General features: G+C 58.0%; 53 protein-coding genes and 2 pseudogenes (2 of these 55 cut by a window edge). 32 read left to right on the forward strand and 23 right to left on the reverse strand.

Annotated features, from left to right (window positions below; all coding sequences use genetic code 11):
• Positions 1-745 carry the 5' portion of an SEC-C metal-binding domain-containing protein gene (locus HBO41_RS07185; protein WP_169985628.1) on the reverse strand. It extends 458 nt beyond the left edge of the window, so only the first 745 of its 1203 coding nucleotides appear in the window; it begins with the start codon at positions 743-745; its stop codon lies off the left edge, out of view.
• Positions 746-958: 213 nt separating this feature from the next.
• Positions 959-1171, reverse strand: a complete 213-nt coding sequence (locus HBO41_RS07190; protein WP_169985630.1) for a hypothetical protein — start codon at positions 1169-1171, stop codon at positions 959-961.
• A 1014-nt stretch (positions 1172-2185) separates the two neighbouring features.
• Here HBO41_RS07190 and HBO41_RS07195 point away from each other — a divergent pair.
• From HBO41_RS07195 to HBO41_RS07210, 4 genes and pseudogenes are all read left to right on the forward strand, one after another.
• Positions 2186-2422: pseudogene (locus HBO41_RS07195) on the forward strand (tyrosine-type recombinase/integrase); the annotation flags it as partial.
• A 269-nt stretch (positions 2423-2691) separates the two neighbouring features.
• Positions 2692-3684: an SIR2 family protein gene (locus tag HBO41_RS07200; protein WP_169985632.1), complete on the forward strand. Its 993-nt coding sequence runs from the start codon at positions 2692-2694 to the stop codon at positions 3682-3684.
• Between the two features lie 166 nt (positions 3685-3850).
• Positions 3851-5332, forward strand: coding sequence for a hypothetical protein (locus HBO41_RS07205; RefSeq protein WP_169985635.1), 1482 nt, complete (start codon positions 3851-3853; stop codon positions 5330-5332).
• Positions 5333-5919: 587 nt separating this feature from the next.
• Positions 5920-6729 (forward strand): DUF2971 domain-containing protein, encoded by an 810-nt coding sequence (locus HBO41_RS07210; protein WP_169985637.1) that lies wholly within the window; start codon positions 5920-5922, stop codon positions 6727-6729.
• 32 nt (positions 6730-6761) lie between these two features.
• Here HBO41_RS07210 and HBO41_RS29465 read toward each other — a convergent pair.
• The 4 genes and pseudogenes from HBO41_RS29465 to HBO41_RS07225 form a co-directional block, all read right to left on the reverse strand.
• Positions 6762-6884: pseudogene (locus tag HBO41_RS29465) on the reverse strand (type II toxin-antitoxin system RelE/ParE family toxin); the annotation flags it as partial.
• A complete protein-coding gene (locus HBO41_RS07215) occupies positions 6874-7095 on the reverse strand; it encodes a CopG family transcriptional regulator (RefSeq protein ID WP_169985639.1) in 222 nt (73 codons plus the stop codon). The gene HBO41_RS07215 and the pseudogene HBO41_RS29465, both read right to left, overlap by 11 nt.
• Positions 7096-7235: 140 nt before the next feature.
• Positions 7236-8222, reverse strand: a complete 987-nt coding sequence (locus tag HBO41_RS07220; protein WP_169985641.1) for a HEPN domain-containing protein — start codon at positions 8220-8222, stop codon at positions 7236-7238.
• Positions 8219-8752: a hypothetical protein gene (locus HBO41_RS07225; protein WP_169985643.1), complete on the reverse strand. Its 534-nt coding sequence runs from the start codon at positions 8750-8752 to the stop codon at positions 8219-8221. Before HBO41_RS07225 ends, HBO41_RS07220 begins: the two co-directional genes overlap by 4 nt.
• Positions 8753-9691: 939 nt before the next feature.
• Between HBO41_RS07225 and HBO41_RS07230 the strand changes: the two genes are divergently transcribed.
• Together HBO41_RS07230 and HBO41_RS29470 are read left to right on the forward strand one after the other, a co-directional pair.
• Positions 9692-10057, forward strand: a complete 366-nt coding sequence (locus HBO41_RS07230) for a DUF6124 family protein (RefSeq protein WP_169985645.1) — start codon at positions 9692-9694, stop codon at positions 10055-10057.
• Positions 10058-10202: 145 nt separating this feature from the next.
• Complete coding sequence (locus tag HBO41_RS29470; RefSeq protein ID WP_017137454.1) at positions 10203-10424, forward strand: hypothetical protein; 222 nt, start codon at positions 10203-10205, stop codon at positions 10422-10424.
• Between the two features lie 111 nt (positions 10425-10535).
• Here the strand turns inward: HBO41_RS29470 and HBO41_RS07235 are convergent, their stop codons facing one another.
• Positions 10536-11723, reverse strand: coding sequence for an MFS transporter (locus HBO41_RS07235; RefSeq protein WP_138450191.1), 1188 nt, complete (start codon positions 11721-11723; stop codon positions 10536-10538).
• Positions 11724-12158: 435 nt separating this feature from the next.
• Between HBO41_RS07235 and mqo the strand changes: the two genes are divergently transcribed.
• Entirely contained in the window at positions 12159-13814 is a 1656-nt protein-coding gene (mqo, locus tag HBO41_RS07240; protein WP_169985647.1) for a malate dehydrogenase (quinone), read from the forward strand.
• Positions 13815-13881: 67 nt separating this feature from the next.
• Here the strand turns inward: mqo and HBO41_RS07245 are convergent, their stop codons facing one another.
• Positions 13882-14547 (reverse strand): NAD(P)-binding domain-containing protein, encoded by a 666-nt coding sequence (locus HBO41_RS07245; protein WP_240792720.1) that lies wholly within the window; start codon positions 14545-14547, stop codon positions 13882-13884.
• A gap of 120 nt (positions 14548-14667) precedes the next feature.
• Between HBO41_RS07245 and HBO41_RS07250 the strand changes: the two genes are divergently transcribed.
• Positions 14668-15543, forward strand: a complete 876-nt coding sequence (locus HBO41_RS07250) for a LysR family transcriptional regulator (protein WP_169985859.1) — start codon at positions 14668-14670, stop codon at positions 15541-15543.
• A gap of 159 nt (positions 15544-15702) precedes the next feature.
• Complete coding sequence (locus HBO41_RS07255) at positions 15703-16032, forward strand: YXWGXW repeat-containing protein (RefSeq protein WP_169985649.1); 330 nt, start codon at positions 15703-15705, stop codon at positions 16030-16032.
• A gap of 21 nt (positions 16033-16053) precedes the next feature.
• Here HBO41_RS07255 and HBO41_RS07260 read toward each other — a convergent pair whose 3' ends face one another.
• From HBO41_RS07260 to HBO41_RS07270, 3 genes are all read right to left on the reverse strand, one after another.
• Positions 16054-16422: a hypothetical protein gene (locus tag HBO41_RS07260; protein ID WP_099549596.1), complete on the reverse strand. Its 369-nt coding sequence runs from the start codon at positions 16420-16422 to the stop codon at positions 16054-16056.
• Between the two features lie 77 nt (positions 16423-16499).
• Positions 16500-16895, reverse strand: a complete 396-nt coding sequence (locus HBO41_RS07265; protein WP_017137461.1) for a PIN domain-containing protein — start codon at positions 16893-16895, stop codon at positions 16500-16502.
• Positions 16892-17149 (reverse strand): AbrB/MazE/SpoVT family DNA-binding domain-containing protein, encoded by a 258-nt coding sequence (locus HBO41_RS07270; RefSeq protein WP_017137462.1) that lies wholly within the window; start codon positions 17147-17149, stop codon positions 16892-16894. The genes HBO41_RS07265 and HBO41_RS07270 overlap by 4 nt, the downstream gene beginning before the upstream one ends.
• 155 nt (positions 17150-17304) lie before the next feature.
• Here HBO41_RS07270 and HBO41_RS07275 point away from each other — a divergent pair, with 155 nt between their 5' ends.
• Complete coding sequence (locus HBO41_RS07275; protein WP_099549595.1) at positions 17305-17697, forward strand: RidA family protein; 393 nt, start codon at positions 17305-17307, stop codon at positions 17695-17697.
• On the opposite strand, the gene ppnN is transcribed toward HBO41_RS07275, so the two are convergent.
• Both ppnN and HBO41_RS07285 read right to left on the reverse strand, forming a co-directional pair.
• Entirely contained in the window at positions 17698-19071 is a 1374-nt protein-coding gene (ppnN, locus tag HBO41_RS07280) for a nucleotide 5'-monophosphate nucleosidase PpnN (RefSeq protein ID WP_017137464.1), read from the reverse strand. It abuts the gene before it with no gap.
• Between the two features lie 149 nt (positions 19072-19220).
• On the reverse strand, positions 19221-20045 hold the full coding sequence (locus HBO41_RS07285) for an aspartyl/asparaginyl beta-hydroxylase domain-containing protein (RefSeq protein ID WP_169985652.1): 825 nt from the start codon (positions 20043-20045) through the stop codon (positions 19221-19223).
• Positions 20046-20320: 275 nt separating this feature from the next.
• Here HBO41_RS07285 and fabV point away from each other — a divergent pair, with 275 nt between their 5' ends.
• Together fabV and HBO41_RS07295 are read left to right on the forward strand one after the other, a co-directional pair.
• Positions 20321-21514, forward strand: a complete 1194-nt coding sequence (gene fabV, locus HBO41_RS07290) for an enoyl-ACP reductase FabV (protein ID WP_017137466.1) — start codon at positions 20321-20323, stop codon at positions 21512-21514.
• 228 nt (positions 21515-21742) lie between these two features.
• Positions 21743-22366 carry an HAD family phosphatase gene (locus HBO41_RS07295; RefSeq protein ID WP_017136123.1) on the forward strand — a complete coding sequence of 208 codons (624 nt, stop codon included), beginning with the start codon at positions 21743-21745 and terminating at the stop codon, positions 22364-22366.
• On the opposite strand, the gene HBO41_RS07300 is transcribed toward HBO41_RS07295, so the two are convergent.
• The gene (locus HBO41_RS07300; RefSeq protein ID WP_138450197.1) at positions 22363-23268 is read right to left on the reverse strand and encodes a LysR family transcriptional regulator; all 906 of its coding nucleotides are present in this window, start codon (positions 23266-23268) and stop codon (positions 22363-22365) included. The genes HBO41_RS07295 and HBO41_RS07300 overlap by 4 nt on opposite strands.
• A gap of 103 nt (positions 23269-23371) precedes the next feature.
• On the opposite strand from HBO41_RS07300, the gene HBO41_RS07305 reads away from it, so the two are divergent.
• Positions 23372-24541: an aspartate aminotransferase family protein gene (locus HBO41_RS07305; RefSeq protein WP_017136121.1), complete on the forward strand. Its 1170-nt coding sequence runs from the start codon at positions 23372-23374 to the stop codon at positions 24539-24541.
• Between the two features lie 119 nt (positions 24542-24660).
• Here HBO41_RS07305 and punR read toward each other — a convergent pair whose 3' ends face one another.
• Positions 24661-25575 (reverse strand): DNA-binding transcriptional activator PunR, encoded by a 915-nt coding sequence (gene punR, locus HBO41_RS07310; RefSeq protein ID WP_138450200.1) that lies wholly within the window; start codon positions 25573-25575, stop codon positions 24661-24663.
• Between the two features lie 122 nt (positions 25576-25697).
• Between punR and punC the strand changes: the two genes are divergently transcribed.
• On the forward strand, positions 25698-26882 hold the full coding sequence (gene punC / locus HBO41_RS07315; protein WP_169985654.1) for a purine nucleoside transporter PunC: 1185 nt from the start codon (positions 25698-25700) through the stop codon (positions 26880-26882).
• 158 nt (positions 26883-27040) lie between these two features.
• Here the strand turns inward: punC and HBO41_RS07320 are convergent, their stop codons facing one another.
• Positions 27041-27874 carry a nucleoside-binding protein gene (locus HBO41_RS07320; protein WP_169985656.1) on the reverse strand — a complete coding sequence of 278 codons (834 nt, stop codon included), beginning with the start codon at positions 27872-27874 and terminating at the stop codon, positions 27041-27043.
• 158 nt (positions 27875-28032) lie between these two features.
• Between HBO41_RS07320 and HBO41_RS07325 the strand changes: the two genes are divergently transcribed.
• Positions 28033-29535, forward strand: a complete 1503-nt coding sequence (locus tag HBO41_RS07325; RefSeq protein WP_138454049.1) for a nucleobase:cation symporter-2 family protein — start codon at positions 28033-28035, stop codon at positions 29533-29535.
• 99 nt (positions 29536-29634) lie between these two features.
• Here the strand turns inward: HBO41_RS07325 and HBO41_RS07330 are convergent, their stop codons facing one another.
• On the reverse strand, positions 29635-30567 hold the full coding sequence (locus HBO41_RS07330) for a proline iminopeptidase-family hydrolase (RefSeq protein WP_169985658.1): 933 nt from the start codon (positions 30565-30567) through the stop codon (positions 29635-29637).
• A 94-nt stretch (positions 30568-30661) separates the two neighbouring features.
• The gene (locus HBO41_RS07335) at positions 30662-31426 is read right to left on the reverse strand and encodes a LuxR family transcriptional regulator (RefSeq protein WP_017136115.1); all 765 of its coding nucleotides are present in this window, start codon (positions 31424-31426) and stop codon (positions 30662-30664) included.
• Positions 31427-31609: 183 nt separating this feature from the next.
• Here HBO41_RS07335 and HBO41_RS07340 point away from each other — a divergent pair, with 183 nt between their 5' ends.
• From HBO41_RS07340 to HBO41_RS07365, 6 genes are read left to right on the forward strand one after another with little or no spacing between them, the layout of a single operon-like run.
• Positions 31610-32497, forward strand: coding sequence for a proline iminopeptidase-family hydrolase (locus HBO41_RS07340; protein WP_017136114.1), 888 nt, complete (start codon positions 31610-31612; stop codon positions 32495-32497).
• A gap of 3 nt (positions 32498-32500) precedes the next feature.
• Positions 32501-33448, forward strand: coding sequence for an ABC transporter permease (locus tag HBO41_RS07345; protein WP_017136113.1), 948 nt, complete (start codon positions 32501-32503; stop codon positions 33446-33448).
• Positions 33445-34302, forward strand: a complete 858-nt coding sequence (locus HBO41_RS07350) for an ABC transporter permease (protein ID WP_017136112.1) — start codon at positions 33445-33447, stop codon at positions 34300-34302. The genes HBO41_RS07345 and HBO41_RS07350 overlap by 4 nt, the downstream gene beginning before the upstream one ends.
• On the forward strand, positions 34299-35255 hold the full coding sequence (locus tag HBO41_RS07355) for an ABC transporter ATP-binding protein (RefSeq protein WP_026013611.1): 957 nt from the start codon (positions 34299-34301) through the stop codon (positions 35253-35255). The genes HBO41_RS07350 and HBO41_RS07355 overlap by 4 nt, the downstream gene beginning before the upstream one ends.
• On the forward strand, positions 35252-36223 hold the full coding sequence (locus HBO41_RS07360; RefSeq protein ID WP_169985660.1) for an ABC transporter ATP-binding protein: 972 nt from the start codon (positions 35252-35254) through the stop codon (positions 36221-36223). Before HBO41_RS07355 ends, HBO41_RS07360 begins: the two co-directional genes overlap by 4 nt.
• Positions 36224-36258: 35 nt before the next feature.
• Positions 36259-37773, forward strand: a complete 1515-nt coding sequence (locus tag HBO41_RS07365) for an ABC transporter substrate-binding protein (RefSeq protein WP_169985662.1) — start codon at positions 36259-36261, stop codon at positions 37771-37773.
• 198 nt (positions 37774-37971) lie between these two features.
• On the opposite strand, the gene HBO41_RS07370 is transcribed toward HBO41_RS07365, so the two are convergent.
• The 4 genes from HBO41_RS07370 to HBO41_RS07385 all read right to left on the reverse strand — a co-directional run bounded on the left by HBO41_RS07370 (position 37972) and on the right by HBO41_RS07385 (position 41660).
• Complete coding sequence (locus HBO41_RS07370; protein ID WP_169985664.1) at positions 37972-38712, reverse strand: YciK family oxidoreductase; 741 nt, start codon at positions 38710-38712, stop codon at positions 37972-37974.
• Between the two features lie 177 nt (positions 38713-38889).
• Positions 38890-39561 (reverse strand): N-acetylmuramic acid 6-phosphate phosphatase MupP, encoded by a 672-nt coding sequence (gene mupP / locus HBO41_RS07375; protein WP_099549098.1) that lies wholly within the window; start codon positions 39559-39561, stop codon positions 38890-38892.
• A 4-nt stretch (positions 39562-39565) separates the two neighbouring features.
• Positions 39566-40264: a bifunctional 2-polyprenyl-6-hydroxyphenol methylase/3-demethylubiquinol 3-O-methyltransferase UbiG gene (ubiG, locus tag HBO41_RS07380; protein WP_003172645.1), complete on the reverse strand. Its 699-nt coding sequence runs from the start codon at positions 40262-40264 to the stop codon at positions 39566-39568.
• A 64-nt stretch (positions 40265-40328) separates the two neighbouring features.
• Positions 40329-41660: a TRZ/ATZ family hydrolase gene (locus HBO41_RS07385; protein WP_169985666.1), complete on the reverse strand. Its 1332-nt coding sequence runs from the start codon at positions 41658-41660 to the stop codon at positions 40329-40331.
• Between the two features lie 109 nt (positions 41661-41769).
• Here HBO41_RS07385 and mtnA point away from each other — a divergent pair, with 109 nt between their 5' ends.
• The 11 genes from mtnA (at position 41770) to HBO41_RS07440 (ending at position 55334) form a co-directional block, all read left to right on the forward strand.
• Complete coding sequence (mtnA, locus tag HBO41_RS07390) at positions 41770-42840, forward strand: S-methyl-5-thioribose-1-phosphate isomerase (RefSeq protein WP_017136107.1); 1071 nt, start codon at positions 41770-41772, stop codon at positions 42838-42840.
• A gap of 423 nt (positions 42841-43263) precedes the next feature.
• The gene (gene gyrA, locus HBO41_RS07395; RefSeq protein ID WP_017136106.1) at positions 43264-45927 is read left to right on the forward strand and encodes a DNA gyrase subunit A; all 2664 of its coding nucleotides are present in this window, start codon (positions 43264-43266) and stop codon (positions 45925-45927) included.
• Positions 45928-46173: 246 nt separating this feature from the next.
• Positions 46174-47259 carry a 3-phosphoserine/phosphohydroxythreonine transaminase gene (gene serC, locus HBO41_RS07400; RefSeq protein ID WP_026013609.1) on the forward strand — a complete coding sequence of 362 codons (1086 nt, stop codon included), beginning with the start codon at positions 46174-46176 and terminating at the stop codon, positions 47257-47259.
• Positions 47259-48353, forward strand: coding sequence for a prephenate dehydratase (pheA, locus tag HBO41_RS07405; protein ID WP_003172650.1), 1095 nt, complete (start codon positions 47259-47261; stop codon positions 48351-48353). The genes serC and pheA overlap by 1 nt, the downstream gene beginning before the upstream one ends.
• 9 nt (positions 48354-48362) lie before the next feature.
• The gene (gene hisC / locus HBO41_RS07410) at positions 48363-49475 is read left to right on the forward strand and encodes a histidinol-phosphate transaminase (RefSeq protein ID WP_017136104.1); all 1113 of its coding nucleotides are present in this window, start codon (positions 48363-48365) and stop codon (positions 49473-49475) included.
• A 28-nt stretch (positions 49476-49503) separates the two neighbouring features.
• Positions 49504-51714 (forward strand): bifunctional prephenate dehydrogenase/3-phosphoshikimate 1-carboxyvinyltransferase, encoded by a 2211-nt coding sequence (locus HBO41_RS07415; RefSeq protein WP_262380230.1) that lies wholly within the window; start codon positions 49504-49506, stop codon positions 51712-51714.
• A complete protein-coding gene (cmk, locus tag HBO41_RS07420; RefSeq protein WP_169985669.1) occupies positions 51711-52400 on the forward strand; it encodes a (d)CMP kinase in 690 nt (229 codons plus the stop codon). Before HBO41_RS07415 ends, cmk begins: the two co-directional genes overlap by 4 nt.
• A 120-nt stretch (positions 52401-52520) precedes the next feature.
• Positions 52521-54215: a 30S ribosomal protein S1 gene (gene rpsA, locus HBO41_RS07425; protein WP_017136102.1), complete on the forward strand. Its 1695-nt coding sequence runs from the start codon at positions 52521-52523 to the stop codon at positions 54213-54215.
• Between the two features lie 161 nt (positions 54216-54376).
• Positions 54377-54661, forward strand: coding sequence for a hypothetical protein (locus HBO41_RS07430; RefSeq protein WP_017136101.1), 285 nt, complete (start codon positions 54377-54379; stop codon positions 54659-54661).
• A 132-nt stretch (positions 54662-54793) separates the two neighbouring features.
• The gene (gene ihfB / locus HBO41_RS07435; RefSeq protein WP_003172657.1) at positions 54794-55087 is read left to right on the forward strand and encodes an integration host factor subunit beta; all 294 of its coding nucleotides are present in this window, start codon (positions 54794-54796) and stop codon (positions 55085-55087) included.
• A gap of 19 nt (positions 55088-55106) precedes the next feature.
• Positions 55107-55334, forward strand: a complete 228-nt coding sequence (locus HBO41_RS07440) for a LapA family protein (RefSeq protein ID WP_169985671.1) — start codon at positions 55107-55109, stop codon at positions 55332-55334.
• A gap of 60 nt (positions 55335-55394) precedes the next feature.
• Here HBO41_RS07440 and HBO41_RS07445 read toward each other — a convergent pair whose 3' ends face one another.
• On the reverse strand, positions 55395-56078 hold the 3' portion of the coding sequence (locus tag HBO41_RS07445) for a glycosyltransferase family 4 protein (protein WP_017136099.1). Its footprint extends 333 nt past the window's final position; 684 of the gene's 1017 nt are visible here — the last part of the coding sequence; its start codon lies off the right edge, out of view; it ends in the stop codon at positions 55395-55397.

Here is a 56078-nt window from a genome sequence, read left to right on the forward strand (position 1 = left end):
GTAGAAAATTGTTAAGATGGCCAGCGTAGACATGACCGAACTCATGCGCAATTACGAAAATTTCCATGCTTTTGCGCAGACATTCGACAAGGCCGATGGAATCTAAGTCTACAGGGAAAGGTTTCGAAGTGGCTGGACGACCCGTACGAATAAACGCAGTGAGTACCCCTGCAAGGCGGCTCACAATTTCCGGGTGAGCCGATATCTTCTTTGTAATCGTCGATAGATCAGTTGAAAATGACCTCATATCCCCATTTTTTGTAGTGACGAATGAGGTTGCATAGATTTTAGAAATAAGATGGCAAAATGTTAAAAGTTGACCGTCAAACAAAAGAAAAGGTTTAGATGCTCCTGGGATGTTAACAGCTGTGGCATTAACTCTCCCAGTGGGTACCGTTGCATATAAAGGGAATAACGTAATGTCAGCACCTAATTCAGCGGCAGCCCGCTTTACCTCTTCTACCAATCCATTGATCAGATTAAATGCTGATACTGAGTCGTAACGAGTTGGTAAAACAGTTTCCTCTAGTGTTCTCTTTAGGTCAGCTAGTTCTGAAGCACTATACGATCCGAATAAGCCGGGGTTTTGGCTATGAACTGCATTTGTGATGAACTCCTGATTCAGCGGATCAAACTGGGCTTTATTCGATTCATGGTCAGGCATTTTGCCAAATTTTCCTTCTCTAAGGAAATTCTCTAGTAATTTATAATCATTGTTGCTGTCTGATAAAAAAGTTCTCTGCATGACCACTCCAAGAGATGGGTTAAGTTTGTATTCTTATCATCATGTGCCTAGGTTGAGCGCTTTTAACAGTAAGACGATACCTCTTGTATCTCTCGAAGGTTTGACGCGAACCACCATCGGTTTTGCTAGTGCTGTTTGCTGAGAGTTGCTCTGGTCGAATCTCGCCTTCTGGCTTATGGCTCACTGAGTGAGAGCAAGGCCGCTCAGCAGCTATTACTTTTCCATTTTTCTCAAGCGCGCCAAGCCCTGCTTGATGAAGCCAGCATTTTCGCCAATTAGATCTAGGGCGGAACGGGCATTGACGCCAGCATCGGCAAAGCCTTGCCGTTCTGCTAGGAGTGTCAGTTCCATAATTGCGGCTTCCAAAGCTAGCTGATTTTCGTAGATTTTTTCGAGGACTATCGGTAGCGAATATTCGGTGGCCATGGTTTCGACTCCATTCGGAAAGTCGCAAGCATAGCAGCGAATCATCGGGTCAATTTCAGGTCTAGGGGCGGGATAAGGGTAATTTTGGTAATGCGATGCAGGAACGGGCCTGAAGCCCTTATAAACCCTAGCGTTGACGCATTACCTCAGAGGGTAATATCGGGTAAGGCTGGAGGTAATATTATGACAAGTTGCTGATTTTAAAGGGTTTTATTAAAGCTTAGATTACTCAGGTCAAAGGTAATTTTCTAACCTACTGCTTACCTTATGATTACCTTTATTAAATTCTCTCAACCATCTGATTTTGTTGGGTTTTCTATCTAGTAGAAAAGAAAATTACCAAAATTACCTCTTTCCCAGGGGTCAACCTGAAAATCGGAATTGAAGACGGAAAGGTGCCAGCTCAGCGCTCTCACACAAATCCTGTGACTCTCAACTGCTTCGCCCTGACGCTACCTTGATACCACTGGAGCCCTTGAAACAGGGGCGGGGGTGAACCCTCGTTATCAGCTTGGGAAGCTTCCGAAGAAACCTGAAAGCCCGGCTGTGATAGTGGTCGTGATTGGAGCTGAAAACGGATGCTTAAATTTTGCTAGAGCGGCTGAGCGGAGTGGAGGCGCAGGGATGGGAGTATAGGTTGGTGGTACATAGGTGGTACGAGGGATAGGGAGAAGGCGTTTTGGCCTTTATTTGCAAGGGGGTAAGAGATGGTTCGTCCGATCCATCATGGGGGCAACGCTAAAGCGGCGGGAGAGGGATTGGGGGGCAGCTGTGATTAAGGGCATTGGGCAATCTGAATGGGTGAGGCAGAGGCGGGGAGTTTATCAGGATTGGGGCTGGGATCGGGTGAGGTTGGCGGCTACATCGTTGGGGAGTTGAATCTTCCGGCAGCGTCAGGGATTCCGTTTCATAGCAGTCTCAATGATTGCATCCAGTCGGAATCTTAAATCGTTGGTTGCTGTTTTGGTTCGGTAGGCCACCGTAGGACGGCTAAATAAATCTGTCCCCTTTTTTGCTACTCGTCAATACGCTCGTATCGTCAAAGGCTGGGTGAAAGCCGTAGGCCTTGATCCAGCCATGTATGGCACTCACACAATGAGACGTACGAAGGCATCACTAATCTATCGCAGAACGAAGAACCTACGGGCGGTTCAGTTGCTGCTCGGCCATACGAAGCTGGAGAGCATTGTTCGATATCTGCGGATTGAGGTCGATGACGCACTGGAGATGGCGGAACAGACTGAAGTTTGATCATGCATAGCGACGGTCGAAGTCAGGCCGTCGCTAACCGGCCAAAAGCGGCAGCTGCACCCTATAGATTTATGCCGATGATGGATTGGAGCAAATCTTCTTGGAAAGCCCGAATTTATTAACCTCTAGCAGGGAAAATTTCTTCCAGTACAACTTCTGTACCACCTGCCTCCGTTGTCTCTTGATCCCTCTTCCATTGAGGTAGCCGGAAATGGCAATATGCCCCTATTAAGTCTACACATCGCTAGAGTGCAGTCAGGAGAGCAAGGATGCCTAGGAAAACTTTAATTTTTGGAAACGGACTTGGGATGGCACTTGATCCCCGCCATTTTTCATTAACAAATGCAATGGCCGACGTATGGAATGATCCCGTTGCCGTTTCGGACGTTCACAAGGAATTGATCAGCCAATGCATCGGAGGCAACGGTGCGATACCTCAGCGCGAAGACCAACTCGACCCTCTCCACCTAGTGATCTCTGCCTGTAAGACGCTTAACAGCATAAACATGTCGCAGAGAATGAACGTGCATTGGCTTTCGCAAGAAGGACAACAGTTCCCTGTCGCTGTTGGTAATTATATACACAAGGTTGCTACCAGGTTGCATTTGTATAATGGCGGACTTCCTCAAACGTTTTTGGATCCGCTGATTAGATTCGTCCGCCAGACGAAATCCCATATAGCTACGTTGAACTATGACAAATTGCTGTATGGGGCTTTCCTAGACGCAAACCTAATGGCTGGCTACTTCGACACTACTCTAGTTGATGGCATGGTCACTTCCGGCTTCAGCCCTGATGCTCTTGTACGTCTATACAACAACAATTTTGGATATTATCTGCACCTTCATGGGTCCCCGCTTTTCTTCGATCATCATGGTTTGGCCCGAAAAAGAGATAGACACGAACTCAACCCCTTCTCCCCTGAAGGATCTGACCATATAGTTTTGACACATGTACGCCATAAACGCTCAGCTATCGGAGCATCGATAGTGCTATCCACATACTGGAACTATTTGAATCTCAGTCTTAATGAATCTCAAGAGATTATCGTCTTTGGCTATTCTGGTGATGACGATCATCTGAATGATGTAATAGCAGCGCACGCACAATCTAAGCACATTATGATTGTTGAATGGAGTGGCTTGAACCAGACTCAGGAGCAGCGAATAGCCTATTGGTCTAAAAAGTTTAAGACAATCAATTTTCATCATTTTTATTTGCAAAATATTTTAGATTTCAATCAATGGAATCTCATTTATTAGTTTGAGAGTCGCAAAAGCTATAAATATGAAGATTTCTAGGAAAGCCAATGGCTCGAGTTTCTAGATAAGCACTAATCAAAATAACTCGAGATTAATCTCGGGGTCGCGTATATATCAACAGGCGAGATGCGCAATCCCTATCACTACTCTTGCTGAAAAGAACATAATGATTGAAAATATTCGTATAGAATGGAAAAAAGATATCGTTTTAGCTCGTCAACGATCTCAAAAACCTGAAAATCTTCGGAAGTTCAAAGGGCTTCATCGCGACCAAGCTGCACGAGCGTCATATTTTTCGGAAATAAACAATGTAATAGCAAAATTGGGAATATCAAACCCGCACGAGAAAACGGCACTCACTATCGAACCTACCCACCCTGTACAGTCTGAGTTTCTCGAAAGATCGTTAGAGAAACTGAGGATCAATTCACTTGTTAGCTCTAAATACAAGCATTCTAAGCTCTCGCTATTGTCGCTAAAGATGCTGGCGTGCTACGCGCCAAATTCTCTTTCAGTGCTGCAAAAATTAAAAGAACTACAAGAACCTCTGTGTCTATTAGATCCGCTCTACGGGTTTATTTTCTGGAAGGAAAATGACCGAATACGTAATTATTGCTTTGCAATTGATATTTGGATCACGCACCTCCAATCGATGCCCAGAAAATTATCTCGTGAACTTTGGGGCGAACGATCTGACAACCTGCTCTCTGGAGGTGCTTTAGCAGGAAGATATCTCTTCGACGACATACTCGCTCCCGAGAGCGACCCCTTAAAACGTAGTATCACGCCAGAAGTTCAGGTAGGGTCTGAAGATGAACTCATAGATCTCATCAACCGATTAAACAAATCCGCAAAAAAAGTGCCAGAAGTTGAGCTTTGGTTTCGAGGGCAGAATAAAGACTACCTTACTCCAGACCGTTTGGAGCTAGCTAAAGTAGGAGTTACTCCATATTCAAATATTAGGGAGTCCGATTTTACACCTTCTCTTTATCGAAAATATGACAGCTATTTAGATGATATTGATAGCTTTGAAGGTTTGATTGTTGAGTTGGCAGAATGGGTCCATTGCGCAAAAAATCTCGTTCCGCATCATATTGACGGCCAAACGGAAGCTCCAGCTAAAGGGGGAGCTTCCGTAACGAACGAAGGGCTTACCTCCTATCAAAGAGGATTGCTTCTACAACAATACGGAGCCCCCTCCGCATATTTAGATATCACCAGCGACCCCGAGATAGCGACCTGGTTTGCAACTCACAGATGCACTAACAATGCACAAGGGAAAATGCAATATGAGAACTATTCTTGGAATAGCTCAGACCCCGAGAGCTGGCCAACCATATTCTTATTTCCATTGGTTAAGGGGGTGCACCCGTATATGGACCTAGCATCTATACTTTCAACTAATGACGCCCTGAGGCCCGCAAGACAAAAATGCGGCTTACTTGGTGGTGCAGGCAATCTTGCTCGCAACTACTGCGCTAGATACCTAAGTTTAAAAATTCGCCTCAAGCCGGGCTTCACTCTGTCAAATCCAGTATCTGCTAGGGAACTGTTCCCATCAGCCTCTGAAGATGGCGCTCTTAATTTTCTAAAAGAACAAGGGCTGGGAAATTCTGGAAGACATTTTGCCGTCTCAGAACTAGCTTGAATGGACGTCATAGAATTAACCACTTTAAATTGAAAGTGGTTGTACGATCTACATCTTCTCTAAGTCGAAACGTGCCTTCCAAATGAACCGATACGTTCGCCCTGAATCGCTTCTGATTTCGTAGACAGCATTCCAGGCCGGATCGGGATCAGAAACGGTCTGCTTCGAACTTCTGCTTTTGGCCGATTGCCGCCTGTCGTGAGGAGCATGGCGTCACTGCTTGGAAGTAGTATTGGTACGAAAGTGGTACTCAGCTTTCAGGTCGGCTCTGCAGAGCAAGGAATACGTGGCCTATAGGATTAGTAATTCCAATCCATCATGGGGCGACGGAGAAGCGGCGGGAGAGGGGAGCGGATTGTAGGGGTATGGAGGGGCTGAATCAGAGAGGCGAAGGTGCGTAGTCTATCAGGGATGGATCTTTGGAGAGATGTGTGGTGCGCTTCTGATCACATTCTACGTAACGTTTCTCCGGATGGGATATGCCGAGGATATGAAGACGGCCATTGAGCCAGATATTTTCTTGATCTATTTGTGTTGGTAAGGTGTGCTTTTGCGTACTTGAGTTTTTACTGGGATATGAGGGTTCTATGTCACTCTTTCACTACACTGATGCTGCCGCTGTACTCTCAATTATCGGAAATAGAAAGCTTTGGCTTACTGATATACGCTTCATGAATGACTCGGATGAGGCGTTAGATGGCGCGAGATATGTAGTTAGAGAAATTCAAGATCTAATTGGCGCTGGCGATGTTGTTACTGATCAAGCACTGTTTCACCTGCAGGGTTTTACAGTTGATAGTGTAAATGGGTGGCTTGCTGAACAGCATGCTTTTATTGGATCATTCAGCACGGTTGGAGATCATTTGGTTCAGTGGCGCTCATATGGGAGTTATGCTATAGAATTTCATGAGACGCTGAAAGCTGACCTCGCCCCGGTGCAAGCGTGTGTTTATGATATCGAAACTAAGATTCAATTGGCCAAAGATTTGGTAGCTGAGGCGCGTAAATCAATTACAGAGGAACTGATGAAATATGACGACATGGATGGGTATGAGATTGCTAAAGCACTCTGGAACTTAGGTGATGCCGTGAATTTATTCAAGCACCCGAGTTTTATAGAGGAGAATGAGATGCGGATTTGCCGATTGGAAACAGCACATTCGAAACTCATCAAGTATCGCGTCCGTAGTGGGATTGTTGTTCCATACCTAGAAGTCGATATTGAACCTCGCCATATTAAGTCTATACACGTGGGCCCGATGAAAAATCAACATCTCGCTGTTGCGTCGATGCGGTCATTTATTAATAATTTTGAGCTGGCGAACGAAAGTCGGGACTATTGGAGTGATTTCAGAATTAAAGTTGTTCCATCTTCTATCCCATATAGAGAGTTATGAGGACTATAGTGGGTTCTTGGGGGTAAAGATTTTTGTGCTGGTTTGTCGATGATGGCGTCCGAGAAGTCGTCAGCTGCCCTTGGATTTTCGAGAGTGGTGTAGTTTGCTTCGTCTTCCAGATTTTTGAGCGCTTTTTCAAGCCACTCAACCCACATTCAGGCTCCAGCGCCTAGCGCGCATCGCTGCCACCTGGTCATCGGTGGCGAATTTGCCTTGATCGGCTTCTTTTACTGCCAGCTCAATCTGAGCGGTCAGCGTTTTTTCGTTTTCGATGTAGTCGCGGAGGACGTCCATCGCCAGATAGGTCGCAGTCTGGCCGTTGGTTTTGGACAGGTCTTCCGGGAGGTTTAGGGAGATTCCAGTCATGGCGCTCTCGATGGTGGATGGTTGTAGGGCATCTTACACCGCGGAGCGCTGGCTTGGATCAGCAGGTCGTCGCTGTGTGTATCTGGAAGTGATTTGTTCCACCTCACTGCCGGAGTATCGTGGTCTGACCCCGATATCTTCTAATAACTCATTGGGTGCTCTAACGAGTAAATGATGTTTCCATGGGTGTCGTTGATTATGTTGGTATTTTGCTCAAATAAAGGAACCGCGTACTCTTTAAATTCGGGTAAAGAATTAATGTCTGCAAGTAGAGCTCTCATTACTCCAGCTTGGCAACGTGTCACTGCAAAAGTCATGACTATTTTGAATTGGTCAAGCTTTTCTTTTGTGAAATCCATGCTTCTAAAGCCAGAGTGTACTGAGTCGTTACGAAAGTTTCGGATTTCTATAACAATCTCAAATAGTTTTTTTTGCCAGTACTTATACCTCTCATGATTTTCAAGTAGTACTTTTGTGTTGGCTGATAGTAAGCTCAGTTGGATGCCGTTTGGGAAGCCCATGAATAAACGAATGTAGCTCTCGACTGAGTTGTCATTGTCATCGGCCTTCAAAAGAGCCTCTAAGGCGAACCATGAAAATATAATTCTCAGTTGAGGGTTTACTTCGTTCTTGCTGTTTCGCGCCCAGTGGAGAGAACGCTTGTATCGTTCGCTTAAATCGCTTTTTATAGAAAGCACATAGTTGGTGCTGTCGAAGGACTGGATGCTACCTGGTCGAACAACAAAAGACATCGATTGTTCAAATCCGGATTTCTTTATTGGAGCTATTTCTCCAGAGACTAAATTTTTAATGAAACCTATTTTCGAAGTTTTTATATTGGATACGGCGAACTCTGTAGACTTAAAATCTAGGACTTCAAGGAATTTATTGTCAGCCTGTTGGACTGCTTCGTTAGATGTGTCGCATTCTACGATAGTGGCAATCCTGGCGCAGACTTTATGTTTGTCAAAGTCCAGGCCTCCTTCAGAAGCGGATGACTCTAGTGCTTCTGTCTCTAGTTTAGAGTCGGCTGTGAAGGATCTAAGTTCCACGCTCCCATAAACCATTGTGCAAGGAATTGATATACTTCGGTCGTCAAGTATTCTAACTACTAAGAAGTGAGTCATCTATATTTCCAGAAGGTCTCAAGCAGTTTTGTAATAACTATATGCAGCAACCATGTGTCAGTCGGGGGGCGTAAAAATAAGCGATTTTTTGCTAAAAATTGAGCTAGGTGCTCAGCGATTACATAGCTTTTTCTCTCTATGCATACCTCAATTATGATAGGTAAATACTTGTTGTCTCGCATTTTTTTGAGTAGTTCACAACTTACCCGTTCACATGCGGAGTTATTGTTTAGTGAGTGGTAGTACCTTAACTGGAACCATAGTAACTCGTTGATGTCTGGGTTGGAGTCAGCAAGCAGCTTGTCGTATTTAGAGACTCCATCATTATCAAAAAGAGATATCGCTATGCTGTAGCCTAGTCTGATTGTTTTTTCATGAGATGGATTAATCTTGCAAAGTTCTAAAAAGAAGTAGTGTGCCTCTAGGTTTCGCCCACTTTCAAGTAGTTTGGTGATGTAGTCGGTAAGTCTCTTGAGATGTTTTCTACTAGTAGTCGGTGTGTCTCTATAATTTCGTTCAGAATTGTCCATGATTTTAAGCTCTCCTCTAGTTGCCTATCAAATAGGACTGACAGCGAGTTTTAGATTGTACTGCATGACGCTCATTTTGTTTGCCTGAACAATGAGTTACGAGGCGAGCGGGCAAGGGCTCTGTCGAGGAGAGGATAACAGTGTCCTCGTAGAACGGAACGGGCATCAGTTGCCGTACTGTTTGCACGCGGAGACTTCCTGCCGATATCGAATGTGCCCGATAGTAGCGGCGTCCATTGGCGATTCACAACGTCTCCCGTCCCAAGTCGTTCCGTCCTGCCCAGATAGGCCGTGGTGCGCCCGCAGCCCTCCCGAGAGAGGTTCCAAGCGAGCTTCAGGGCAGTAGCGTGCCACAATCTCAGCGTGGGGAGTTGACGTGCCACATCTGGAGGGACAGGCGTACTTCAACTCGGCGCGCGCCGTCGCCCCCCCACCTCGCCTGCGGGCTAAATGGGTCGTTTTTCTGCGCCCCTGCGGACCGCTCGCAGCGGCTGAGGCTGGGCGCTTGGTTTGCGTTTTAAGAGGGGTAAAAAACTGCGGAACCCTGCGAAGGGTAGGGAAATATCTGAAGAGGTTTGCTGATCGTTGCAGGTGTTTTCAGGAAAGGCATCGGAAAAAGGTAATAAGGTAACGGGGTGTTAAGCAAGTGCATGGAAGCCCCGGATTCATTGAGGTTCAGGAATTACTCAGGTAAGTAATTTCAGGTAATTCTTTAAGTAATAAGTTTATAAGATGCTGATTGATAAGGGTTTATATTTATTTAAAGGGTAATCGGGGTCAGACCACGATATACCATAGGAACCTTCCCACACTTTTCTCAGCTTGCCCGTCAGACCACCCACCGCTAACCTCCTCAAGCCGCCGCAAACCCAGCGGCCGGAGGTGGAAGTCCGTATTGCTAAGGCGTTTTAACTCCCGAAAATATTTGGAGCTTCGCCCATGCCTAACAAATCACGCAATCCTTATGTCGATCACAACGCTGCACCCGTCGACGCCAAGCTTCACGCAGCGGCCGAACGAGCTATTCACCATTACTTGCCGCCATCTGACCACGATGCAATCTCCGAACCCGCCCCCGGCAACCTTTTCCACGTCAGCCCCAACATCGACACCGAAACCCTCCTAGCCAACGCTTCCGAGCACCTCGATTCCGCCAACCAAATAACCGCCACCCTGGCCTTCGACCTAGAAGACCCGCACCGCGCCATCATCCTCGGCATCCAGCAACTCATCGACCTAAGCGCTCTACTCGTCGCCCGCGCCCAAGAGCAAGTCGCCCCTGCCGCCAGCCCAGCCACCGCCTGAACCCCAACCCCGCCGCCTTACCCAAAGGCGGCAACCTGAACCCATGCTGTCACCGCGCAAAATTTCATAATCCCCAGCGCCTTTGAGGTCTACGATCCTCTTCAAGAGAGGCCCCCGCACCTCCAGCCCACAGGGAACTGAAAACATGATCTCGAATCTGGTTAAAGTCGCGCTGATTGCTGGCACGTTGCTGTTGGGCGCTTGTTCGACGGAGTCGTCGGGCGGGAGCGGTGACCCTTGTTTTACTGGCGGATGCCAGGCGTTTGGGGACCATAGCCCGAGCAAGGCGGCCAAGATGAGTTTTGGCGGGAGTGGGTTGGGGAGTAGTTATGGGGAGTATGGGTCGGGGTTGTTGCATGATAATTGAGTGGGCGAGTGGGCAGTCGTTGATTTGTTGACTGGCCCACCGTTATCGCGGGCAAGCCCGCTCCCACATTGGTACTGGGCTCCCACATTGGAGTAGGGGTGGCCTGATATTTCAGTGGCCGCCTTTCATGCGGCGGGCGATGAGGTAGATGCCCAGGCCGACCAGCGCTGTGGCGGCGCCGATGTAGCCGGTGCTGGTCCAGCCATATCCCGCTGTAATTGCCATCCCGCCGAACCACGGCCCTAGCGCGTTTGCCAGGTTGAACGCTGCGTGGTTGGAGGCTGCCGCCAAACTTGGGGCTTCGTGGGCGATGTCCATCAGGCGGATTTGCAGCGGCGCTGCCATGGCAATCATGGTGCCGACCAGGCCGATGCCCAGCAGTACGCTCCACAGCGAGCTGGCGGCGAAGGTGAAGAAGATCAGTACGGCCATCGACCACACCATGATCCAGCCCACGGCGCGAAATTGCAGGCGGTCGAACAGTTTGCCACCGGCGATGTTGCCAATGATGCCACCGACGCCAAACGCGGCGAGGCCGAAGGGGATCCATTGGGGCGAGACTTTGGTCACTTCGAGCATGGTCGGGGCGAGGTAGCTGAACACGCAGAACATGCCGGCAAAGCCAATCGCACCGATGGACAGGGCCATCCACACTTGGGGTTTGGTGAAGGCGCGCAGTTCTTTGCGCGGGTCGCTGCGCGGTTCGTCGTGGCGGTCGGGGACGAATTGCCAGACGAGGGCGATAGTGCACAGGGCGATGGCGCTGACCAGTGCGAACGCCGAGCGCCAGCCCAGGTGTTGGCCCAGGAAGGTGGCGATGGGGTTGCCGAGCAGCATGGCGAGGGTGAGGCCCATCATCACGCGGGCCACGGCGCCGGCGCGTTTGTCGTTGGGCACCATGCTGGAGGCGACGACGGCCGCGATGCCGAAGTAGGCGCCGTGGGGCAGGCCGCTGATGAAGCGAAAGGCCACCAGCGAGCCGAAGGTCGGGGTGAAGGCGGTGGCGAGGTTGCCCAGGGCGTAGAGGCCCATCAGCAGTAAGAGCATGTGTTTGCGCAGCAGTTTGGCGCCGAGGATGGCCAGCAGTGGCGCGCCGACCATCACGCCCAGGGCGTAGGCGCTGATGGCGTGGCCGACTTGGGGTTCGCTTAAGCCCAGGTTTTGGGCGATGTCGGGCATCAGGCCCATGATGGCGAATTCGCCGGTGCCGATCGCGAAGGCGCCCACGGCCATGGCCGCTTCCATTTTGGCGGCGCTGCGCGCGGGCAGTACGTGCCCGGGTGTTTGCTGGATAGTCATGGGTAACTCTGTAGGAAAAAAGTGCACGAAGGACAGTGGCGATGCTACGCAAGCCGCCACGAAGGTGTCTAGAACAGCGTTTTGCGCGAGGGTTCAGTTTGATTAAACGCCCTGTGACCCCAGGTCGCGGCTGCGATGCTTGACACGTGCGCGTTAAAAGCCGCGATTTAGAGCTGTCAATTGGCCAAACGGCGCATAAATGCGGTTCAGCGTGATATTCTGCGCGCCGTCTTGGTCTAGTCTTTCCCCGGTGCGTACACCCGTATACGTCCCGGCGGTCGGCTGTCGCCCAGGTAGCTGAAGCCAATAATGATAAGAAGTCAGCGCAGAAGGGACAAAAACAGTGAGGTCGCTACGTCGGCCTTGTGTGCCCACCCTACGGCCTGCAGAGTCAGGGGCGGTAGGGCGGATGGCGTTTTATCATAGGTGCTACTGATGTTTAAAAAAGTAAACACTGCCCTGCTGGGGCTGGCTTTGTCGATGGGGATCACGTCCGTTCACGCGGAAGAGGCAAAGAAAGTCGATGTGCTGCTGATCGGCGGCGGCATCATGAGTGCGACCCTGGGTGTTTGGCTCAATGAGCTGCAGCCGGACTGGTCGATGGAGATGGTCGAGCGCCTCGATGGCGTGGCCGAAGAAAGCTCCAACGGCTGGAACAACGCCGGTACCGGTCACTCGGCCCTGGCCGAGCTGAACTACACCCCGGAAAACAAGGACGGCACCGTTGAGATCCCGAAAGCGGTCGAGATCAACGAAGCGTTCCAGATTTCCCGTCAGTTCTGGTCCTGGCAGGTCCAGCAGGGCGTGCTGAAGAACCCGCGTTCGTTCATCAACTCCACACCGCACATGAGCTTTGTGTGGGGCGATGACAACATCAAGTTCCTGAAAAAACGCTACGAAGCCCTGCAAGCGAGCCCGCTGTTCGCCGGTATGCAGTACTCCGAGGACCCGGCGCAGATCGCCAAGTGGGTTCCATTGATGATGGAAGGCCGTGATCCGAAGCAGAAGATCGCCGCCACCTGGACCCCGATCGGCACCGACGTGAACTTCGGCGAGATCACCCGCCAGTTCGTCGCTCACCTGCAAACCACGCCGAAGTTTGATCTCAAACTGTCGAGCGAAGTGCAGGACATCACCAAGAACGCCGACGGTTCGTGGCGTGTGAGCTACAAAAACCTGAAAGACGGCACCAAGACCGAAACCGACGCCAAGTTCGTGTTCATCGGCGCCGGCGGCGGTGCACTGCACCTGCTGCAAAAGTCGGGCATTCCTGAAGCCAAGGAATACGCAGGCTTCCCGGTGGGCGGTTCGTTCCTGGTGACCGATAACCCGGCCATCGCCGAGCAGCACATGGCCAAGGCCTACGGTAAGGCTTCGGTTGGCGCGCCACCGATGTCGGTTCCACACCTGGACACCCGCGTGCTGGATGGCAAGCGTGTGATTCTGTTTGGCCCATTCGCAACCTTCTCTACCAAGTTCCTGAAGGAAGGCTCGTACCTGGACCTGCTGACCAGCACCACCACCCACAACATCTGGCCTATGACCAAAGTCGGTATTCGTGAATACCCACTGGTCGAGTACCTCGCCGGCCAACTGATGCTGTCTGATGACGACCGCTTCAAGGCGCTGCAAGAGTACTTCCCGAACGCCAAGCAGTCCGACTGGCGCCTGTGGCAAGCCGGTCAGCGTGTGCAGATCATCAAGCGTGACGAAGAGCAGGGCGGCGTCCTGAAACTCGGCACCGAAGTGGTCAGCTCCGCCGACAACACCATCGCCGGCCTGTTGGGCGCATCGCCAGGCGCGTCCACCGCGGCTCCGATCATGCTGACCGTGCTGCAAAAAGTGTTCAAGGACAAGGTCGCGACGCCTGAGTGGCAGGCCAAACTGCACCAGATCGTACCGAGCTACGGCACCAAGCTGAACGACAGCCCTGAGGCTGTTGCCAAGGAATGGGCCTACACCGCCGGTGTCCTGCAACTGACGCCTCCGCCTGCGATCCCGCAGTTGAGCGCACCAAAGGCAACCCAGGCCACCGAGGCTGCCAAGCCTGCGGCTGAGCCGAGCAAGCCGACGTCTGACCTGGCGCTGTAAGCCAAGCCTGATGTTAAAAAGCCCGCTGAACCGGTAACGGTCAGCGGGCTTTTTTGTGGGCGTGTGTTCAGGTGCGGGAGCGTTCGGCTGGCGGCAGTTCCACCGTGCGTTCGGCGGCGGCCAATGCGGCCTTTAAACCGGCTTTATCCAGCGGCACGCAGTACGCAGGCTTGGCCCGCTCAAAGCGCCAGCTTTCATCCAGCGTTCCCGCGTCCACGGCGTCGAAACCCAGCTCGTCGAGCAGCGTGATCACATGCGCCTTTGCCGTCGCATCATCGGCGGCCACCGGCAGGGCGCGACGGTCAGGCGCACCGTGGGGGCGTGCATCGCGATTGATGTCTGAGTCAAAGATCGCATTAAACACTTTGACGACCTTTGAGTCGGCAAAATGCTCGGCCAACAGGCGGCTGGTGGTGGTTTCAAAACGGTCCAGCACCGGGATATGCCCATCGCGGTCAGGGTAGTAATTGTTGGCGTCCAGCACCGTTTTGCCTGCCAGCCACTGCGCGGGCACGCTGCGGTAGTGTTCAAGCGGGATCGCCACCAGCACCACGTCGCCAAACTGGGCGGCATCCTGCGCGCTGCCCACTTGCACACCGGGTATGCCGCTGCGCACGCTGCTCATGGTCTGCGGGCCACGGGAGTTGCTCAGCATCACCGCGTGCCCGGCAGCCAGGGCCAGTTGGGCCACGGCGCGCCCGATAAAACCTGCTCCAATCACACCAATCTTCATGGCCTTGCTCCTGCGAAGTGGGGGAGTGGCTATGATGATTGGCAACCATTGGGTGATAAATGTGTGGTTTGGAGTCAGTGTAGTTACTAGGAGTAGTTAATCGTGGACCGTCTAACCAGCATGAGTGCGTTTGTAACGGCCGCCGAGCTGGGCTCTTATGCCCGCGCCGCCGAGCGCTTGAACCTGTCGCCGCAGATGGTGGCCAAGCATGTCACCGCGCTGGAGCAACACCTGGGCGCCCGCTTGCTCAACCGCACCACGCGCCGGCAAAGCCTGACGGAGTTGGGTAGCGCGTACTACGAGCGCTGTAAACATATCCTCACGGAAGCCGAGGCGGCCGATTCGCTGGCGCAGATCATGAATGACACCCCGCGCGGCAAGTTGAAGGTCACCGCCCCGGTCACGTTCGGCTCCTACAGCCTGATGCCGCTGATAACCGGGTTTTTGCGTGACAACCCGGATGTGGAAATCGACTTGCACCTGACCGACCGTTTTGTCGACCTGGTGGAGGAGGGTTACGAAGCGGCTTTTCGCATCGGTCCGCTTGCAACGACCGGCCTTACGGCTCGGCCGCTGGCACCTTATCGCCTGGTGGCCTGCGCTGCGCCTGCCTACCTGACCGCACGGGGCGTGCCTTTGGTGCCGGCAGACCTTGAGCATCACGAATGCCTGGGTTATGCGTTCTGGTCACGCCCGGCAGAGCGTGAATGGGTCTTTTACCAAGGCACCACTGTGCACAAGGTGCAGGTTGCCAGCCGTTTGCAGGTCAACGAAAGCCGGGCGTTGATGACGGCGGCACTGGATGGTTTCGGCATCGTGCTTGGCCCTGAAGACTTCTTGCGCACGGCACTGGCCAAGGGCGAGTTGGTGCGGGTGCTGCCAGGCTTCGAGGCGCCGAGCCGCTCCATGCACCTGGTCTACACGGCGAACCGCCAGCGCACGGCCAAGTTGCGGCGCTTTGTCGAGGCGGTGCTGGGGCGTTTCGGACCCGCTTGAGCGCTCAAATACCGGCCCTGTGGTGCGAATACCTCAGGTTCAGCAACCTGACAGACACCACCTGTTAAAAATAACCCAGAGCCAAGCAGGAGCGAGGCTGCAGCAAGGGGGCATTTTTTACCGGTGTATTCGTTGGGCGCTGGCGCCCGAGGGGTGTGTATGTTGCTACGTTATGCGGCATTGGCGGCGTTTGTCGTCGCGGCGTCCGGGTGTGTACAAGAGCGCGTGGTGCACGAGCGCGGGTCGGTGCAACGAGAGTATGTCGAGGTGGTGGCGCCGCAGCCGCCGCCGGTGCAGGTGATCGAAGTCGAGCCAGCGGCTCGCTACGGTTATGTGTGGTCACGCGGCTACTGGCGTTGGGAAGGTGGGCGCTATGTGGCGGTGCACGGCCATTGGGAGCAGGTGCGCGAAGGTTATCGTTATGTGCATCCGCACTGGGTGCAGCGTAATGACGGTTATCACTGGCAGGGCGGTGGCTGGGTTCGCTGAACCTGGCACCTGACAAAACGGCTAGCTCGGCTTTTGGGTGCCTAACAGCTTGACCTCGCGCAGCAGCGCGGCACCGAGTTGATCGCTGCCCAACTCCTGATAGCCAACTATCTGGGTGTCGCCGTGTTCTTCGGCCTGGATGATGATCACCGGTGTTTCCTTGCCGGTGGCTTCATCCACATGCAGGGCGTACTGCGGCACATCCACCTTGATCGGTGAACCCGCGGGCTTGCCTTGCACATTCAGCGTAAACGCCGCGCAGCCGCTGTCGATATCCACGCTGGTCGCGGAGCGGCCGCTGACGAAGCAGGTTTGGGGCAGGTCGGGCCAGGTGATGGTCTCGGCCAGGGCGAGGGTGGGCGCCAGGGCCATGGCAACAAGAAGCAGCATGCGCACGTGGGGAGTTCTCTTGATCAAGGGCAGTGGCGTTTTTTACCAAAGCCCGGCATGCGTCGCAATGCGGCGGCTCAAGCCAGGCGCTTCATTCCCGTGGCTTTTGCCGCATCAAGGTCGAAGGTGGCGGTGTATTCACAGCCGGCTGCATGGGCGCAGCGTTCGATCAGGTAGTCGGCGAAGTCGGCTTTGCCGCCTGTGAATCGTCGCAGTGCCTGCCAGATAATCTCGGCGTGCTCGACGGTCAGTTCACGGGTGCGCAGCAGGGTTTCCAGCACGGTCACCACGTCGCTTTTGGCCGATTGGTAGCAGCTTTGCAGCACCCAGACCAATTCCACCACCGACACCAGGCTGACAAAGCCTGGTGACACGCTGGTGAGCGACTCGATCAGCGCCGAGGCCTTGGGCGATTGCACGGGGTCATCCTGGGTGACATAGCGCACCAGCACATTGGTATCGAGCCCGATCATCCGGCGTTTGCTCCTTGCGCGGCGATGGCGCGGTTCATGTCTTCGATCGACACGGCCTGCGCAGGCTTGCGGATCAGCCCCTTGAGGTCCTGCACGGTTTTGCTCGCGGCGATAATGGAAAACTTGCCGTCTTCCGTTTCGACAAATTCAACCCGGTCGCCTGTTTCCAGACCAAGCGCGGTGCGCACTTGCACGGGGATAGTGATTTGCCCTTTCGAGGTGAGTGTGGCGGTGGCCATAGTGAAAATCTCCATCGTGATATTCCTTACGTTAAGGTAAGGATTGATGAAGGACAAGATCCGTTGGTCCATAGGGTGCTCTGCTGGTGTGAGTGAGTGGGAACAGGTAAAACCCTAGCTCGAACTCTGCGCGCTCACACGCCCGCCTGCGACCCAAAGAGATACAAGCTATGACCGAACGTCAGCTCATCATTCCTGCCGCCATGCAACCCATTGTCGAGCGCGCCGGCTACGTGCCTGCGGTAAAAGTTGGCAACACTCTTTACTGCGCAGGCCAGGTCGGCCGTACACCGCAGCTGGCCGTGATCGAAGACCCCGAGGCGCAATTTATCGCGGCCTGGGAAAACCTGAGGGAAGTATTGGAAGAGGGCGGTTGCAGCTTCGATGACGTGGTGGACATGACCACTTATCACGTGAACATGCGCCAGCACATGGCGGTTTTTCGGGAGGTGAAAAACCGCCTGTTCCCGCGCGGGCATTGCGCCTGGACCACGATCGGGGTGTCCGAACTGGCACACCCCGGCCTATTGGTGGAAATCAAATGCGTGGCGGTGCAGCGCTAGTTACTGCACCACGCGATAGCACGGCACATAGGCTGCGCCGCCCGGCAACTTCATGCGGTGCTGGGCGACAAATGCCTGCAACAGCTCGTCCAAGGGTTTCATGATCGCCGGGTCACCGTGAATCTCATACGGGCCATGCTGCTCAATCAGGCGAATACCCTTGTCCTTGACGTTACCGGCCACAATCCCCGAGAACGCGCGGCGCAGGTTGGCCGCCAGCTCATGGGGCGGCAGCGCGTGGCTCAGTTGCAGGCTGGCCATGTTTTCGTGGGTGGGGTCGAACGGGCGCTGGAAGCCTTCGTCGATCTTCAGCAGCCAGTTGAAGTGGAACGCGTCGTTGCGCTCGCGGCGGAATTGCTTCACGGCCTTGAGCCCGACGGTCATCTGGCGGGCCACTTCGGCCGGGTCGTCGATGATGATCTGGTAGTGCGCCTGCGCCGCTTCGCCGAGGGTGGCGCCGACGAACGCGTGCAGTTGTTGCAGGTACGGCGCGGCCTGTTTCGGCCCGGTGAGGATGACCGGGAACGGTACATCGCGGTTATCCGGGTGCATCAGGATGCCCAGCAGGTACAGGAACTCTTCGGCCGTGCCGGCGCCGCCCGGGAAGATGATGATGCCGTGGCCCACGCGCACAAAGGCTTCCAGGCGTTTTTCGATGTCCGGCAGAATCACCAGCTCGTTAACGATGGGGTTCGGTGCTTCGGCCGCGATGATGCCCGGCTCGGTCAGGCCCAGGTAACGGCCGTTGGTAATGCGTTGCTTGGCGTGGGAAATGGTCGCGCCTTTCATCGGGCCTTTCATCACGCCGGGGCCGCAGCCGGTGCACACGTCAAGGCTGCGCAGGCCCAGTTCGTGGCCGACTTTCTTGGTGTATTTGTATTCTTCGGTATTGATCGAGTGCCCGCCCCAGCACACCACGATTTTCGGTTCGACACCCGGGCGCAATGTACGGGCGTTGCGCAGCAGGTGGAACACGTAGTCGGTGATGCCCTGGGAGTTGCTCAGGTCGATGCGCTGGCTGTCCAGCTCGTTCTCGGTGTAGACGATATCGCGCAGGGCGCTGAAGAGCATTTCGCGGGTGCTGGCGATCATCTCGCCGTCGACGAAGGCATCGGCGGGGGCGTTCAACAGTTCCAGGCGCACGCCACGGTCTTGCTGGTGGATACGCACTTCAAAGTCTTTATAGGCGTCGAGGATGGTCTTGGCGTTGTCGATATGCGCGCCGGTGTTGAGGATGGCCAGGGCGCACTGGCGGAACAACGTGTAGATGCTGCCGGAACCGGCTTCACTCAGTTGCTGGACTTCACGTTGGGACAGGGTTTCGAGGCTGCCCTTGGGGCTGACGGAGGCATTGATGACTTGACGTTGGGGCATTCTGATTCCTTGAAAGCACAGCCATCGCAGCCGCCAGGGGCGGCGATGGCTGGAGAATGGTGAGCGCCGAACTCGGTCGCACTAGACAGTTAGTTTGGCCGCCAGAAGGGCAGGGCGCAAACGCCGTCAACACCATCATGCCGCAGAACTTACTGAATCAGCTTCCAGTTTTTGTAGAAAACCCGACGCAGGGTAAACACCAACCCGGCAAAACCCGAAATCACGGCGTTGAGCACTGAGGGCAGCAAGGTCGGCCGCACGATGTCAATGAACAGGCAGTAACGCTTTGCGTCGTTTTTGTTGAAGGAGGCATGCATCAGCGTGTCATCGAAGATGAACAGCGGGTCATCGTGCCAGTAGTGCTTGTGCTTGCCCACCTGGATGTAAACACCGTCGTGATGCGGCGCCGGCGCCATGTTGTAGAGCACGCGGAACATCATGCGCAGCGGGCCGAAGTGGAAGGACGTGGAGCGGTTTTCGTTGAACACCGAGACGCCGATGGTCTTCACAAACGGCAGTTTCTTGCGCAGTTGCGGGATGTCCAGGGTGGTTTCGATCGGGCGACCGTACCACTGGAAGAACAACATGCCGCGCTTTTTCTCGGCCATGCGCTCGTCCAGGTAGCTGATGATTTCGTCCTTGTTGGCCATGGCGTCGTCGATGACTTGTTGCAGGTCTTCGCGCCAGGCGGGCGGCAGGTCGCGCATGGTGTAGACGTGGCGGTTGCGCAGGCTCAACAGGTCGAACAGGGTATTGAACGGCGCCAATATCCAGGTGTTGCGGCCGTTACCGACGAAGTATTTCTTGATGCTGTCGCGGTCGTACAGGCCGTTGCGCAGGAAATCATAAATGCCGCAGAACAGCACCAGCAGCAGAAACACCAGGCTGGTACGTGGGAAGCAATAGATGAACAGCAGAACGCCGAGTACCCAGGCGACTGAGACCAATTTTTTTTGCACAGCACTTTTACTCATGAAGCGAGGCTCCGGACCTGAAACAAAGCGAAACAATCCCGCCATGATAGTGGGTTATCACGGTGCCGGGCGTTTTAAATATTGCGAATTTGTGAACGTTGAACACAGTTTTTAACCAGGCGGTGCTGCGCGCCAGCTGTTTTGCCGATTGGATTTTGTAAACAGAAGATTTGCGTCTATCGTGACGCTTCGGTTTTTCGCGCGTCATAGACCGGTACGATTGAAGTTGAATGGCCACCACTGGCCGTCGACCCCTTGGAAGAGGCAGAAATTTTATGATCATCAAACCGCGGGTTCGTGGCTTTATCTGTGTGACCGCTCACCCTGTTGGCTGTGAAGCGAACGTCAAAGAGCAGATCGACTACGTAACCCAGCATGGCGCCATCGAAGGCGGCCCAAAGAAGGTGCTGGTCCTCGGCGCTTCCACCGGTTATGGCCTGGCCGCGCGCATCAGTGCTGCGTTTGGCTGCGGCGCCGACACCCTGGGCGTGTTTTTTGAGAAAGAAGGCGAAGAAGGCAAGCTGAGCTCCGCCGGCTGGTACAACAGCGCGGCGTTCGAGAAGTTTGCCGTGGAAAAAGGCCTGTACGCCAAGAGCATCAACGGCGACGCGTTCTCTGACGAGATCAAGCGCCTGACCATCGAAACCATCAAGAAAGACCTGGGCAAGATCGACCTGGTGGTTTACAGCCTGGCCGCGCCGCGCCGTACCGACCCGCAAGGCGTGGTGCACAACTCTACCCTCAAGCCGATCGGCAAGGCCGTGACCCTGCGCGGTATCAACACCGACAAAGGCGTTGTGGTCGACACCACCCTTGAGCCTGCAACCCAGGAAGAAATCGACGGCACCGTGAAAGTCATGGGCGGCGAAGACTGGCAGCTGTGGATCGACGCCCTGCGTGACGCCGACGTGTTGGCCGAAGGCGCCAAGACCACTGCGTTCACCTACCTCGGCGAGAAGCTGACCCAGGATATTTACTGGAACGGCTCCATCGGCGAAGCCAAGAAAGACCTCGACAAAAAAGTCCTGACCCTGCGCGACAACCTCGCTGCGCTGAAGGGCGACGCCCGTGTGTCGGTGCTCAAGGCCGTGGTTACCCAGGCAAGCTCCGCGATCCCGATCATGCCGCTGTACCTGTCGCTGCTGTTTAAAGTGATGAAAGAGCAGGGCACCCACGAAGGTTGCATCGAGCAGGTTTACGGCCTGTTCAAAGACAGCCTGTACGGCAGCGAGCCGAAGCTGGACGCCGACGGCCGCCTGCGCGCCGACTTGGCTGAGCTGGAGCCGAAGGTTCAGGACGCCGTGGCTGCACTGTGGAATCAGGTGACCGATGACAACGTCAACGAGATCAGCGATTTCGCTGGCTACAAGGCGGAGTTCCTGCGTTTGTTCGGGTTTGAAATCGACGGCGTGGACTATGAAGCTGATGTGAATCCGACTGTGAAGATCAAGGGCCTTATCCAGGCCTAAACACGGTCAGAAAAAAATGTGGGAGCCTGGCTTATGTGGGAGCTGGCTTGCCTGCGATACAGTCACCTCGGTATATCAGTTACACCGAGGCGATGCTATCGCAGGCAAGCCAGCTCCCACATTTGCCTTGGGTTAATTCAGAACCCTCCTACATTCCCTCGCGCTCCCACCCTTCCTCACAATCTGCCAGACTCCTTGCGCTATCAAGCCACGCTAACGGAGGATCTGATGACGATTCGTGCAGTAGTTTTTGATTTTGGCGGTGTCCTCTTCGATTGGAACCCGCAGCACCTTTACCGCAAGCTGATTGCCGACGACGCCGAACGGCAACACTTTCTCGACACCATCTGCACCCAAGCCTGGAACACCGAGCAAGACGCCGGCCGCAGCCTGGCCGAAGGCACCCGCCACCTTATCGAGCAATACCCGCAGCATGAACCCCTGATCCAGGCCTATTACGACCGTTGGCACGAAATGCTGCGTGGCGCGTTGCCCGATGGCGTGGCCATTCTTGAGGCGCTGCATAAGGCCGATATGCCGCTGTTCGGGCTCACCAATTGGTCGGCTGAAACCTTCCCTTACGCACGGGCCAACTACCCGTTTCTGCAGCACTTGCGCGATATCGTCGTGTCTGGCGAGTTGAAGTTGATCAAGCCGGACCCCGCGATCTATCACGCGAGCCTTGATCAGGTTCGCGCTCACTTGCCGGATATCCAGGCCAGGGAAGTGGTGTTTATCGACGACGTTGCCGGCAATATCGAGGCCGCTGAAGCCCTCGGCTGGCAGGGCATTCACCATGTGTCGGCCGAGCGCACTGCCGCGCGTTTGCGCGCGTTGGGGGTGAGCTTTTAGCGCGCCCACTTTTCCATGGCGAAATCCACAAAAGCGCGCAGCTTGGGCAGGCGGTAGCGGTCCTGTCGGTAGAGCAGGTGCATGGGGCGGCTGGGCAGTTGATAGGTGGTCAGCAACGCCACCAGCTTGCCGCTCTCCAGGTCCGGCTGCACCAGGGCATCGGCCAGCATGATGATGCCCATGCCGTTCACGGCTGCCTGGCGCAAGCCTTGGGAGCTGTTGATGGTCAATGCTCCGGCCACCGGCACCTCCACTTCGCCTGCATCGCCGGTCATGCGCCACAGTTTGCTGGTGTCTCGCCAGTTATCGTTCGCCGGGTAGGCAAACGCCAGGCAGTCGTGCTGGCGCAAGTCGTCGGGCGTCTGCGGAATGCCACGTCGCGCCAGGTACGCCGGTGACGCACAGAGCGTCAGGGTATAGGCCTGCATCGGCCTGGCGATCAGGCTTGAGGTTTCCAACTCGCCCAGGCGGATCGCAACGTCGAAGCCGCTGTCGACCAGATCCATGCGCTCATTGCTGAGTTCGACATACAGATTGATCTGCGGGTAGCGCTGGGCAAATTCGCTCAAGGCCGGTGTGAGGCGTTCGGTGCCGAACACCGGTGGCGCGGTGATGCGCAGGCTGCCTTTGGGCGTTTCGCTGTGGATCTGCTCTGCCAATAGTTCAGAGTCGGCCACCAGCCCCAGCACCTCCAGGCAACGTTGGTAATACTGCCCGCCAAATTCGGTGAGGCTCTGTTTGCGCGTGGTGCGCTTCAGCAAGCTGACCCCCAGCCGTTGCTCCAGCGCGCGCAAGTGGTTACCGACCATGGTGGTGGACAGCCCGCATTCCTGCGCGGCGGCGGTCATGCTGCCGGCCTCGACCACTTTCACGTACACCGACATCGACTGGAACAGATCCATTATCAAGCCCTGATTTAAAGTCATTGCAGGAATGCGCAGTTTATCCAGCTCAGGTGGCTAACGATACTGGCAGCATCACAACGATGCACTGGAGCCTGCCACCATGACCGCCGCCTGCCTGATGACCACCTATCAACCCATGGCCCTGAGCTTTACCCGTGGCCTGGGCACGCGCCTGTGGGACCAGCAGGGCCGTGAATACCTCGACGCCGTGGCCGGTGTGGCGGTAACCAATGTCGGGCACTCCCACCCCAAATTGGTCACGGCGATCAGCGAGCAGGCGGGCCTGTTGCTGCACACCTCCAATCTCTACAGCATCGACTGGCAGCAGCGCCTGGCCGAGCGCCTGACGCGGTTATCCGGCCTGGACCGTGCGTTCTTCAATAACTCCGGCGCCGAAGCCAACGAGACCGCGCTGAAACTGGCGCGGTTGCATGGCTGGAAAAAAGGCATTGAAGAGCCTTTGGTGGTGGTGATGGAGAACGCGTTTCACGGGCGTACGCTGGGCACTATGGCCGCCAGTGACGGGCCTTCGGTGCGCCTGGGTTTCCAGCGCCTGCCGGGGGACTTTCTCAAGGTGCGCTTTGGCGACTTGGCCGCATTGGCGGCCATTACCGAGCAATTCGGCACGCGCATCGCGGCGATCTTGCTCGAGCCGATCCAGGGTGAAAGCGGCGTGCTGCCCGCGCCGCCCGGTTACCTGAAGGCGCTGCGCGACCACTGCACGCGCCACGGCTGGTTGATGATGCTCGATGAAATCCAGACCGGTATCGGCCGCACTGGCGCCTGGTTTGCGTTCCAGCACGAAGGCATCGTGCCCGACGTGATAACCCTGGCCAAAGGCCTCGGCAACGGCGTGCCCATCGGTGCCTGCCTGGCCCGGGACGCCGTGGCCCAGTTGTTCACGCCAGGCAGCCACGGCAGCACGTTTGGCGGTAACCCGCTGGCCTGCCGCGTGGGTTGCACGGTGTTGGACATCATTGAGGAACAAGGCTTGCTGCACAACGCCGCGCTACAGGGCGAGCGCCTGCTGGCTCGGTTGCGGGTGGAGTTGAGCGAGCACCCGCAGGTGCTGGCGATTCGCGGCCAGGGCTTGATGGTCGGCATCGAGTTGGCCAGGCCTTACCGTGACCTGGCCCAGCGTGCGGCCCAGGAGCATGGGCTGCTGATCAATGTGACGCGGGGCAAGATCATCCGCCTGTTGCCGCCGCTGACGCTGGATGCCAAGGAGGTTGAGATGATTGTGCGGGCCATCACCCGTCTCCTGGATTGAAACCGGATCAAACTGTGGGAGCTGGCTTGCCTGCGATAGCGGTGTGTCAGCCACTGTAGTTGGCACAGACAGTCCGCTATCGCAGGCAAGCCAGCTCCCACATTGGATCGGCGTGATATTCAGAGATCCGGGCCATTGAGCCATTCCTGGTTCATGGTTTCGGTATCGCCCAGGTACTCCAACAACCAACTCATCGCCGGCGACAACTTATCCTGCGCCCACGCCACACACGACGGGCTGGCCGGAAACGGTCGGCTCAGTTGCAGCGCCACCAGGTCGCCACGCTCGACCCACGGCAATACCTGATGAGCCGGCGCCATGCCCACGCACAGCCCATCGCGCAGGCAATCGAGTGCCGAGGCCCAGTTGGGCACGACCAAACGGCGCTGGTTATCCAGGGTCCAGGTGTCACGCTTGGGCAGGTTGCGCGAGGTGTCGGTCATGCACAGCGAGGCGAACGGGCGCAGTTGGTCGTCACTGAGCAAGCCGTTGACGCTTGCCAGCGGGTGCTGGGCGCTGACCACACACAGCCAGTTGAGCAGGCCCATGTCCCGAAACGTGAAGCGGCTGGCCACCGGCACTGCGCTGGTGGCACCGATCACAATGTCGGTGCGCTCATCGGCCAGGGCGTCCCACACGCCGTTGTACACCTCGTATTCGAGCAGCAATTCCACCTCAGGGAATTGCCGATAAAAATCCAGCACCAGTTGCCGGCAGCGCTGGGGTTTGACGATGGAGTCCACCGCGACCTTCAACTGGCCGCTCCAGCCATTGGCCACCTGTTGGCACAAACGCCGGGTACCGAGCATTTTTTTCATCACCCCGCGCGCTTCGTCTATGAATAGACGGCCGGCGGGGGTCAGCTCCACATCGCGATGGCGGCGCACAAACAGCGGCACCGCCAACCATTCCTCCAACTGGCGCACCGTATAGCTGATGGCTGACGGCACTCGGTGCAATTCCTGGGCAGCGGCGCTGAAGCTGCCATGGCGTGCCACGGCATCGACTACATCCAGGGAGTATTCGGACCACATAGCGGTTGCCTTCAAAATATTTGATTCAAGTGTCCAATTATTATCGCTTCACACACAGCCTGTCAGCTTCATAATGGGCGCCAGTCAGCAAATAGTTTGATGGCAGCATCCACAAGGCTTCAATGAAAAATTCTTTTGGTTTCACCTGGTATTTGGCGGGGCTGAGCATGCTCGGTTATCTGGCCATGGACATGTACTTGCCGGCGTTTGGCGCCATGGGCGAGCAGTTGCAGATCAGTGCGGGCGCGGTGGGCGCCAGCTTGAGTATTTTCCTCGCCGGCTTTGCGCTCGGGCAGTTGCTGTGGGGGCCATTGTCCGATCGCCTGGGGCGCAAGCCGGTGCTGCTCGCCGGGCTGAGCCTGTTTGTGCTGGGCTGCGCCGGGATGTTCTGGGTCGAGACGGCGCCGCAGTTGTTGGCGTTGCGTTTTATCCAGGCGATTGGCGTGTGTTCCGCCGCTGTGAGTTGGCAGGCGCTGGTGATTGACCGTTACCCGGCCGACAAGGCTCACCGGGTGTTCGCCAGCATCATGCCGTTGATGTCGCTGTCACCGGCGTTGGCGCCGCTGTTGGGCGCGATGGTGCTGAACCACTTTGGCTGGCAGGCAATTTTCGCGGTGTTGCTGGTTGTGTCAGTGCTGTTGCTGTTGCCGACGTTGTTGCTGCGCAAAATGCCGAAACGTCTGGCCGAGGAGGGCGAACCTTCGCGCCTTGGCTACGGGCAGTTGCTGACCTCCCGCGTATTTACCGGCAATGTGATGATCTTCGCCGCCTGTTCGGCCAGCTTCTTTGCCTGGCTCACCGCGTCGCCGTTCATCCTTGGCGACATGGGTTACAGCCCGAATGACATCGGCCTGAGTTACGTGTTGCCGACCTTGTCCTTTCTGGTCGGCGGTTACAGCTGTCGCAGTGCCTTGCAGCATTACCAGGGCAAAACCCTGCTGCCGTGGTTGCTGGTGGCCTATTGCATCAGCATGGTCGCGTTGTACCTGGTTGCGACCTTGACCGTGCCGACCCTGACCACCTTGTTGATTCCGTTCTGCCTGATGGCGTTGGTCAACGGTGCGAGTTACCCCATCGTGGTGGCGAATGCGTTGATGCCCTTTGCGGAAAATTCCGGTAAGGCGGCGGCGCTGCAGAACACCCTGCAGTTGGGCCTGTGCTTTCTGAGCAGCCTGCTGGTGTCGTCGTTGATCGACCAGCCGCTGTTGATCACCGTGATTGTGATGCTGGCGACTGCGCCGCTGGCGGTGTTGGGTTACTGGCTGGCGCGGCCGAAAGCCGATAAGTCGGAACTCGCAAGCGCCTAAAACTGAAACCCAAGCAAAAATGTGGGGGAGGGCTAGTGTGGGAGCTGGCTTGCCTGCGATGGCATCAACTGGGTGCACCTGATGTACCGAGTTGTCTGCATCGCAGGCAAGCCAGCTCCCACACAAGCCAGCTCCCACAGTTAATCGGGTTTCTTCAGTTAGAAGGTGACTTCCAGGTTGACTGTCGGTGTGGATGTACGGGTGCCCATGCCACCATCCACCCCGAACTTGTTATGCCAGTACTCGTAACCCACCCCCAGGTACAGGTTCGGCTTCACGCTTTTACCCGGCCGCACCGCCACCATCAGCGCGGTGCGCATCAGGGTTTCCGGCGCGGTGTCGCGGCCGTGATAATCCTCGCCCTTTTCCCCGACGTAATTGATAAACCCCTGAAACTTCGCCGCATGGTTGGCGATGTCGAACGGGCGCATCCAGGTCAGGTTGAGCATGTAGGTGTCGTCGAAGGTGTGGTTCGACTCTTTCGCACCGGGGATGCCGGTGTGGTTCTTTTCCTTGTAGTACATCAGGCTCAAATCCAGCACGCCGACGGTGTTGAACTTCAACGTCGGGCCGATCACCAGCGCGCGTTTTTTGGCTGAGGCGAAGTTGTTGTTGCGGTTGGCGTCGAAGCCCAGGGTCAGGGCGTAATCCTTGACCAGGCCGGTGCCCAGCGGCACATCGAATACCCGTGAGGCGTACAGCTGGTGTCGGTACACGGCGTAGACCTCACTGCCACCGTGGTCGGTGCCCTTGCGTGGGTCGCTGCTGTCGGACAGAAACACATCGAGGTTCAGGTAGTTGCTGCCGTACTGGTAGCCGCTGGCGTGGGTAAAGCTGTAGATGCGCTTGCTGAAGTCGTCGGGGTTGTTGGGGTTGGTGAAGTGCTGGCCGTAGCGAAACCCTACGCTGTTGTTCATCCATTCCAGCGCGACGGCCTCCCCACCGCCGAGAAGGGTCAATGCAATGGTGGCGCCCTGTAATGCCTTTTTCATTGTTCTAGGTCCTTTGGCGTTCTGGCTCATGACGGCCGGATAGTTTTTGTAACGCCGATGGAGGGTATCTTGTTCGATTGATTGTATACAACTCTATGGACATCAAGTCCAAACATTGCATACAGTGTTCGCACAACAAAAACAGAGAACCCCTCACCATGACTATCCCGAAGGCGTCACCGCAGCGGCCAGAAGACGAGAATCTCGGCGTCGCGGCCAACATGGCTTACGGCCTGCAGCATGTGCTCACCATGTATGGCGGCATCGTTGCCGTACCGCTGATCGTCGGCCAGGCGGCCGGGTTGTCGCCGGCGGATATCGGCCTGCTGATCGCCGCCTCGCTGTTTGCCGGTGGCCTGGCCACGTTGCTGCAAACCCTCGGCCTGCCGTTTTTTGGCTGCCAGTTGCCGCTGGTGCAGGGCGTGTCGTTTGCCGGTGTAGCAACCATGGTGGCCATCGTAGGCAGTGATGGCGCGGGCGGGGTGCCGGCGATTCTCGGGGCGGTGATGGCCGCGTCGTTTATCGGCTTATTGATCACGCCGGTATTCTCACGGATCACCAAGTTCTTCCCGCCGCTGGTCACCGGCATTGTGATCACCACCATCGGCCTGACGCTGATGCCGGTGGCAGCGCGCTGGGCCATGGGCGGCAATAGCCGCGCAGCGGACTTTGGCAGCATGGCCAACATCGGCCTGGCGGCACTGACCCTGGTGCTGGTGTTGCTGCTGAGCAAGATCGGCAGCGCGACCATCTCGCGCCTGTCGATTCTGTTGGCCATGGTGATCGGCACCGTGATCGCGGTATTCCTCGGCATGGCGGACTTCTCCAGCGTCGCCCAAGGGCCGATGTTCGGCTTCCCGACACCTTTCCATTTCGGCATGCCGACCTTCCATGTGGCGGCGATCATTTCCATGTGCATCGTGGTGATGGTGACGTTGGTGGAAACCTCGGCGGACATCCTCGCGGTCGGCGAGATCATCGACACCAAAGTCGACTCCAAGCGCCTGGGTAATGGCCTGCGTGCCGATATGCTGTCGAGCATGTTTGCGCCGATCTTCGGTTCATTCACCCAAAGCGCCTTCGCCCAGAACGTCGGCCTGGTGGCGGTTACGGGGGTGAAAAGCCGCTTTGTAGTGGCCACTGGCGGTGTATTTCTGGTGGTGTTGGGCCTGCTGCCCTTTATGGGGCGGGTGATTGCGGCTGTGCCGACTTCGGTGCTTGGCGGCGCCGGTATTGTGTTGTTCGGCACTGTGGCGGCCAGCGGGATTCGCACGCTGTCCAAGGTGGATTACCGCAACAACATGAACCTGATCATCGTGGCAACGAGCATCGGTTTCGGCATGATCCCGATTGCAGCGCCGAACTTTTATGATCACTTCCCCACCTGGTTCGCGACCATTTTCCATTCGGGCATCAGTTCGTCGGCGATCATGGCGATTCTGCTGAACCTGGCGTTCAACCACTTCACCGCCGGTAACTCGGACCAGCAGTCGGTGTTTGTGGCCGGGACTGAGCGCAGTTTGTGCTTCCACGACGTGGCGGCGTTGCGCGATGGCGATTACTTCAGTGGCGGTAAATTGTTTGATGCTGAAGGGAAGGAGATTCCAGTGGTGGCTGAGGTGCCAAGGAAGGCCGCAAAGCCTGAGACCACCGAGGTCTAAAACTGTGGGAGCTGGCTTGCCTGCGATGGCGGCGAGCCAGTCACTGCACCTGTAACTGATGTACCGCTATCGCAGGCAAGCCAGCTCCCACAGTTGAACTCAGCCAGCCTTGAGTGCTCGGTGCGGCAGCGAACACGCCTCGTCCAGAAACTTCACCACAGTCCCCATGCACGCCTGGCGTTCTTCCACGTGGGGCATGTGGCTGGAGTCTTCAAACAACGCCCAGCGCACGTCAGTGATTTCATCCAGGAACGGCTTGACCACCAAGGGCGTGGCTTCGTCGTGGCGTCCTGATATCACCAGCGTCGGCACATTGATCGCCGACAGGCGCCCGATCACGCTCCAATCCTTCAAGCTGCCGATGATGTGAAATTCGGTCGGGCCGCTCATGGCGTGGTACACCGTCGGGTCGGCGTCCACCGCTGCAAAGGTGCGCGCCACTTCTTCCGGCCATGGGTTTACTCGGCACACGTGCTGGTCATAGAAAACCCGCGCCGCTGCCAGGTATTCCAGGTCTTGGTAAGTGCCGGCCTGTTCGTGTTTGAGCAGGGTTTGATGCACGCCTTCGGGCAACAGTTGGCGCAGGCGGTTGGCTTCGCTGACCCAGGTGCGCATGCAGGTGGGCGAGTTGGCCGGGATAAACGCGCGCAGGCCCTTGGGTCGCAAAATCGCGTGTTCGCTGCCGAGCATGCCGCCCCAGGATTGCCCCAGGATCGCGTAGTTGTCACTGATCTGCAGGTGGTCCAGCAGGTTGTTCAGCTCGTCGAGGAACAGGTCGATGGTCCAGAACGACGCGTCCTTGTCCGGCAAGTGCGTAGAGCGGCCATTGCCGATTTGATCGTAGTGAATCACCGCATGGCCGCTGGCGGCGACGTCCTTGAACGCGTCTACGTAGTCATGGGTGCAACCGGGGCCGCCATGGAGGATCACCAAGGGCGTGCGGCCGGTGCCCAGGTCGCCAGTGACGCGGTACCAGGTCTGGTAGGCGCCGAAGGCCGCGTAGCCTTCGCGGACTTTCTCGATGAATTCCATTTCGTACCCTGCTCTGAAAAAAAAGGATCAGGGATACGATAGTCGGCACGCAGCGTTTAAGTAACTAGCAAAACAGCTAGGTTTTACCGACGGATCAATCTTCGAGCAGGCGGTAATGGGTCGCGCGCACCACCGCCTGTACGCGGTTCTTGGCACCCAGTTTGTGCATGGCCGAGGCCAGGTGCAGGGTGACCACCGCCAGTGAGCGGCTTAACTGCGTGGCGATCTCGGCGGCGGTCAGGCCCTCCGCCGCCCATTTAAGGCACTCGCGCTCGCGTTTGGTCAGATGGATGTGCGGGTAGGTGCGTAGCTCTTTGCTCAGCAGCGGGTAGGCCGCTTCCTGCAAGGCATGGGTGATCAGGCTGAAGTCTGTCAAGGTTTGCTGGGCATCTTCCAGCACCGTGCTGGCCTTGCCGGTGCGCAGGCCGGTCAGCGACGCGAAGCCGCCACGCGGCAGGTGGATCGGCACGGTGACGCCGCAGGTCAGTTGGCGTTCATGCAAATAAGAGGACACGGGCGCATGGCACGGGTCGATGATCTTTTGCAGCGCAGTGTCGGCTTTGGCCTCATAAGACCACACGAACGGCGACACCGTGCTCAAGGCCAGGTGCTGCACCGGGTCGATCTGGTAAAAACCTTCGCTGCACCATAACGCGTGCCAGTCCGACGGCGTGTTGCGCGACTCCAGCACCGAAGGCGTGATCAGCGAACCGTCCTGGTCGATGGGCACCGGCGTGTAGTCATACACCAACGCATCAAAGCCCAACTGCTGGGCGAGGACAAACGTGTTGTCCACCTGTTCAACCAGGCTCCTGCCGGGCATGAGGCGGTTGTTGAAGGCAGTAAGTTTGGACAGCATCCGTTCTGCTCCCGAATTCATTTGAATCTCGACTTGCGGCAAGTAGAATGCCACGCCCCGGCGAAGGACTGCCAGGCCAAACCTATAAGAACTACTAGGTTATGGACGCGCGGCATCCTCGGTAGTGTTGGCCCTCTAAACGGCCGCTACCTGCCAGGCCGATACAACACAAGGAATGTATGCATGTGGCGTGAAATTGCCCCCGACCAGCAATACAACGTGCAGGTCGATGGCCATAACCTCGTGGCCTACAGCTTTGGCGACGGCGATGAGGTGCTCTTGTGTCTCAACGGCGGCCCGGGCCTGCCGTGTGACTACTTGCGCGACGCCCATGGCTGGCTCAAAGAGCATAACCTGCGAGTGGTTGCATTCGATCAGCTTGGCACGGGCGCATCAGCCAGACCATCAGATGTTTCCCTGTGGGAAATTGGCCGTTATGTCGAAGAAGTCGAAACCGTGCGCCAGGCACTGGGCCTGGGCCGCGTGCATCTGCTTGGGCATTCGTGGGGCGGCTGGTTGGGCATCGAGTACGCCATCCACTATCCCGACGCCCTGAAAAGCCTGATCCTGGAAAACACCGTCGGCGATATTCCGCACCTGTCCCAGGAGCTCGAACGCCTGCGCGGTGCCCTCGGCAGCGAAACCGTGGCCATGATGCAGCGCCATGAAGCCATGGGCACACTCGATCATCCGCAGTATCAGGCCGCTATCACCTTGCTCAACTACCGCCACGTCTGCCGTCTGGACGAATGGCCGGAGCCGGTCAAGCGCTCCCTGGGCGACTGGAACATGGGGCCTTACGAAACCATGCAAGGCCCCAACGAGTTCCTCTATATCGGCAACCTCAAGGACTGGAACCGCATCCCGGAGATGGCCGATTTCAAGATGCCGATCCTGATCACCACCGGCCAGCACGACGAACTGACACCCGCTTGCGCCCATCGCATGAAACTCGCCGCCACACACGCCGAGTTGCATGTATTCCCCAACAGCAGCCATATGCCGTTTTATGAGGAACCCCACGCGTACTTCCCGGTGCTGCTGGACTTCCTCGCTCGCCACCGAGGCTGACGGATGAATCTTGCGCGTTACCGTTTTGTGCTGTCCCGGCCGCTGCAATTGCTGCCGGTGTTGTTTGGCATCAGCCTGATCACCTTTGTGCTGGTGCGCTCGATCCCCGGCGACCCGGCGCGGGCCTTGCTGGGCTCGCGCAGCACGCCGGACGCGCTGCTGAAAATCCGCGCCCAATACGGCCTGGACCAGCCCTTGTGGCTGCAATATTTCTACTTCCTCAAGAACCTGCTTAAGGGCGATCTCGGCCAGTCACTGCTCTATAAGGTCGACGCGTTGAAACTGATCGTCACCCGCATCGAGCCGACGCTGGTGCTGGTGCTCGGCAGTGTGCTGCTGGCGCTGTTGATCGCGGTGCCGCTGGCTACCGTGGCGGCGCGCAACAAAGGCGGTTGGGCGGATAACCTGATCCGCGTGTTCACCACGGTCGGCCTGGGCATGCCGGCCTTCTGGCTGGGCTTGATGCTGATTCTGTTGCTGAGTGTGAAGTGGGGCTTGTTCCCGGTATCGGGCTACGGTCGCACGTTTACAGATAAAGCCCACCACATGGTCCTGCCGTGCTTGACCATTGCGCTGGCGCTGGCGGCGGTGCTGGTGCGCAACCTGCGGGCGAGCATGCTGATGGAGTTGCAGGCTGACCATGTCACCGCTGCCCGCGCACGCGGATTATCCGAGGCGGCGGTGTTTCGTCGGCATGTGTTACCCAATTCCCTGGTGCCGGCGGTCAACCTGCTGGCGGTGAATATAGGCTGGCTGATCAGCGGCACGGTGGTGATCGAAAGCCTGTTCGCGATTCCCGGCATCGGCCAATTATTGGTGCGCGGTATTTTTACCCGCGACTACATGGTGGTGCAGGGCGTGGCCATGGTGCTGGCGTGTGCGACGGTGGTGGTCAACTTCGTCGCGGACGTGGCGACCGTGGCCCTCGACCCACGGGTGAAGATGCAATGAGCAGCCGACCACTGATTGCGCCGTGGCGTTTGCGCCTGCGGTTTGGTTTTCGCAACGGCCGGCTGACCGCTGCGTGGGGGCTGTTGATCTTGTTTATGTGGTTGGCCCTGGCGTTGTTCGCGCCGTGGCTCGCGCCGTATGACCCGATTGCGCAGAACACCGATCTGAGTTTGCTGGCGCCCAGCCTTGCCCACCCATTTGGCACGGATAACTACGGCAGAGACATCCTTTCGAGGGTGATATGGGGCGCGCGGATTGACCTGCAACTGGCCGTTATCGGCGTGATCTTCCCGTTCCTGATCGGCACTTTTATCGGCGCTGTTTCCGGCTACATCGGCGGGCGCTTCGACAGCGTGTGCATGCGCGTGATCGACGTGGTGCTGGCGTTCCCGTTCCTGGTGTTGATGCTGGCGATCATGGCCATCCTCGGGCCGGGCTTGCAGAGTTTTTATATCGCCATGGCGTTGGTGGGCTGGGTGTCGTATGCGCGGTTGATCCGCTCGCAGATCCTGGTGCTCAAGGAAAGCGACTTCGCCCTGGCCGCCAAGAGCCTGGGCTTTGGCCATGGGCGCATTCTGTTCCGGCACTTATTGCCCAACGCGATGTTTGGCTCGATTGTGTTTTCGATGTCCGACGCCGTGCTGGTGCTGCTCAACGGCGCCGCCGTGAGTTACCTGGGCCTGGGCGTGCAACCGCCGACGGCGGAGTGGGGCACGATGGTCGCCGAAGGGCAGGCGTTTATCACCACAGCCTGGTGGCTTTGCACCTTCCCTGGCCTGGCCATTGTGACCCTGGCCATGGGTTTCAGCCTGCTCGCCGATGGTGTGGCGCAAGTATTGGGGGATCGATCATGAGCCTGCTTCACGTGCAGGACCTCAGCGTGATCGCCAACAATGGTGGGCGAGAGGTCACGCTGGTTGATCGTGTGTCCTTTGATTTGGCCGAAGGTGAAATCCTCGGCCTGGTGGGTGAAAGCGGCTCGGGCAAAACCCTGGCCTGTCGCGGCCTGATGCGCCTGTTGCCGTCGCCCAACCTGCGGGTGCAAGGCGGCGCTGTGCGCCTGGCCGGTCGCGACCTGTTGCAACTCGATGAGGCTGGCATGCGCGCCGTGCGCGGTGGGCAACTGGGCATGATTTTCCAGAACCCCAGCAGTCACCTTGACCCGTTGATGCGCATCGGCGAGCAGATCGCCGAAGGCATCCGTTTGCATCAGGGTGCGTCGAAAAAAGACGCGCGCCTGCAAGCCATCGAGGTGCTGCGCCAGGTCGGTATTCCCGATCCCAAGGCGCGGGTCGACAACTACCCCCATGAGTTCTCCGGCGGCATGCGCCAGCGCGCGATGATCGCCGTGGCCCTGGGCTGCAACCCGCAAGTGCTGATTGCCGACGAGCCGACCACCGCGCTGGACGTGACGGTGCAGGCACAGATCCTGCGCCTGCTGCTGGAGCTGCGAGACCAGCGTGGCCTGGCGATCATCATGATCACCCATGACCTGGGCGTGGTGGCGCAGACCTGTGATTCCATCGCGGTGATGTACGCCGGACGCCTGTGCGAGCACGCGAGCAAATACGACGTGCTGGCCCATCCACAACACCCGTACACCGCTGGCCTTATCGATTGCCAACCCGCCCACAGCAGCGGCCACGCCTTGCTGCGCACCATCCCTGGCCAGCCGCCGTTACTGGATGCCTTGCCCGACGGTTGCCGCTTCAACCCGCGCTGCCCGCAAGTGGCGGCGTTGTGCACTGAGGTGCTGCCCGAAGGTGCGCGCGTAGCCTGCCACTATCCGCTGGGAGAGCGCCCATGAGCCTGTTGCAGATCAAGGACCTGGAGGTGCGGTTTGCCGCGTCCGGCACGGGTGTGTTGGGCCTTAATAAACAGTGGGTGAGGGCGGTCAATGGTGTGTCGCTCAACCTGGCCGCAGGTCAAACCCTGGGGTTGGTGGGCGAGTCCGGCAGTGGCAAAAGCACGCTGGGGCGGGCAATTCTGCACCTCACCCCGATCAGCGCCGGGCAGGTGTTGTTCGATGGCGTCGACATGGCCCGGGGCAGTGCTATCGACATCGCCCGCCTGCGGCATGAAACCGCAATGATTTTCCAAGACCCCTACGCTGCCCTGAACCCGCGACACAGCATTGGCGAAACCCTTGCCGAAGTGCTGCGGGTGCAGCGCAAGGTCGCCCCGGAGCAGATACCGGCTCGCGTGGTCGAGCTGCTTGACCTGGTGGGCCTGCGCCCTGAACTCGCCAGCCGTAAACCCGGCTCCCTCAGCGGTGGCCAGTGCCAGCGCGTCGGCATCGCCCGCGCCCTGGCGGTGGAGCCGCGTCTGATCATTGCCGATGAATGCGTGGCGGCACTGGATGTGTCGATTCAGGGCCAGATCATCAACCTGTTGCTGGAGCTGCAACAGCGCATGAACCTGGCGATTCTGTTTATCGCCCATGACCTGGCCATCGTGCGGCGCCTGTGCGACCGCGTGGCGGTGATGTACCTGGGCAAAATCGTCGAAGAAGGGCCAGTGGAAGCAGTGTTTACTGCGCCACGCCATCCGTATACGGCGGCGTTGATCGAGGCGATTCCCGAGATCGATCCGCACCGGCCGTTGCCCGCAGAACCGTTGCCCGGTGAGCCCCCGAGCCCGCTGAAGTTGCCCACCGGCTGCGCCTTTCACCCGCGCTGCCGGCATGCCCGGACGATGTGTTCCGTGGTGTTGCCGCCGACCCATTACCTGCACGAGCATCGGTACAGTTGCGTGCTTGAAGAACCTCTGTTTTGACCCACTTCTGCCATTCATGAACAAGGAGTTATGACATGCAATCGCGCCACTTGAAGTTGCTCGCCGCCGCGACACTGACCGCCTGGTCCCTCACTGCCGGGCTGGCCCACGCCGCCGGCGTGCTGACCATCGGCTGCCGTGAAGACAGCACCACGTTCGACCCGATCAAAAGCGCACAGAACCGCGATACGTGGGTGTTCGCCAACGTCTACGACACCCTGGTGCGCGTGGATAACCTGGGCACCAAGATGGAACCGGGCCTGGCCGAAAGCTGGGAGATTTCCAAGGACGGCCTGACCTACACCTTCAAGCTGCGTGACGCCAAGTTCTCCGATGGCTCGGCGATCACCGCCGATGACGCGGCGTTCAGCCTGTTGCGCATCCGCGACAACAAGGCGTCGCTGTGGGCAGATCCGTTCAGCCTGATCAACACGGCCAAGGCCAGCGACCCGCAGACCCTGGTGGTCACGCTGAAAACCCCGGCTGTGGCCTTCCTCTCGCAACTGGCCTCGCCGACGGTATCGATCCTGTCGCAAAAAGCCATGACCACGATGGGCGAAGACGCCTACTCGGAAAACCCGGTGACCTCCGGCGCGTTTACCGTGGAGGAGTGGCGCAAGGGCGACCGCGTGATCCTCAAAAAGAACCCGAACTTCTGGCAGGCCAGGAACGTGAGCCTGGATGGCGTGGAGTGGGTCTCGGTCACCGACGACAACACGCGCATGCGCATGGTGCAGAACAACGAGCTGGACACGGCGATCTTCGTTCCGTTCTCCCGCGTGGAAGAGCTGAAGAAAGACAAAAGCGTGGTGATCCATGCCGACCCGTCGACCCGCGAAGATCACCTGCTGATCAACCACGCCCACGGCCTGCTGGCCAAGCCGCAGGTGCGCGAGGCGCTGGACATGGCCATCGACAAGCAGTCGCTGGTCAAGAGCGCCACGTACGGCCAAGGCACCGTGGCCTATTCCTACATCCCCAAAGGCTCGCTGTACCACTACGCCAACAACCTGCAACGCCCGTATGACCTAGCCGCCGCCAAGAAACTGCTGGAAGAGGCTGGTGCCAAGGACTTGAAACTCAACTACGTGGTCAACGCCGGCAACGAAGCTGACGAGCAGATTGCGGTGATCATCAAGGACCAGTTGGCCAAGGTCGGCGTGACCGCCAACCTGCAAAAGGTCGACCCGACCCAAAGCTGGCAGATGCTGGTGGACGGTGAGTACGATATTTCGGTGATGTACTGGACCAACGACATCCTCGACCCGGACCAGAAGACCACTTTCGTGCTCGGCCATGACACCAACCAGAACTACATGACCCGCTACAAGAACGATAAGGTTAAAGAGTTGGTAGCGCAGGCGCGGATCGAGGCCGACCCGGCCAAGCGGGAGCAGATGTATGTGGAGTTGCAGAAGCTGGCGAAGCAGGATGTGAACTGGATTGACCTGTACTACAGCCCGTACATCAACATCTCACGCAAGAATGTGAGTAACTTCCTGCAGAATCCGCTGGGGCGTTTTACCCTTGAGGAAGTGGTGAAGAACTAATATTTCCAATACGCCAAAAATCAAATGTGGGAGCGGGCTTGTGTGGGAGCTGGCTTGCCTGCGATGCGGGCAACTCGGTCTATCTGTTAAACCGAGTTGATGCTATCGCAGGCAAGCCAGCTCCCACACAAGCCAGCTCCCACATGAACCCAGTTTCACATTAGGTTCTATGTTGTTTCAGGTGAACAGTGTCAGTGCTTACTGCGCATCAAACGCCTGCCCATTGATCCCGGCACTGTCCGGCCCCATCAGGTACAGGTACACCGGCATGATGTCTTCCGGTGCAGGCCTTTCCATCGGGTTTTCCCCCGGATACGCCTGGGCACGCATGCTGGTGCGTGTGCCGCCCGGGTTGATGCTGTTGGAGCGTACCGATGCCACATCTTCCAGCTCGTCGGCCAGGGTTTGCATCAAGCCTTCGGTGGCAAACTTCGACACGCCATAAGCGCCCCAGTACGCACGGCCCTTGCGCCCGACGCTGCTGGAGGTGAACACCACCGACGCATCCTGGGACAGCTTGAGCAGTGGCAATAATGTACTGGTCAGCATGAACATCGCGTTGACGTTTACGTGCATCACGCGCATGAAATTCTCACCGGACAACTGCTCGATCGGCGTGCGTGGGCCAATGATCGAGGCGTTGTGCAGCAGGCCGTCGAGGCGACCGAATTCTTTTTCGATCATAGCTGCCAGCTCATCGTATTGATGGGGCAGGGCGGTTTCCAGGTTGAACGGGATCACCACCGGCTGCGGCTGGCCGGCCGCTTCGATCTCGTCATACACCTGGGCCAGGTTGGCTTCGGTCCTGCCCAGCAACAGCACGGTAGCGCCATGGGCGGCATAGGTTTTTGCCGCCGCCGCGCCGATCCCGCGACCGGCACCGGTCACCAGGATCACCCGGTCTTTGAGCAGTTCTGGACGTGCGGAGTAATCAAACATAAAAAACCTCGACAGAATTCAAGCTGAAACAGGCCTTGAAGTGGAATCCATTTCATGTGGGAGCTGGCTTGCCTGCGATGGCGGAGTATCAGTCACCGCAAGTGCTAGCTGGCAGACCGCTATCGCAGGCAAGCCAGCTCCCACAGTGATCTCAGTGCTAGTGGGTATCTCGAACAATCAGCAACTGCACAGCGCGTTATCCAGCACCTTGCGCAGCTCCAGCGGGTGGTCCACTACCACGTCGGCGCCCCAGTTGCGTGGGTTGTCGTCCGGGTGGATGTAGCCGAAGGTGACCGCCGCAGTGCGGGTGCCAGCGTCGCGGCCAGACTCGATATCGCGCAGGTCATCGCCCACGAACAACACGCTGGCCGGGTCAAGGTCGAGCATCTTGCACGCCAGGATCAGCGGCTCGGGGTCGGGCTTGCTGTTCTTCACGTGGTCCGGGCAGATCAGCAGTGCCGAACGCTCGGCCAGGCCCAGTTGCTGCATGATCGGTTCGGCAAAGCGCAACGGTTTGTTGGTGACCACGCCCCAGACCAGTTTGGATTTCTCGATGTCTTCCAGTAACTCGGCCATGCCGTCGAACAGTTTGCTGTGGATTGCGCAGCCCTTGAGATAGCGCTCCAGGAACTCCAGGCGCAACGCTTCAAAGCCAGGGGATTCGGGGTCCATCGAGAAGGTCACGGCGACCATCGCCCGTGCCCCGCCGGAAATTTCATCGCGGATGTGCTGGGGGTTGATCGGCTCCAGGCCTCGGTCGGTGCGCATGGCCTGGCAGATCGCGATAAAGTCCGGCGCGGTGTCCAGCAAGGTGCCGTCCATGTCGAAGAGAACTGCTCGCAACTTCACAGGCTTACTCCTCGCGCAGGGTCTGGATCATGTAGTTGACGTCCACGTCGCTCGCCAGCTTGTAGTGCTTGGTCAGCGGGTTGTAGGTCAGGCCGATGATGTCCTTGACGGTCAGCCCGGCCTGACGGCTCCAGGCGCCCAGCTCGCTCGGGCGGATGAATTTCTTGAAGTCGTGGGTGCCACGCGGCAGCAGCTTCATGATGTATTCGGCGCCGATGATCGCGAACAGGTAGGCCTTGGGGTTGCGGTTGATGGTGGAGAAGAACACCTGGCCGCCCGGCTTGACCATACGGAAGCAGGCGCGGATCACCGAGGACGGGTCTGGCACGTGCTCGAGCATCTCAAGGCAAGTAACCACGTCGAACTGCTCGGGCATCTCTTCGGCCAGGGCTTCGGCGGTGATCTGGCGGTATTCGACGCTCACGCCGGATTCCAGCTGGTGCAGTTGGGCCACGGCCAGCGGTGCCTCGCCCATGTCGATGCCCATCACGGTAGCGCCGCGCTGGGCCATGGCTTCGCTGAGGATGCCGCCGCCGCAACCGACGTCCAGCACCTTCTTGCCCGCCAGGTTGACGCGCTCGTCAATCCAGTTGACGCGCAGCGGGTTGATGTCGTGCAGCGGTTTGAACTCGCTTTCGCGGTCCCACCAGCGGTGGGCCAGGGCTTCAAACTTGGCGATTTCGGCGTGGTCGACGTTGCTCATGGTGAATCCTCTAAATCTGATAAATCGGTTATTCAGTCCTGAACGGCGCGGTTCAAGACCTTCGTTATTCGCTGTGCCCGCTGATCCGTTGGCCCCAGGCGATGGCCGTGGCGGTCAACTGTTGTTCATCCATGCGGGTCAATCGCCGGTCGTCGAGCAACTGCTTGCCGGCGACCCAAAGGTGTTTCACACACTCGCGTCCGGTGGCATATATAAGCGTTGAGACCGGGTCGTAGATCGGTTGTTGCGCCAGCCCCGAAAGATCAAAGGCAACGATATCCGCCGCCTTGCCGACTTCGAGCGAGCCAATCTCGCTGTCCAGGCCCATGGCACGCGCCCCATTGAGCGTAGCCATGCGCAGGGCGCGATGGGCGTCCAGGGCGGTGGCCGAGCCGGCGACGGCCTTGGCCAGCATCGCTGCCGTGCGGGTTTCGCCCAGCAGGTCGAGGTCATTGTTGCTGGCCGCGCCGTCGGTGCCGATGGCCACGTTCACGCCAGCCTGCCACAGACGCTCCACCGGGCAAAAGCCGCTGGCCAGTTTCAGGTTCGATTCCGGGCAATGAATGACGCTGGTGTTGCTTTCTACCAGCAAAGCCAGGTCGTCCTCGCTGATTTGGGTCATATGAACGGCCTGGAAGCGTGGGCCGAGCAGGCCCAGACGGCCCAGGCGCGCCAGTGGGCGTTCGCCGGTCTTGTCCACGGCTTGTTGCACTTCGAAGGCGGTTTCGTGCACATGCATATGGATGGCGGCGTCCAGTTCTTCGGCGATCACGCGGATTTTTTCCAGGTTCTCATCGCTCACGGTGTAAGGCGCGTGAGGGCCGAAGGTGATCTTGATACGCGGGTGGTGCTTGAGGTCGCCGAACAGCTCCACGCCCTGGCGAATCGCCTCATCAGCGCTGCTGGCGCCTGGGATCGGGAAGTCGAGGATCGGCAGCGCGATCTGCGCGCGCATGCCGCTGTTATGTACGCAGTCGCTGGCGACCTTGGGGTAGAAGTACATGTCCGAGAAGCAGGTGATGCCGCCCTTGAGCTGTTCGGCGATGGCCAGGTCGGTGCCGTCGCGCACGAAAGCTTCATCGACCCATTTGGCTTCGGCGGGCCAGATGTGTTTTTCCAGCCAGGTCATCAGCGGCAGATCGTCGGCCAGGCCGCGAAACAGGCTCATCGCCGCGTGGCCGTGGGCGTTGATCAAACCGGGGCTGAGCAGCATGCCCGGCAGCTCGCGCACTTCGCTGGCTGTCAGCTTCAAGGCCGCCGCCCGTGGCCCGATAAACGCAATGCGCCCGTCACGGATGCCCAGGCCGTGCTCCTTGAGCACCACGCCAGCGGGTTCGACAGGTACCAGCCAGGTTGGCAGCAGCAATAAGTCGAGCGGGGCGGCAGTGGAGGTCATCGCAGGCTTCTTCCCAGGCAGCTATAAAAGAAGGGCGAAGTATACCCGAGCGTCCTGGCTGGCGGATCGCTATAATCGGCGGCTTTTGTTCATGAGTGCGGGGTAAGGGATGCGCGACCGACTGTTAGCTGCAGAGAAAGTGAAGGCCATCGATTGGCGTGATGGCGCACTGCACCTGCTCGATCAGCGTGCCTTGCCCTCGCGGGAAACCTGGGTGGCCTGCACCACGGCGGCTGAAGTCGCCCAAGCCATTCGCAGCATGACTGTGCGTGGCGCGCCGGCTATCGGCATCAGTGCTGCCTACGGCCTGGTGCTGGCCGCCCGCGAACGGATCGCCGAGGGCGGTGACTGGCAGGCGGCATGGGAAGAAGACTACGCATTGCTGGCCGATAGCCGTCCGACCGCCGCGAACCTGTTCTGGGCCTTGAAGCGCATGCGTGACCGCCTGGATCGGGTCAAAAAACACGCCGACCCGCTGGCGGTGCTGGAAGCCGAAGCCATTGCGATCCATGAAAGCGACCGCGAAGCCAATCTGGTCATGGCCCAATTGGGCCTCGAACGGATTCGCAAGCACCAGGGCAACGCCCAGGCGATCCTCACCCATGGCAATGCGGGCGCCCTGGCCACTGGCGGCGTGGGCACGGCCCTTGGGGTAATCCGCGCAGCGTTCCTCGAGGGTTTGGTCGAGCATGTCTATGTCAACGAAACCCGCCCGTGGCTGCAAGGTTCGCGGCTGACGGCCTGGGAGTTGGCGGGCGAGGGTATCCCGGCCACGGTCAATGCCGACTCGGCGGGGGCGCATATCCTCAAGACCAAGGGCGTGACCTGGGTCGTGGTCGGCGCCGACTGCATTGCGGCCAATGGTGATGTGATCGGCCCGATCGGCACTTATCAATTGGCGGTGTGTGCCATGCACCACGGCGTGCGTTTTATGGTGGTGGCGCCCAGTTCGACGCTCGATTTGATGATGGCCACCGGTGATGATGTCAGCCTGGAAGAGCGTGATGCCGCGGAGTTGCTTGAGGTGGGCGGGCAGCGGTTGGAGGTTGCGGCGTTTAATCCTGTCTTCGATGTGACGCCGGCGGACCTGATTGATGTGATCGTGACCGAAAAAGGCATTGTCGAACGGCCCGATACTGCCAAGCTGGCCAAGTTGATGTGCCGTAAGCGCCTGCATTGAGGGCTTTGGTGGCTGTAGGATCGCCATCGCAGGCAAGCCAGCTCCCACACTTACGGTGCTCGCAGGCCAACATGTGGGAGCGGGCTTGCCCGCGATTGGCCCTGTAAGTCAATAAAACCCTTGGATCCAGCCTCAAAAAACAGCACCCACCCCGCTCTGAGCCTCTCTCGTCCCTCTCAAGCCTGTCATCCGTCAAATTACTAGCCTCCATGCGCATCAGGGGGATAGGTGCGTGGCGGCGATTGTGATAACATCCGGCGGTTTCCAGGGCCGCCCCGAGGGGTTGCCCATAACGTGCAGATCCGTGTCATAACTCGTTGATTTGTCGTAAGTCGTTGTCAGGCACTCTGCCAGCAACGGCGAGCTTCGTTCGTCCCATATGGATGTGACGAGGTTTCACCCGAAAAAGGAATCAGGCTTCTCATGGGCGAACTGGCCAAAGAAATCCTCCCGGTCAATATCGAAGACGAGCTGAAACAGTCCTACCTCGACTACGCAATGAGCGTAATTGTCGGTCGGGCACTGCCTGATGCGCGCGATGGCTTGAAGCCCGTGCACCGGCGTGTGCTGTTCGCGATGAGCGAGCTGGGTAACGACTGGAACAAGCCGTACAAGAAATCTGCCCGTGTTGTCGGTGACGTGATCGGTAAGTATCACCCTCACGGCGACACTGCGGTGTACGACACCATCGTTCGGATGGCCCAGCCGTTTTCCCTGCGCTACCTGCTGGTAGACGGCCAGGGCAACTTCGGTTCGGTCGACGGCGACAACGCTGCGGCCATGCGATACACCGAAGTACGCATGACCAAGCTGGCGCACGAGCTGCTGGCTGACCTGCATAAAGAAACCGTGGACTGGGTGCCGAACTACGACGGCACCGAAATGATCCCGGCCGTCATGCCAACCCGTATTCCCAACTTGCTGGTCAACGGCTCCAGCGGTATTGCCGTGGGCATGGCCACCAACATCCCGCCGCACAACCTCGGTGAAGTCATCGACGGTTGCCTGGCCCTCATCGACAACCCTGAGCTGACCGTCGATGAGCTGATGCAATACATCCCCGGTCCGGACTTCCCGACTGCCGCGATCATCAACGGCCGTGCCGGCATCATCGAAGCCTATCGTACCGGCCGTGGCCGCATTTATATGCGCGCCCGCTCGATGATCGAAGACATCGACAAGGTCGGTGGCCGCCAGCAGATCGTCATTACCGAACTCCCGTACCAGCTGAACAAGGCGCGTTTGATCGAGAAGATCGCCGAGCTGGTTAAAGAGAAGAAGCTCGAAGGCATCACCGAACTGCGCGACGAGTCTGACAAAGACGGTATGCGCGTGGTGATCGAGCTGCGTCGTGGCGAAGTGCCTGAGGTGATCCTCAACAACCTCTACGCCCAGACCCAGCTGCAAAGCGTGTTTGGTATCAACGTAGTGGCCTTGATCGACGGCCGCCCGCGCATCCTGAACCTCAAGGACCTGCTCGAAGCCTTCGTGCGTCACCGCCGCGAAGTGGTCACCCGCCGCACCGTGTTCGAACTGCGCAAGGCCCGCGAGCGCGGCCACATCCTGGAAGGCCAGGCGGTAGCGCTGTCGAACATCGACCCGGTGATCGCGCTGATCAAGGCTTCGCCGACGCCGTCGGAAGCCAAGGAAGCGCTGATCAAGATGCCATGGGAATCCAGCGCCGTCGTGGCGATGGTTGAACGTGCCGGTGCCGATTCGTGCCGCCCGGAGACCCTGGACCCGCAATACGGCCTGCGCGACGGCAAGTACTTCCTGTCGCCGGAACAGGCCCAGGCCATTCTGGAACTGCGTTTGCACCGTCTGACCGGCCTGGAGCACGAGAAACTGCTGGCCGAGTACCAGGAGATTCTCAACCAGATCGGCGAGCTGATCCGCATCCTCAACAGCGCTGTGCGCCTGATGGAAGTGATCCGCGAAGAACTGGAAGTGATCCGTGCCGAATACGGCGACGTGCGCCGCACCGAAATCCTCGATGCGCGCCTCGACCTGACCCTGGGTGACATGATCCCGGAAGAAGAACGTGTGGTGACCATTTCCCACGGTGGCTACGCCAAGACCCAGCCATTGGCTGCGTACCAGGCTCAGCGTCGTGGCGGTAAAGGTAAATCGGCTACCGGCGTGAAGGATGAGGACTACATCGCTCACCTGCTGGTTGCCAACAGCCACACCACGCTGTTGCTGTTCTCCAGCAAAGGCAAGGTGTACTGGCTCAAGACCTACGAGATTCCGGAAGCCTCCCGCGCTGCCCGTGGTCGTCCGTTGGTCAACCTGCTGCCGCTGGACAGTGATGAATACATCACCACCATGCTGCCAGTCGAGGAATACACCGAAGGTCACTTCATCTTCATGGCCACCGCCAAAGGCACCGTGAAGAAGACTCCGCTGGAATCCTTCAGCCGCCAGCGCAGCGTGGGCCTGATCGCCCTGGAGCTGGACGAAGGCGACGTATTGATCTCTGCGGCCATCACCGATGGCGAGCGTGAAGTCATGCTGTTCTCCGATGGCGGCAAAGTGACACGCTTCAAGGAATCCGACGTTCGCGCCATGGGCCGTACCGCTCGCGGTGTGCGCGGTATGCGTCTGCCGGAAGGGCAGAAGCTGATTTCGATGCTGATCCCGGAAGAAGGCAGCCAGATCCTCACCGCTTCGGCGCGTGGTTATGGCAAGCGGACCGCCATCAGCGAGTTCCCGGAGTACAAGCGTGGCGGCCAGGGCGTAATCGCCATGGTCAGCAACGACCGCAACGGCCGTCTGGTTGGCGCGGTGCAGGTGCTTGATGGTGAGGAGATCATGCTGATTTCCGACCAGGGCACTCTGGTGCGTACCCGTGTGGCTGAAGTGTCGAGCCTGGGCCGTAACACCCAGGGCGTGACGCTGATCAAGCTGGCCAGCGACGAAACGCTGGTAGGCCTGGAGCGCGTTCAGGAGCCATCGGAAGTCGAAGGCGAAGAGCTGGAAGGCGAAGACGGTGCGGTGTTCGATGGCGAGGTGATCGCAACCGGCGATGACAACGTCGACGAGCCAACCCTCGATGCTGCCGCAGACGAAGAAGAACCGCAGGAATAAGCGGACACACAGGGGGCGGATGAAGATTCGCCCCCTTGTTGTTTGTGTCCCCTTTGAAACACATGTCCTTGGTCTGGCTTCGATCCCTGTGGGAGCTGGCTTGCCTGCGATAGCATCACCGCGGTATCACTGCAACTACCGAGGTGCCTGTATCGCAGGCAAGCCAGCTCCCACAAGGGCTCGCGCCAGCGCAAGGCCGTTGCCGAACATGATTGCAGCCCCAACCAGATCAGAGTGAGATTGGATGTGAGCAAGAGAGCCTATAACTTCTGTGCCGGTCCCGCGGCGCTTCCTGAAGCAGTCCTGCAGCGTGCGCAGGGTGAACTCCTCGACTGGCATGGAAAAGGCCTCTCCGTGATGGAAATGAGCCATCGCAGCGATGAGTTTGTGTCCATCGCCACCAAGGCCGAGCAGGATCTGCGCGACTTGCTGGACATCCCTTCCAACTACAAGGTGCTGTTCCTGCAAGGCGGCGCGAGCCAGCAGTTCGCCCAGATTCCGCTGAACCTGCTGCCGGAAGACGGCACTGCCGACTATATCGACACGGGTATCTGGGGTCAGAAGGCGATTGAAGAGGCCTCGCGCTACGGTCACGTCAACGTGGCGGGTACCGCCAAGCCGTACGATTACTTCGCCATTCCGGGTCAGAACGAGTGGAAGCTGTCCAAAGACGCGGCCTACGTACACTACGTCGCCAACGAAACCATCGGCGGCCTGGAGTTTGACTGGGTGCCGGAAGTGGGTGACGTGCCGTTGGTGTGCGACATGTCTTCGGACATCCTCTCGCGCCCGATCGATGTGTCCAAATACGGCATGATCTACGCCGGTGCGCAGAAGAACATCGGCCCGAGCGGCATCCTGGTCAACATCGTCCGCGAAGACCTGCTGGGCCGCGCGCGTTCGCTGTGCCCGACCATGCTCAACTACAAGGTCGCGGCCGATAATGGCTCGATGTACAACACGCCGCCGGCGTTCGCCTGGTACCTGTCGGGCCTGGTGTTTGAATGGCTGAAAGAGCAGGGCGGTGTGGCCGCCATGGGCAAGCTCAACGAAGAGAAGAAGCGCACCCTGTACGACTTCATCGACGCCAGCGGCCTGTACAGCAACCCGATCAACCTCACCGACCGCTCGTGGATGAACGTGCCGTTCCGCCTGGCCGATGACCGCCTGGACAAGCCATTCCTGGCCGGTGCCGACGCACGTGGCCTGCTGAACCTCAAGGGCCACCGTTCGGTCGGTGGCATGCGCGCCTCCATCTACAACGCTGTCGACATCCACGCGATCAACGCGCTGGTTGCCTACATGGCAGAGTTCGAAAAGGAACACGGCTAATGTCTGAGCAAGAACTCAAGGCCCTGCGTGTACGCATCGACAGCCTGGACGAGAAAGTCCTGGAGCTGATCAGTGAACGTGCGCGCTGCGCCCAGGAAGTCGCCCGCGTGAAAATGGCGTCCCTGGCTGAGGGCGAAGTGCCGGTGTTCTACCGGCCTGAGCGCGAAGCCCAGGTGCTCAAGCGCGTGATGGAGCGCAACAAAGGCCCGTTGGGCAACGAAGAGATGGCGCGGTTGTTCCGTGAAATCATGTCGTCGTGCCTGGCGCTGGAGCAGCCACTTAAGGTGGCGTACCTCGGCCCGGAAGGCACCTTCACCCAGGCAGCGGCCATGAAGCATTTTGGCCACGCGGTGATCAGCAAACCGATGGCGGCCATCGATGAAGTGTTCCGCGAAGTGGCGGCCGGTGCGGTGAATTTTGGCGTGGTGCCGGTGGAAAACTCCACCGAAGGCGCGGTCAATCACACGCTGGACAGCTTCCTTGAGCACGACATGGTGATCTGCGGTGAAGTCGAACTGCGTATCCACCACCACCTGCTGGTGGGCGAGAACACCAAGACCGACAGCATCAGCCGTATCTACTCCCACGCCCAATCGCTGGCCCAGTGCCGCAAGTGGCTGGACGCGCATTACCCGAATGTCGAGCGCGTGGCGGTGTCCAGCAACGCCGAAGCGGCCAAGCGGGTCAAGGGTGAGTGGAATTCGGCGGCCATCGCCGGTGACATGGCTGCGGGCCTGTATGGCCTGACGCGCCTGGCCGAAAAAATCGAAGACCGCCCGGATAACTCCACGCGCTTCTTGATGATCGGCAGCCAGGAAGTGCCGCCGACCGGCGACGACAAAACTTCGATCATCGTCTCCATGAGCAACAAGCCCGGCGCGCTGCATGAGCTGCTGGTGCCGTTCCACGATAACGGGATTGACCTGACGCGAATCGAAACTCGCCCTTCGCGCAGCGGTAAATGGACGTATGTGTTCTTTATCGACTTCATCGGCCACCACCGCGACCCGCTGGTCAAAGGGGTGCTGGAGAAAATCAGTCAAGAAGCCGTGGCACTCAAGGTGCTGGGCTCTTACCCGAAAGCGGTTTTGTGAGGCTTTAACATGAGTGGCAACTTCCTCGCCCTGGCTCAGCCGGGCGTGCAACAACTGTCGCCTTACGTTCCAGGCAAGCCTGTGGACGAGCTGGCGCGTGAGTTGAACCTGGACCCGTCGAAGATCGTAAAACTGGCCAGTAACGAAAACCCGCTGGGCCCAAGCCCAAAAGTATTGGCGGCGATTCGTGAGGAACTGACTGAGCTGACCCGCTACCCGGACGGTAATGGCTTCGCCCTCAAGTCGCTGCTGGCCGAGAACTGCCGCGTCGAACCGAACCAGGTAACCCTGGGCAACGGTTCCAACGACATTCTTGAGCTGGTCGGCCGTGCGTACCTGGCGCCAGGCCTGAATGCGGTGTTCAGCGAGCACGCGTTCGCCGTCTACCCGATCGTGACCCAGGCTGTGGGGGCTGACGCCCGCGTCATTCCTGCCAAGGATTGGGGGCATGACCTGCCGGCCATGCTGGCGGCCATCGACGCGCAAACCCGCGTGGTGTTTATCGCCAACCCGAACAACCCGACCGGCACCTGGTTCGACGCCCAGGCGCTGAACGACTTCCTGCAGGACGTGCCCGAGCACGTGCTGGTGGTGCTGGACGAAGCCTACATCGAGTACGCCGAAGGCAGCGACCTGCCGGACGGCCTGGACTTCCTGGCGGCTTACCCGAACCTGCTGGTGTCGCGTACCTTCTCCAAGGCCTACGGCCTGGCATCGCTGCGCGTGGGTTACGGCTTGTCCACCGCGGTGGTTGCCGATGTGCTCAACCGTGTGCGCCAGCCGTTCAACGTCAACAGCCTGGCGTTGGCGGCGGCGTGTGCGGCGGTCAAGGATGCCGAGTACCTCGAAGAGGGCCGTCGCATCAACGAAAGCGGCATGCTGCAGCTGCAGGAAGGTTTCCGTGAGCTGGGCCTGGGCTGGATTCCTTCCAAGGGCAACTTTATTTGTGTGGACCTCGGCCAAGTCGCCGCGCCGGTGTTCCAGGGCCTGCTGCGCGAAGGCGTGATCGTGCGCCCGGTGGCCAACTACGGCATGCCGAACCACCTGCGTATCACCATTGGCTTGCCGGCCGAAAACAGTCGCTTCCTGGAGGCGTTGGCCAAGGTTCTGGCTCGTGGTTGATGTCACTGCATTGCAACCTGCTGTGCCTATGATCGGTCGCCTGGTGGTGGTCGGCCTGGGGTTGATCGGTGGCTCCTTCGCCAAGGGCCTGCGTGAAAGCGGGCTGTGTGGCGAGGTGGTCGGTGTGGACCTTGACCCGCAATCGCGCAAGCTGGCGGTGGAGCTGGGCGTGGTGGACCGCTGTGAGGCAGACCTGGCGCTGGCGTGCCAGGGCGCGGATGTGATCCAGCTCGCCGTGCCGATTCTGGCGATGGAGAAGTTGCTGGTCTTGCTGGCGGATATGGACCTTGGCCAGGCGATCCTCACGGACGTCGGCAGTGCCAAGGGCAATGTGGTGCGCGCCGCCAAACTCGCATTTGGCGGCATGCCGGCGCGTTTTGTGCCGGGCCATCCGATTGCCGGTTCCGAGCAGAGCGGCGTCGAGGCGTCCAATGCGCAGTTGTTCCGTCGCCATAAGGTGATTCTGACCCCGCTTGAGCAGACCGATCCGGCGGCCTTGGCGGTGGTGGATCGTCTGTGGCGCGAATTGGGCGCCGATGTCGAGCATATGCAGGTCGAGCGCCACGACGAAGTGTTGGCGGCGACCAGCCATTTGCCGCACTTGCTGGCCTTTGGCTTGGTGGATTCTCTGGCCAAGCGCAACGAAAACCTTGAGATTTTCCGTTACGCCGCCGGTGGTTTTCGCGATTTCACGCGGATTGCCGGCAGTGACCCGGTGATGTGGCACGACATCTTCCTCGCCAATCGTGAAGCTGTGTTGCGCACCCTGGACACCTTCCGCAGTGACCTCGACGCCTTGCGCGATGCGGTTGATGCGGGTGATGGCCATCAATTATTGGGCGTGTTTACCCGTGCGCGGGTGGCGCGTGAGCATTTCAGCAAGATCCTGGCGCGCCGGGCCTACATGGAAACCGCTGTGAACGCCGATGAGCAGACCTTTCTCGCCAAACCGGGCGGCCGCTTGAGCGGGCAGATCCGGGTGCCGGGCGACAAGTCGATCTCCCATCGCTCGATCATGCTGGGCTCATTGGCCGACGGCGTGACCGAAGTCGAAGGTTTCCTCGAAGGCGAAGATGCCCTGGCAACCCTGCAGGCGTTTCGTGACATGGGCGTTGTGATTGAAGGGCCGCACCACGGGCGCGTGACGATTCATGGTGTGGGGTTGCACGGTTTGCAGCCGGCGCCGGGGCCGATCTACCTGGGTAACTCCGGTACGTCGATGCGTTTGCTGTCCGGGTTGCTCGCGGCGCAGCGCTTTGACAGTGTGTTGACCGGTGATGCATCGCTGTCCAAACGCCCGATGAACCGCGTGGCCAAGCCACTGCGGGAAATGGGCGCAGTGATCGAGACCGGGCCGGACGGGCATCCGCCGTTGACAATTCGCGGTGGCCAGGCGCTCAAAGGCCTGGACTATTCGATGCCGATGGCCAGTGCGCAGGTGAAGTCCTGCCTGTTGCTGGCCGGGTTGTATGCCGAGGGCAAGACCTCGGTGACCGAGCCTGCGCCGACCCGTGATCATACCGAGCGGATGTTGCGTGGGTTTGGTTATCCGGTTGCCGTGGCGGGGGCTACGGCGTCTGTCGAGTCGGGCCATGCATTGAAGGCTACACATATAGAAGTGCCGGGGGATATTTCCTCTTCGGCGTTCTTCCTGGTGGCGGCTTCGATTGCTGAAGGCTCCGAGTTGCTGCTGGAGCACGTTGGCGTTAACCCGACGCGCACTGGCGTGATCGATATCCTGCGGCTGATGGGCGCGGATATCACCCTGGAAAACTCGCGTGAAGTGGGCGGTGAGCCAGTTGCCGACCTGCGCGTGCGCGCCGCTGAGTTAAAAGGCATCGAGATTCCCGAGGCCCTGGTGCCGCTGGCGATCGACGAGTTCCCGGTGTTGTTCGTAGCGGCGGCCTGCGCCAAAGGGCGCACCGTGCTGCGTGGCGCCGAAGAACTGCGGGTCAAGGAGTCCGACCGCATCCAGGTCATGGCCGATGGTCTGTTGGCCCTTGGCGTGAAGTGTGAACCGACACCTGATGGGATTATCATTGACGGTGGCCCGATGGGCGGTGGCGAAGTGCAATCCCATGGTGATCACCGCATCGCCATGGCGTTCAGCGTGGCCTCCCTACGGGCGGCCGCGCCGATTCGTATCCGTGACTGCGCCAATGTTGCTACGTCTTTTCCGAATTTTCTTACACTGTGTGCCCACGTCGGCATCCGTGTTGCCCAAGAGGCTCAATTGTGAATATCAAAGCACCGGTGATTACCATCGACGGGCCAAGCGGCTCGGGCAAAGGCACGATCGCCGGCATTCTGGCCAAGCGCCTGGGCTGGTGCCTGCTGGATTCCGGCGCGCTTTACCGCCTGCTGGCCTTTGCCGCACGCAACCATGGCGTCGACCTGACCAACGAAGAATCCCTGAAGCTGCTGGCGGCGCACCTTGATGTGCAGTTCGTCGGCGCGACGGAAGGTCATCCGCAGCGCATCATCCTTGAGGGTGATGACGTGACCGATGACCTGCGCAACGAACAAGTCGGCTCCTGGGCCTCCCAGGTTGCCGCTCTGCCGGCCGTGCGTGACGCATTGCTGCAGCGCCAGCGGGCGTTTCAGGAGCCGCCGGGCCTGGTCGCTGATGGCCGTGACATGGGTACCGTGGTGTTTCCCGAGGCGCCGCTGAAGGTTTTCCTGACCGCCAGCGCCGAGGAGCGTGCTCGCCGCCGTTACTTGCAGTTGAAGGGCAAAGTCGATGGTGTTAGTCTGTCGAGTCTGCTAGATGAGATCCGTGCACGCGATGAGCGTGATACCCAGCGTGCGGTAGCCCCGCTAAAGCCGGCGGCTGACGCCATACAGCTGGATTCCACGGAGTTGTCCATCGAGCAGGTGCTGGAACGCATCTTGAGTGAAATCGCCATTCGCGATATCGCCGGGTGATCAAGAAGGCCGCAGGGGACCAGTCATAGTCCTGCGGTGGCTTCTTTTAACTGAAACTGACCCACACCGTCTGGGGTGTGGAGATGGGCGTATTCTTCGCCCTTATCAACAGGAATTAAAATGAGCGAAAGCTTTGCGGAACTCTTTGAAGAAAGCCTAAAAACCCTGAACCTTCAGGCAGGCTCCATCATCACCGGTGTTATCGTTGATATCGATTACCAAGCTCGCTGGGTAACCGTTCACGCTGGTCTGAAGTCTGAAGCTCTGATCCCGCTGGAACAGTTCTACAACGATGCTGGCGATCTGACTATCAATGTCGGTGACGAAGTTCACGTTGCTCTGGACTCGGTTGAAGACGGTTTCGGTGAAACCAAGCTGTCCCGTGAAAAAGCCAAGCGCGCTGAATGCTGGATTGTTCTCGAAGCAGCCTTCGCAGCTGAAGAAGTGGTCAAGGGCGTTATCAACGGTAAGGTTAAAGGCGGCTTCACTGTCGACGTTAACGGCATCCGTGCGTTCCTGCCAGGTTCTTTGGTCGACGTTCGTCCTGTGCGCGACACCACGCACCTGGAAGGCAAAGAACTCGAATTCAAGGTCATCAAACTCGACCAGAAGCGCAACAACGTTGTCGTTTCCCGTCGCAGCGTCCTGGAAGCAGAGAACTCCGCCGAGCGTGAAGCTCTGCTGGAATCCCTGCAGGAAGGCCAACAAGTCAAAGGTATCGTCAAGAACCTCACCGATTACGGCGCATTCGTCGATCTGGGTGGCGTCGATGGCCTGCTGCACATTACCGACATGGCTTGGAAGCGTATCAAGCATCCTTCCGAAATCGTCAACGTTGGCGACGAGATCGATGTCAAGGTTCTGAAGTACGATCGTGAGCGTAACCGCGTTTCCCTGGGCTTGAAGCAGCTGGGCGAAGATCCATGGGTTGCTATCAAAGCTCGTTACCCAGAAAGCACTCGCGTAACCGCGCGTGTTACCAACCTGACCGACTACGGCTGCTTCGCAGAGCTGGAAGAAGGCGTGGAAGGCCTGGTACACGTTTCCGAAATGGACTGGACCAACAAGAACATCCACCCTTCGAAAGTCGTACAAGTCGGCGACGAAGTGGAAGTTATGGTTCTGGACATCGACGAAGAGCGTCGTCGTATCTCCCTGGGCATCAAGCAGTGCAAATCTAACCCATGGGAAGATTTCTCTGGCCAGTTCAACAAGGGCGATAAAATCTCCGGCACCATCAAGTCGATCACCGATTTCGGTATCTTCATTGGTCTGGACGGCGGCATCGACGGCCTGGTTCACCTGTCCGACATCTCCTGGAACGAAGTGGGCGAAGAAGCTGTTCGTCGTTTCAAGAAGGGCGACGAGCTGGACACCGTTATCCTGTCGGTTGACCCAGAGCGCGAGCGCATCTCCCTGGGTATCAAGCAACTGGAAAGCGATCCGTTCTCCGAGTACGTTCAAGAGAACGACAAAGGCGCAATCGTTAAAGGCACTGTGAAAGAAGTTGACGCCAAAGGCGCCATCATCGTTCTGGCCGACGATATCGAAGCGACTCTGAAAGCCTCCGAAATCAGCCGTGACCGCGTTGAAGACGCGCGCAACGTTCTGAAAGAAGGCCAGGAAGTAGAAGCCAAGATCATCAGCGTTGACCGCAAGAGCCGCGTGATCCAACTCTCCATCAAGTCCAAGGACGAGATCGAAGAGAAAGAAGCAATTCAGAGCCTGCGCGACAAGCCAGCTACCTCTGACATCGCTTCGGGTCCGACCACTCTGGGCGACCTGCTGCGTGCACAAATGGAAAAGCAGAACTAAGTTCTGTCAGACCATAGAAAAAGGGCGACTTCGGTCGCCCTTTTTTGTGCCTGAAATTCGTTGAATCAACAAGTTAGAACCAAGGCGTGCAGCCCAGTGTCAGAGCTGACTATAGTTCTTAACAAATGCTCCGCTGTGTTGTTGTTTCAATAAGGATTTGAATGAACAGGCTTATCGTTTTATTTGCAGTGGTGCTGCTGGCAGGCTGCACTGCCACCAGTGCCAAAACCCACGCCAAGCGCGGCGTCAGCGGCATTGAGATCGATTGCTCGGGCCTTGGCAGCAACTGGGACAAGTGTGAGAAGCGCGCTGCCCGGGAGTGCAAGATGCAGGGCTACAAGGTCATCACCCGATCCAGTGATGCCAAGGACGAGGAGGGTGACTATCTGTTCGGCTGGAACCCTGCTGGCGCTGTCACTCGTACCATGTTGGTGATCTGTAATTGAGGGGGTCAAGCATGTGTTCCGGGTATCCGTTTATGCTGCAGATAAGTTGGCAGGTGGGCTGTTCAAATTCACCAAGTCATGCTAAAACCTTCGAAGCGCTTTTCCTAGCTGCTTGAAAAAGAAGGGAAAAATATGACGAAGTCGGAGTTGATCGAACGAATTGTCACCCATCAAGGGCTGCTTTCATCCAAGGATGTAGAGCTGGCTATCAAGACTATGCTTGAACAGATGTCCCAATGCCTGGCTACCGGGGATCGAATTGAGATCCGTGGTTTTGGCAGTTTCTCCCTGCACTACCGTGCACCGCGAGTGGGTCGCAACCCGAAAACCGGGCAATCCGTCAGCCTTGACGGTAAGTTTGTGCCTCACTTCAAGCCGGGCAAGGAATTGCGCGATCGAGTTAATGAGGATGAAGACGAGGTTTGATACTCGTGAGGGAGTGGGCATGAGTAGATTGACGCGTGTTATTGCAATGCTGGTAGTGTTGGTGCTGCTGCTGTGCATCGTGGCATTTGTGCTGGAAAATCAACAGTCGGTTTCTCTGCAGTTCCTGAGTTGGGCAGCCCCGCAGTTACCAATTTCTGTTTTCGTAGTGCTCGCTTTATTGGTCGGAATGCTTGTTGGCCCACTGATGGCGTGGGTTGCCAGGGCGCGGCGCAAGACTCGAGTTTGATCCTGGCCACTATTGATGAGTGGAAGGAAGGGGAGGCGATCGCCGCCCCTTTGCACTGGTTCAATTCGGTTCTTTCTCTCCAGCCCTGAACTTTACGGCCAACGCTATCAGCGGCAGATAGGCCACCAGCAGTCCCAGAAAGCCATCCACCGTGCCGTTGCCCACGAGCAGCGCCATAGGTAACAGCCATCCAATGTTGATTGCCGCTACCACCAGGGTAACGGGTGCGTGTTTACCGAACTGGCGAGAAGCGAACTGGTAGGCGTGGCTGCGGTGGGCCTCATAGACTTTGTCGCCTCTGAGCAGGCGGCGCAGCAAGGTCCATGTCGCATCAGTGATAAACACACCCAGCAGGATCAGCCAGCTCCACAGTAGCTGCGGCGAGACCCAGGCCGCTTGCAGCGACAGCACCCCCAGCGTGATGCCGAGGAACCCACTGCCCGCATCGCCCATGAAGATACGGGCTTTTGGGAAGTTCCAATACAGAAAGCCAACCACTGCAAACGCCAGTAATAACGGTGTAAACGCGATCAGCTCATGACCTGTTAGCCAATAGAGCAGCGCACTGCCAAGGCATACGCAAATAGCCTCGACGCTGGCTATTCCATCAATTCCATCCATAAAGTTATACAAGTTCAGCAGCCATACCAGGTAGACCGCTGCCAGCATATGGCCGATCCAGCTCAAGTCGACGGCGAATCCCGCCACCACCAGCGGCGGCAGGCCACCGATCCAGAACAGTGC

It is taken from the genome of Pseudomonas sp. WS 5146, assembly GCF_012985495.1.
Taxonomy (GTDB): domain Bacteria; phylum Pseudomonadota; class Gammaproteobacteria; order Pseudomonadales; family Pseudomonadaceae; genus Aquipseudomonas; species Aquipseudomonas edaphica.

Coding starts and splice junctions, on each gene's coding strand:
- punC (WP_169985654.1), top strand. CDS start 25,698: ATGAAAAATTCTTTTGGTTTCACCTGGTATTTGGCGGGGCTGAGCATG.
- HBO41_RS07285 (WP_169985652.1), bottom strand. CDS start 20,045: ATGAGTAAAAGTGCTGTGCAAAAAAAATTGGTCTCAGTCGCCTGGGTA.
- ppnN (WP_017137464.1), bottom strand. CDS start 19,071: ATGCCCCAACGTCAAGTCATCAATGCCTCCGTCAGCCCCAAGGGCAGC.
- HBO41_RS07255 (WP_169985649.1), top strand. CDS start 15,703: ATGTTGCTACGTTATGCGGCATTGGCGGCGTTTGTCGTCGCGGCGTCC.
- mqo (WP_169985647.1), top strand. CDS start 12,159: ATGTTTAAAAAAGTAAACACTGCCCTGCTGGGGCTGGCTTTGTCGATG.
- HBO41_RS07245 (WP_240792720.1), bottom strand. CDS start 14,547: ATGAAGATTGGTGTGATTGGAGCAGGTTTTATCGGGCGCGCCGTGGCC.
- HBO41_RS07355 (WP_026013611.1), top strand. CDS start 34,299: ATGAGCCTGCTTCACGTGCAGGACCTCAGCGTGATCGCCAACAATGGT.
- HBO41_RS07415 (WP_262380230.1), top strand. CDS start 49,504: ATGATCGGTCGCCTGGTGGTGGTCGGCCTGGGGTTGATCGGTGGCTCC.
- HBO41_RS07325 (WP_138454049.1), top strand. CDS start 28,033: ATGACTATCCCGAAGGCGTCACCGCAGCGGCCAGAAGACGAGAATCTC.
- HBO41_RS07370 (WP_169985664.1), bottom strand. CDS start 38,712: ATGTTTGATTACTCCGCACGTCCAGAACTGCTCAAAGACCGGGTGATC.
- HBO41_RS07215 (WP_169985639.1), bottom strand. CDS start 7,095: ATGACTGGAATCTCCCTAAACCTCCCGGAAGACCTGTCCAAAACCAAC.
- mtnA (WP_017136107.1), top strand. CDS start 41,770: ATGCGCGACCGACTGTTAGCTGCAGAGAAAGTGAAGGCCATCGATTGG.
- HBO41_RS07260 (WP_099549596.1), bottom strand. CDS start 16,422: ATGCTGCTTCTTGTTGCCATGGCCCTGGCGCCCACCCTCGCCCTGGCC.
- HBO41_RS07335 (WP_017136115.1), bottom strand. CDS start 31,426: ATGCTGTCCAAACTTACTGCCTTCAACAACCGCCTCATGCCCGGCAGG.
- hisC (WP_017136104.1), top strand. CDS start 48,363: ATGAGTGGCAACTTCCTCGCCCTGGCTCAGCCGGGCGTGCAACAACTG.
- HBO41_RS07345 (WP_017136113.1), top strand. CDS start 32,501: ATGAATCTTGCGCGTTACCGTTTTGTGCTGTCCCGGCCGCTGCAATTG.
- pheA (WP_003172650.1), top strand. CDS start 47,259: ATGTCTGAGCAAGAACTCAAGGCCCTGCGTGTACGCATCGACAGCCTG.
- HBO41_RS07235 (WP_138450191.1), bottom strand. CDS start 11,723: ATGACTATCCAGCAAACACCCGGGCACGTACTGCCCGCGCGCAGCGCC.
- rpsA (WP_017136102.1), top strand. CDS start 52,521: ATGAGCGAAAGCTTTGCGGAACTCTTTGAAGAAAGCCTAAAAACCCTG.
- HBO41_RS07305 (WP_017136121.1), top strand. CDS start 23,372: ATGACCGCCGCCTGCCTGATGACCACCTATCAACCCATGGCCCTGAGC.
- gyrA (WP_017136106.1), top strand. CDS start 43,264: ATGGGCGAACTGGCCAAAGAAATCCTCCCGGTCAATATCGAAGACGAG.
- HBO41_RS07430 (WP_017136101.1), top strand. CDS start 54,377: ATGAACAGGCTTATCGTTTTATTTGCAGTGGTGCTGCTGGCAGGCTGC.
- HBO41_RS07295 (WP_017136123.1), top strand. CDS start 21,743: ATGACGATTCGTGCAGTAGTTTTTGATTTTGGCGGTGTCCTCTTCGAT.
- ubiG (WP_003172645.1), bottom strand. CDS start 40,264: ATGAGCAACGTCGACCACGCCGAAATCGCCAAGTTTGAAGCCCTGGCC.
- HBO41_RS07440 (WP_169985671.1), top strand. CDS start 55,107: ATGAGTAGATTGACGCGTGTTATTGCAATGCTGGTAGTGTTGGTGCTG.
- HBO41_RS07275 (WP_099549595.1), top strand. CDS start 17,305: ATGACCGAACGTCAGCTCATCATTCCTGCCGCCATGCAACCCATTGTC.
- HBO41_RS07210 (WP_169985637.1), top strand. CDS start 5,920: ATGTCACTCTTTCACTACACTGATGCTGCCGCTGTACTCTCAATTATC.
- HBO41_RS07205 (WP_169985635.1), top strand. CDS start 3,851: ATGATTGAAAATATTCGTATAGAATGGAAAAAAGATATCGTTTTAGCT.
- HBO41_RS07385 (WP_169985666.1), bottom strand. CDS start 41,660: ATGACCTCCACTGCCGCCCCGCTCGACTTATTGCTGCTGCCAACCTGG.
- HBO41_RS07225 (WP_169985643.1), bottom strand. CDS start 8,752: ATGGACAATTCTGAACGAAATTATAGAGACACACCGACTACTAGTAGA.
- HBO41_RS07200 (WP_169985632.1), top strand. CDS start 2,692: ATGCCTAGGAAAACTTTAATTTTTGGAAACGGACTTGGGATGGCACTT.
- HBO41_RS07350 (WP_017136112.1), top strand. CDS start 33,445: ATGAGCAGCCGACCACTGATTGCGCCGTGGCGTTTGCGCCTGCGGTTT.
- punR (WP_138450200.1), bottom strand. CDS start 25,575: ATGTGGTCCGAATACTCCCTGGATGTAGTCGATGCCGTGGCACGCCAT.
- ihfB (WP_003172657.1), top strand. CDS start 54,794: ATGACGAAGTCGGAGTTGATCGAACGAATTGTCACCCATCAAGGGCTG.
- HBO41_RS07340 (WP_017136114.1), top strand. CDS start 31,610: ATGTGGCGTGAAATTGCCCCCGACCAGCAATACAACGTGCAGGTCGAT.
- HBO41_RS29470 (WP_017137454.1), top strand. CDS start 10,203: ATGATCTCGAATCTGGTTAAAGTCGCGCTGATTGCTGGCACGTTGCTG.
- HBO41_RS07300 (WP_138450197.1), bottom strand. CDS start 23,268: ATGGATCTGTTCCAGTCGATGTCGGTGTACGTGAAAGTGGTCGAGGCC.
- HBO41_RS07265 (WP_017137461.1), bottom strand. CDS start 16,895: ATGATCGGGCTCGATACCAATGTGCTGGTGCGCTATGTCACCCAGGAT.
- HBO41_RS07230 (WP_169985645.1), top strand. CDS start 9,692: ATGCCTAACAAATCACGCAATCCTTATGTCGATCACAACGCTGCACCC.
- HBO41_RS07190 (WP_169985630.1), bottom strand. CDS start 1,171: ATGGCCACCGAATATTCGCTACCGATAGTCCTCGAAAAAATCTACGAA.
- HBO41_RS07270 (WP_017137462.1), bottom strand. CDS start 17,149: ATGGAGATTTTCACTATGGCCACCGCCACACTCACCTCGAAAGGGCAA.
- HBO41_RS07360 (WP_169985660.1), top strand. CDS start 35,252: ATGAGCCTGTTGCAGATCAAGGACCTGGAGGTGCGGTTTGCCGCGTCC.
- HBO41_RS07365 (WP_169985662.1), top strand. CDS start 36,259: ATGCAATCGCGCCACTTGAAGTTGCTCGCCGCCGCGACACTGACCGCC.
- HBO41_RS07330 (WP_169985658.1), bottom strand. CDS start 30,567: ATGGAATTCATCGAGAAAGTCCGCGAAGGCTACGCGGCCTTCGGCGCC.
- HBO41_RS07320 (WP_169985656.1), bottom strand. CDS start 27,874: ATGAAAAAGGCATTACAGGGCGCCACCATTGCATTGACCCTTCTCGGC.
- HBO41_RS07220 (WP_169985641.1), bottom strand. CDS start 8,222: ATGACTCACTTCTTAGTAGTTAGAATACTTGACGACCGAAGTATATCA.
- HBO41_RS07250 (WP_169985859.1), top strand. CDS start 14,668: ATGAGTGCGTTTGTAACGGCCGCCGAGCTGGGCTCTTATGCCCGCGCC.
- fabV (WP_017137466.1), top strand. CDS start 20,321: ATGATCATCAAACCGCGGGTTCGTGGCTTTATCTGTGTGACCGCTCAC.